Annotated in this window: 53 protein-coding genes (1 of these 53 running past the window's edge); 21 read left to right on the forward strand and 32 right to left on the reverse strand. The window is 71.4% G+C overall.

The window, feature by feature from the left end; all coding sequences use genetic code 11:
• Positions 1-430: 430 nt before the first annotated feature.
• The gene (locus EOT10_RS29685) at positions 431-1,813 is read right to left on the reverse strand and encodes a glycine--tRNA ligase (RefSeq protein ID WP_127831448.1); all 1,383 of its coding nucleotides are present in this window, start codon (positions 1,811-1,813) and stop codon (positions 431-433) included.
• Between the two features lie 199 nt (positions 1,814-2,012).
• Between EOT10_RS29685 and EOT10_RS29690 the strand changes: the two genes are divergently transcribed.
• The 4 genes from EOT10_RS29690 to EOT10_RS29705 are packed head-to-tail and all read left to right on the forward strand — an operon-like array spanning position 2,013 to position 5,152.
• Positions 2,013-2,969, forward strand: a complete 957-nt coding sequence (locus EOT10_RS29690; RefSeq protein ID WP_127831449.1) for a metal ABC transporter substrate-binding protein — start codon at positions 2,013-2,015, stop codon at positions 2,967-2,969.
• Positions 2,970-2,995: 26 nt separating this feature from the next.
• Positions 2,996-3,781 carry a metal ABC transporter ATP-binding protein gene (locus tag EOT10_RS29695; RefSeq protein WP_127831450.1) on the forward strand — a complete coding sequence of 262 codons (786 nt, stop codon included), beginning with the start codon at positions 2,996-2,998 and terminating at the stop codon, positions 3,779-3,781.
• A gap of 1 nt (position 3,782) precedes the next feature.
• Entirely contained in the window at positions 3,783-4,679 is an 897-nt protein-coding gene (locus tag EOT10_RS29700; RefSeq protein ID WP_127831451.1) for a metal ABC transporter permease, read from the forward strand.
• Between the two features lie 17 nt (positions 4,680-4,696).
• Positions 4,697-5,152: a Fur family transcriptional regulator gene (locus EOT10_RS29705; RefSeq protein ID WP_431313339.1), complete on the forward strand. Its 456-nt coding sequence runs from the start codon at positions 4,697-4,699 to the stop codon at positions 5,150-5,152.
• A 7-nt stretch (positions 5,153-5,159) separates the two neighbouring features.
• On the opposite strand, the gene EOT10_RS29710 is transcribed toward EOT10_RS29705, so the two are convergent.
• The 6 genes from EOT10_RS29710 to EOT10_RS29735 all read right to left on the reverse strand — a co-directional run bounded on the left by EOT10_RS29710 (position 5,160) and on the right by EOT10_RS29735 (position 9,361).
• Entirely contained in the window at positions 5,160-5,678 is a 519-nt protein-coding gene (locus EOT10_RS29710) for a hypothetical protein (RefSeq protein WP_127831453.1), read from the reverse strand.
• Complete coding sequence (locus tag EOT10_RS29715) at positions 5,671-6,213, reverse strand: hypothetical protein (RefSeq protein WP_127831454.1); 543 nt, start codon at positions 6,211-6,213, stop codon at positions 5,671-5,673. The genes EOT10_RS29710 and EOT10_RS29715 overlap by 8 nt, the downstream gene beginning before the upstream one ends.
• 103 nt (positions 6,214-6,316) lie before the next feature.
• Complete coding sequence (locus EOT10_RS29720) at positions 6,317-7,168, reverse strand: isoprenyl transferase (protein WP_127831455.1); 852 nt, start codon at positions 7,166-7,168, stop codon at positions 6,317-6,319.
• A 23-nt stretch (positions 7,169-7,191) separates the two neighbouring features.
• Positions 7,192-7,941 carry a DNA repair protein RecO gene (gene recO / locus EOT10_RS29725; protein WP_127831456.1) on the reverse strand — a complete coding sequence of 250 codons (750 nt, stop codon included), beginning with the start codon at positions 7,939-7,941 and terminating at the stop codon, positions 7,192-7,194.
• An 81-nt stretch (positions 7,942-8,022) separates the two neighbouring features.
• Positions 8,023-8,238: a hypothetical protein gene (locus EOT10_RS29730; protein ID WP_127831457.1), complete on the reverse strand. Its 216-nt coding sequence runs from the start codon at positions 8,236-8,238 to the stop codon at positions 8,023-8,025.
• A 379-nt stretch (positions 8,239-8,617) separates the two neighbouring features.
• Positions 8,618-9,361 (reverse strand): FadR/GntR family transcriptional regulator, encoded by a 744-nt coding sequence (locus tag EOT10_RS29735; RefSeq protein WP_127831458.1) that lies wholly within the window; start codon positions 9,359-9,361, stop codon positions 8,618-8,620.
• A gap of 161 nt (positions 9,362-9,522) precedes the next feature.
• On the opposite strand from EOT10_RS29735, the gene EOT10_RS29740 reads away from it, so the two are divergent.
• The 5 genes from EOT10_RS29740 (at position 9,523) to EOT10_RS29760 (ending at position 16,361) form a co-directional block, all read left to right on the forward strand.
• The gene (locus EOT10_RS29740; RefSeq protein ID WP_127831459.1) at positions 9,523-11,151 is read left to right on the forward strand and encodes an ABC transporter substrate-binding protein; all 1,629 of its coding nucleotides are present in this window, start codon (positions 9,523-9,525) and stop codon (positions 11,149-11,151) included.
• A 30-nt stretch (positions 11,152-11,181) separates the two neighbouring features.
• Entirely contained in the window at positions 11,182-12,141 is a 960-nt protein-coding gene (locus tag EOT10_RS29745; protein ID WP_127831460.1) for an ABC transporter permease, read from the forward strand.
• 100 nt (positions 12,142-12,241) lie between these two features.
• On the forward strand, positions 12,242-14,233 hold the full coding sequence (locus EOT10_RS29750; protein WP_127831461.1) for a dipeptide/oligopeptide/nickel ABC transporter permease/ATP-binding protein: 1,992 nt from the start codon (positions 12,242-12,244) through the stop codon (positions 14,231-14,233).
• Positions 14,234-14,487: 254 nt separating this feature from the next.
• A complete protein-coding gene (locus EOT10_RS29755) occupies positions 14,488-15,429 on the forward strand; it encodes an oligopeptide/dipeptide ABC transporter ATP-binding protein (RefSeq protein WP_127831578.1) in 942 nt (313 codons plus the stop codon).
• Entirely contained in the window at positions 15,426-16,361 is a 936-nt protein-coding gene (locus EOT10_RS29760) for a dihydrodipicolinate synthase family protein (protein WP_127831462.1), read from the forward strand. Before EOT10_RS29755 ends, EOT10_RS29760 begins: the two co-directional genes overlap by 4 nt.
• Positions 16,362-16,389: 28 nt before the next feature.
• Here the strand turns inward: EOT10_RS29760 and EOT10_RS29765 are convergent, their stop codons facing one another.
• Both EOT10_RS29765 and leuA read right to left on the reverse strand, forming a co-directional pair.
• Positions 16,390-17,049 carry a TerB family tellurite resistance protein gene (locus tag EOT10_RS29765; protein ID WP_223281298.1) on the reverse strand — a complete coding sequence of 220 codons (660 nt, stop codon included), beginning with the start codon at positions 17,047-17,049 and terminating at the stop codon, positions 16,390-16,392.
• A 252-nt stretch (positions 17,050-17,301) separates the two neighbouring features.
• Positions 17,302-19,020 carry a 2-isopropylmalate synthase gene (gene leuA, locus EOT10_RS29770; protein ID WP_127831464.1) on the reverse strand — a complete coding sequence of 573 codons (1,719 nt, stop codon included), beginning with the start codon at positions 19,018-19,020 and terminating at the stop codon, positions 17,302-17,304.
• 291 nt (positions 19,021-19,311) lie between these two features.
• On the opposite strand from leuA, the gene EOT10_RS29775 reads away from it, so the two are divergent.
• From EOT10_RS29775 to EOT10_RS29790, 4 genes are read left to right on the forward strand one after another with little or no spacing between them, the layout of a single operon-like run.
• Complete coding sequence (locus EOT10_RS29775; RefSeq protein WP_127831465.1) at positions 19,312-20,385, forward strand: M4 family metallopeptidase; 1,074 nt, start codon at positions 19,312-19,314, stop codon at positions 20,383-20,385.
• A 59-nt stretch (positions 20,386-20,444) separates the two neighbouring features.
• Positions 20,445-20,711 carry a protealysin inhibitor emfourin gene (locus EOT10_RS29780; RefSeq protein ID WP_127831466.1) on the forward strand — a complete coding sequence of 89 codons (267 nt, stop codon included), beginning with the start codon at positions 20,445-20,447 and terminating at the stop codon, positions 20,709-20,711.
• 57 nt (positions 20,712-20,768) lie between these two features.
• Positions 20,769-22,109: a GH1 family beta-glucosidase gene (locus tag EOT10_RS29785; protein WP_127831467.1), complete on the forward strand. Its 1,341-nt coding sequence runs from the start codon at positions 20,769-20,771 to the stop codon at positions 22,107-22,109.
• The gene (locus EOT10_RS29790; RefSeq protein WP_127831468.1) at positions 22,106-23,353 is read left to right on the forward strand and encodes an MFS transporter; all 1,248 of its coding nucleotides are present in this window, start codon (positions 22,106-22,108) and stop codon (positions 23,351-23,353) included. The genes EOT10_RS29785 and EOT10_RS29790 overlap by 4 nt, the downstream gene beginning before the upstream one ends.
• 33 nt (positions 23,354-23,386) lie before the next feature.
• Here EOT10_RS29790 and EOT10_RS29795 read toward each other — a convergent pair whose 3' ends face one another.
• Positions 23,387-24,238 carry an NAD-dependent epimerase/dehydratase family protein gene (locus EOT10_RS29795; protein ID WP_127831469.1) on the reverse strand — a complete coding sequence of 284 codons (852 nt, stop codon included), beginning with the start codon at positions 24,236-24,238 and terminating at the stop codon, positions 23,387-23,389.
• A 169-nt stretch (positions 24,239-24,407) separates the two neighbouring features.
• Here EOT10_RS29795 and EOT10_RS29800 point away from each other — a divergent pair, with 169 nt between their 5' ends.
• Positions 24,408-25,241 (forward strand): helix-turn-helix transcriptional regulator, encoded by an 834-nt coding sequence (locus EOT10_RS29800; protein WP_127831470.1) that lies wholly within the window; start codon positions 24,408-24,410, stop codon positions 25,239-25,241.
• Positions 25,242-25,368: 127 nt separating this feature from the next.
• On the opposite strand, the gene era is transcribed toward EOT10_RS29800, so the two are convergent.
• On the reverse strand, positions 25,369-26,331 hold the full coding sequence (gene era / locus EOT10_RS29805; protein ID WP_189492237.1) for a GTPase Era: 963 nt from the start codon (positions 26,329-26,331) through the stop codon (positions 25,369-25,371).
• Positions 26,332-26,515: 184 nt separating this feature from the next.
• On the opposite strand from era, the gene EOT10_RS29810 reads away from it, so the two are divergent.
• Together EOT10_RS29810 and EOT10_RS29815 are read left to right on the forward strand one after the other, a co-directional pair.
• Positions 26,516-27,829, forward strand: a complete 1,314-nt coding sequence (locus EOT10_RS29810; protein ID WP_127831579.1) for an ammonium transporter — start codon at positions 26,516-26,518, stop codon at positions 27,827-27,829.
• A complete protein-coding gene (locus tag EOT10_RS29815; protein ID WP_127831472.1) occupies positions 27,826-28,164 on the forward strand; it encodes a P-II family nitrogen regulator in 339 nt (112 codons plus the stop codon). Before EOT10_RS29810 ends, EOT10_RS29815 begins: the two co-directional genes overlap by 4 nt.
• Before the next feature lie 74 nt (positions 28,165-28,238).
• On the opposite strand, the gene EOT10_RS29820 is transcribed toward EOT10_RS29815, so the two are convergent.
• The 6 genes from EOT10_RS29820 to EOT10_RS29845 all read right to left on the reverse strand — a co-directional run bounded on the left by EOT10_RS29820 (position 28,239) and on the right by EOT10_RS29845 (position 33,025).
• Positions 28,239-28,589 (reverse strand): cytidine deaminase, encoded by a 351-nt coding sequence (locus EOT10_RS29820; protein ID WP_127831473.1) that lies wholly within the window; start codon positions 28,587-28,589, stop codon positions 28,239-28,241.
• Positions 28,590-28,611: 22 nt separating this feature from the next.
• Positions 28,612-28,965, reverse strand: a complete 354-nt coding sequence (locus EOT10_RS29825; protein WP_127831474.1) for an MmcQ/YjbR family DNA-binding protein — start codon at positions 28,963-28,965, stop codon at positions 28,612-28,614.
• On the reverse strand, positions 28,962-30,254 hold the full coding sequence (locus EOT10_RS29830; RefSeq protein ID WP_127831475.1) for a hemolysin family protein: 1,293 nt from the start codon (positions 30,252-30,254) through the stop codon (positions 28,962-28,964). The genes EOT10_RS29825 and EOT10_RS29830 overlap by 4 nt, the downstream gene beginning before the upstream one ends.
• Positions 30,251-30,748, reverse strand: coding sequence for an rRNA maturation RNase YbeY (gene ybeY, locus EOT10_RS29835; RefSeq protein ID WP_127831476.1), 498 nt, complete (start codon positions 30,746-30,748; stop codon positions 30,251-30,253). The genes EOT10_RS29830 and ybeY overlap by 4 nt, the downstream gene beginning before the upstream one ends.
• A gap of 10 nt (positions 30,749-30,758) precedes the next feature.
• Positions 30,759-31,793 carry a PhoH family protein gene (locus EOT10_RS29840; protein WP_127831477.1) on the reverse strand — a complete coding sequence of 345 codons (1,035 nt, stop codon included), beginning with the start codon at positions 31,791-31,793 and terminating at the stop codon, positions 30,759-30,761.
• A gap of 140 nt (positions 31,794-31,933) precedes the next feature.
• On the reverse strand, positions 31,934-33,025 hold the full coding sequence (locus EOT10_RS29845; RefSeq protein WP_223281291.1) for a carbohydrate kinase family protein: 1,092 nt from the start codon (positions 33,023-33,025) through the stop codon (positions 31,934-31,936).
• Positions 33,026-33,440: 415 nt separating this feature from the next.
• Between EOT10_RS29845 and EOT10_RS29850 the strand changes: the two genes are divergently transcribed.
• Positions 33,441-34,814, forward strand: a complete 1,374-nt coding sequence (locus EOT10_RS29850; protein ID WP_127831479.1) for an MFS transporter — start codon at positions 33,441-33,443, stop codon at positions 34,812-34,814.
• Here EOT10_RS29850 and EOT10_RS29855 read toward each other — a convergent pair.
• The 8 genes from EOT10_RS29855 to hrcA form a co-directional block, all read right to left on the reverse strand.
• Positions 34,775-35,779, reverse strand: a complete 1,005-nt coding sequence (locus EOT10_RS29855; protein ID WP_127831480.1) for an adenosine deaminase — start codon at positions 35,777-35,779, stop codon at positions 34,775-34,777. The two genes, EOT10_RS29850 and EOT10_RS29855, sit on opposite strands and share 40 nt — an antisense overlap.
• Positions 35,780-35,800: 21 nt before the next feature.
• Positions 35,801-36,709 (reverse strand): ribonuclease Z, encoded by a 909-nt coding sequence (locus EOT10_RS29860; protein WP_127831481.1) that lies wholly within the window; start codon positions 36,707-36,709, stop codon positions 35,801-35,803.
• A 20-nt stretch (positions 36,710-36,729) separates the two neighbouring features.
• The gene (locus tag EOT10_RS29865) at positions 36,730-37,083 is read right to left on the reverse strand and encodes a histidine triad nucleotide-binding protein (RefSeq protein ID WP_127831482.1); all 354 of its coding nucleotides are present in this window, start codon (positions 37,081-37,083) and stop codon (positions 36,730-36,732) included.
• 66 nt (positions 37,084-37,149) lie between these two features.
• Positions 37,150-37,542, reverse strand: coding sequence for a VOC family protein (locus EOT10_RS29870; RefSeq protein WP_127831483.1), 393 nt, complete (start codon positions 37,540-37,542; stop codon positions 37,150-37,152).
• Positions 37,543-37,562: 20 nt separating this feature from the next.
• The gene (locus EOT10_RS29875) at positions 37,563-38,306 is read right to left on the reverse strand and encodes a 16S rRNA (uracil(1498)-N(3))-methyltransferase (protein WP_127831484.1); all 744 of its coding nucleotides are present in this window, start codon (positions 38,304-38,306) and stop codon (positions 37,563-37,565) included.
• Positions 38,303-39,376 carry a nitronate monooxygenase gene (locus tag EOT10_RS29880; protein WP_127831485.1) on the reverse strand — a complete coding sequence of 358 codons (1,074 nt, stop codon included), beginning with the start codon at positions 39,374-39,376 and terminating at the stop codon, positions 38,303-38,305. The genes EOT10_RS29875 and EOT10_RS29880 overlap by 4 nt, the downstream gene beginning before the upstream one ends.
• A gap of 233 nt (positions 39,377-39,609) precedes the next feature.
• The gene (gene dnaJ / locus EOT10_RS29885; RefSeq protein ID WP_127831486.1) at positions 39,610-40,746 is read right to left on the reverse strand and encodes a molecular chaperone DnaJ; all 1,137 of its coding nucleotides are present in this window, start codon (positions 40,744-40,746) and stop codon (positions 39,610-39,612) included.
• A complete protein-coding gene (gene hrcA / locus EOT10_RS29890) occupies positions 40,747-41,763 on the reverse strand; it encodes a heat-inducible transcriptional repressor HrcA (RefSeq protein ID WP_127831487.1) in 1,017 nt (338 codons plus the stop codon).
• 122 nt (positions 41,764-41,885) lie between these two features.
• Here hrcA and EOT10_RS29895 point away from each other — a divergent pair, with 122 nt between their 5' ends.
• Positions 41,886-42,626, forward strand: coding sequence for an MBL fold metallo-hydrolase (locus EOT10_RS29895; RefSeq protein ID WP_127831488.1), 741 nt, complete (start codon positions 41,886-41,888; stop codon positions 42,624-42,626).
• Between the two features lie 35 nt (positions 42,627-42,661).
• Positions 42,662-43,477, forward strand: coding sequence for a DUF3097 domain-containing protein (locus tag EOT10_RS29900; protein ID WP_127831489.1), 816 nt, complete (start codon positions 42,662-42,664; stop codon positions 43,475-43,477).
• A 557-nt stretch (positions 43,478-44,034) separates the two neighbouring features.
• Here EOT10_RS29900 and hemW read toward each other — a convergent pair.
• The 4 genes from hemW to lepA form a co-directional block, all read right to left on the reverse strand.
• Positions 44,035-45,267: a radical SAM family heme chaperone HemW gene (gene hemW / locus EOT10_RS29905; RefSeq protein WP_127831490.1), complete on the reverse strand. Its 1,233-nt coding sequence runs from the start codon at positions 45,265-45,267 to the stop codon at positions 44,035-44,037.
• 176 nt (positions 45,268-45,443) lie between these two features.
• Positions 45,444-47,414, reverse strand: coding sequence for a SpoIIE family protein phosphatase (locus EOT10_RS29910; RefSeq protein WP_127831491.1), 1,971 nt, complete (start codon positions 47,412-47,414; stop codon positions 45,444-45,446).
• Between the two features lie 204 nt (positions 47,415-47,618).
• Entirely contained in the window at positions 47,619-49,508 is a 1,890-nt protein-coding gene (locus EOT10_RS29915) for an AMP-dependent synthetase/ligase (RefSeq protein ID WP_127831492.1), read from the reverse strand.
• Positions 49,509-49,850: 342 nt separating this feature from the next.
• On the reverse strand, positions 49,851-51,716 hold the full coding sequence (gene lepA, locus EOT10_RS29920) for a translation elongation factor 4 (protein ID WP_127831493.1): 1,866 nt from the start codon (positions 51,714-51,716) through the stop codon (positions 49,851-49,853).
• A gap of 231 nt (positions 51,717-51,947) precedes the next feature.
• Between lepA and rpsT the strand changes: the two genes are divergently transcribed.
• The gene (gene rpsT / locus EOT10_RS29930) at positions 51,948-52,214 is read left to right on the forward strand and encodes a 30S ribosomal protein S20 (protein ID WP_127831494.1); all 267 of its coding nucleotides are present in this window, start codon (positions 51,948-51,950) and stop codon (positions 52,212-52,214) included.
• Between the two features lie 411 nt (positions 52,215-52,625).
• Here rpsT and holA read toward each other — a convergent pair whose 3' ends face one another.
• Entirely contained in the window at positions 52,626-53,612 is a 987-nt protein-coding gene (gene holA, locus EOT10_RS29940; protein ID WP_127831496.1) for a DNA polymerase III subunit delta, read from the reverse strand.
• A gap of 57 nt (positions 53,613-53,669) precedes the next feature.
• Between holA and EOT10_RS29945 the strand changes: the two genes are divergently transcribed.
• Positions 53,670-53,915, forward strand: a complete 246-nt coding sequence (locus EOT10_RS29945) for a hypothetical protein (protein WP_127831497.1) — start codon at positions 53,670-53,672, stop codon at positions 53,913-53,915.
• A gap of 140 nt (positions 53,916-54,055) precedes the next feature.
• On the opposite strand, the gene EOT10_RS29950 is transcribed toward EOT10_RS29945, so the two are convergent.
• Complete coding sequence (locus tag EOT10_RS29950; RefSeq protein ID WP_127831498.1) at positions 54,056-54,937, reverse strand: YceI family protein; 882 nt, start codon at positions 54,935-54,937, stop codon at positions 54,056-54,058.
• Positions 54,938-55,181: 244 nt separating this feature from the next.
• Positions 55,182-56,288, reverse strand: partial view of a ComEC/Rec2 family competence protein gene (locus EOT10_RS29955; protein ID WP_223281292.1) — the 3' end only. Its footprint extends 1,467 nt past the window's final position; the window shows 1,107 of its 2,574 coding nt (coding positions 1,468-2,574); the start codon falls outside the window, past its right edge; the stop codon is at positions 55,182-55,184.

Genomic DNA, 56,288 nt, shown 5'->3' on the forward strand with positions numbered 1-56,288 from the left:
CTTTCGGCTTTCCGGCGGTTCCGACTCTATCAGATCCTTTCGGGCCTGATTCCCAGTCAGAGGGGGCTTGTCTTCCCGGCTGTTGGGCCGTTCCGACGTCCCAAACATTAGCGGATTTCCCCGGCGGCTCCTAATCGGGGCCACGCAGTCCACCGTGAATTGAATTCGTGCACGACGAATTCACTCCCGGTGGGAGATCGTGCTGCTTGTTTGGGTGCCGCTTCAGCGGCGGAGGTGCTGTCACTGGGCCGAACGGCCGGGTGACAACTCGGAGGACTCTAGAGACCTCCGAGGCCGATGTCAATTCCGTGCCTGCCCCGCAGACGAGAGGCGCAGATGAGAGGCGCAGACGAGAGAAGCGGCCCGGGAGCGTGGTGTGCACGCTCCCGGGCCGCTTCCACTGCTGGTGGTGCGGGTCCCCAGAGGGAGATCAGCAGCCGACGAGGCGCGCGGCCAGGTAGCCCTCGATCTGGTCGAGGGAGACGCGCTCCTGCTTCATGGTGTCGCGCTCGCGGACCGTGACGGCGTTGTCGTCGAGGGTGTCGAAGTCGACGGTGACGCAGAACGGCGTGCCGATCTCGTCCTGGCGGCGGTAGCGGCGGCCGATGGCGCCCGCGTCGTCGAAGTCGATGTTCCAGTTCTGGCGCAGCGCGGTGGCGAGTCCCTTGGCCTTCGGGGACAGCTCCGGGTTGCGGGAGAGCGGGAGGACCGCGACCTTGACCGGGGCGAGGCGGTGGTCGAAGCGCATGACCGTGCGCTTCTCCATCTTGCCCTTGGCGTTGGGGGCCTCGTCCTCGACGTACGCGTCGAGCATGAAGGCGAGCATGGAGCGGCCGACGCCGGCCGCGGGCTCGATGACGTACGGGGTGTAGCGCTCGCCGGCTTCCTGGTCGAAGTAGGAGAGGTCCTGGCCGGAGGCCTTGGCGTGCGCGGAGAGGTCGTAGTCCGTGCGGTTGGCGACGCCCTCGAGCTCGCCCCACTCGTTGCCGCCGAAGCGGAAGCGGTACTCGATGTCAGCGGTGCGCTTGGAGTAGTGGGAGAGCTTCTCCGCCGGGTGCTCGAACCAGCGCATGTTCTCCTCGCGCATGCCGAGGCCGGTGTACCAGTTCCAGCGCTGCTCCATCCAGTACTCCTGCCACTTCTCGTCCTCGCCGGGCTTGACGAAGAATTCCATCTCCATCTGCTCGAACTCGCGGGTGCGGAAGATGAAGTTGCCCGGCGTGATCTCGTTGCGGAAGCTCTTGCCCATCTGGGCGATGCCGAACGGCGGCTTGCGGCGTGAGGTCTGCTGGACGCTGGCGAAGTTGGTGAAGATGCCCTGGGCGGTCTCGGGGCGCAGGTAGGCGATGGAGCCGCTGTCCTGGGTGGGGCCGAGGTGCGTGGAGAGCAGGCCCGAGAACTGCTTGGGCTCGGTGAAGGTGCCCTTGTTGCCACAGTTGGGGCAGTTGAGGTCGGTGAGGCCGTTCTCCGGCAGCTTGCCGTGCTTGGCCTCGTACGCCTCTTCGAGGTGGTCGGCGCGGTAGCGCTTGTGGCACGAGGTGCACTCGGTCAGCGGGTCGGTGAACGTGGCGACGTGACCGGAGGCCTGCCAGACCTCGGTCGCCAGGATCACCGACGAGTCGATACCGACGACGTCCTCGCGCGAGGTGACCATGTAGCGCCACCACTGGCGCTTGAGGTTCTCCTTCAGCTCGACGCCGAGCGGCCCGTAATCCCAGGCGGCGCGCTGGCCGCCGTAGATCTCGCTGCACGGGTAGACGAAGCCACGGCGCTTGCTGAGGCTGACGATGGTGTCGATCTTGTCGGCGGCCACGGTGCTCTCTTCATTACGACGACGACGAAGCGGTTGATGCTTCAGAGCGAATGCGAATGCTTCAGGTTACCGGCGGCGTGGGGCCCCGGATCAAATCGGTTGGCGTCCGGGGTCCGGCCTGGGCAGGGATGCCCGTTTAGGTGTGATCGCCACGACAGCTTGTTGACAATCGTTTCCAGGTTTGTTGAAAATGACTGTCATGAACGTACGCCGACTCATACCCACCGCCGCCGTAGCCTCCTCCGTCGTGCTCGGCCTCACGGCCCTGACCGCCTGCTCCTCCTCCTCGGGTGGCGGCAAGAACAGCGACGGCAAGCTCGCGGTGGTCGCGTCGTTCTATCCGATGCAGTACCTCGCCGAGCAGATCGGCGGGGACCACGTCGCCGTCACCAACCTGACCAAGCCCGGCCAGGAGCCGCACGACCTGGAACTCAGCGGCATGCAGACCGCGCGGATGCAGTCCGCGGATGTCGCCCTCTACCTCAAGGGACTCCAGCCGGCCGTCGACGACGCGATCCAGCAGTCCGGGATCGGGACCAAGGTCGACGCCGCCTCGCTTACGCACCTGGAGAAGCACGGCACCGAGGTCGGCGGGCATGCGGAGGCGCACGACCACGGGCACGGCGGCGAGGGCGGCCAGGACCCGCACATCTGGCTGGACCCGGTGAAGTACGCCGAGGTCGCCGAGGGTGTGGGCAAGGCCTTCGAGAAGGCGGACCCGGATCACGCGGCCGCGTACAAGAAGAACACCGCCACGCTGGTGAAGAAGCTCGACGGGCTGAACAAGCGGTTCGAGGACGGGCTGAAGAACACCCGCTCGAAGGTGTTCATCACGACGCACGCGGCCTTCGGCTATCTCGCCGAGCGGTACGGGCTCACCGAGGAGGCCATCAGCGGCCTCGACCCGGAGAGCGAGCCCAGCTCGGCCCGGGTGAAGGACCTCCAGAACATGGCGAAGGCCGACGGTGTGACCACGGTCTTCTACGAGACCCTCGTCAGCCCCCGGACGGCGCAGACCCTCGCGGGCGACGCGGGGCTCAAGACGGCTGTGCTCGACCCGATCGAGGGCATCACCGGCACGTCCAAGGGTGACGACTACATCCAGGTCATGGACGCGAACCTGACGGCTCTTCGGACGGCGCTGGGGGCCAAGTGACGCAACGGACCAGGGAGGACAACGGCATGGACGACGCACCAGTGTCGGCGGGCGAGCCCGTCATCGCCCTGCGCGGGGTGACGGCCGAGCTCGGCTCGCGTCCCGTGCTGCGCGGCATCGACCTGACGGTGCGCCGCGGTGAGGTGGTGGCCCTGCTCGGCGCCAACGGTTCGGGCAAGTCCACGGCCATCCGCACGGTCATCGGCCAGGTGCCCGTCAGCGGCGGTGAGGTCGAGATCTTCGGTACGCCGCGGCGGCGCTTCCGGGACTGGAAGCGGGTCGGGTACGTGCCGCAGCGGACGACCGCGGCGGGCGGAGTGCCTGCCACCGTGACCGAGGTCGTCTCCTCGGGGCGGCTTTCGCGGGCCCGGTTCGGGCTGCTGCGCAAGGCGGACCGGGAGGCGGTGCGCCGGGCCCTCGAGCTCGTCGGCATGGCCGACCGGGCGAAGGACTCGGTGGACGCGCTCTCCGGCGGTCAGCACCAGCGCGTCCTGATCGCCCGCGCCCTGGCCTCCGAGCCCGAGCTGCTGATCATGGACGAGCCGATGGCGGGCGTCGACCTGGCGAGCCAGGAGATCCTCGCCGAGACGCTGCGCGCGCAGGTCGCGGCCGGCGCGTCCGTGCTGCTCGTGCTGCACGAACTCGGGCCGCTCGAGCCGCTGATCGACCGCGCGGTCGTGCTGCGTGACGGCTGCGTCCTGCACGACGGGCCGCCCCCGGAGGCGGTCGGCCAGCACGCGCTGCCGGGCCACGACCACGTACACCCGCACACCTCGGACATCACGCCCGTACGCACAGGACTGCTGAGCTGACATGGAATTCCTCGACTCCGCCTTCATGCAGCGGGCGCTGCTCGCCGCGGTCCTCGTCGGCATCACGGCCCCCGCGATCGGCATCTATCTCGTCCAGCGCCGGCAGGCCCTGATGGGCGACGGCATCGGCCATGTCGCGATGACGGGCGTCGGCCTCGGCTTCCTGCTCTCGACGTCGCCCGTGTGGATGGCGATGGCCGTCTCCGTGGTCGGCGTGGTGATCATGGAGCTGATCCGCTGGTACGGGAAGACGCGGGGCGACATCGCGCTCGCGATGCTCTTCTACGGGGGTATGGCGGGCGGCGTGATGCTGATCAACCTCGCCCCCGGCGGCTCCACGGCGAACCTGCAGAGCTATCTCTTCGGCTCGCTGTCGACGGTCTCGCAGAGCGACCTCACGGCGATCTGCGTCCTCGCCGGGTTCGTCGCCCTGGTCACGATCGGTCTGCGCCGGCAGCTGTTCGCGATCAGTCAGGACGAGGAGTTCGCCCGGGTCACGGGCCTCCCCGTGCGCGTACTGAACCTGCTGGTCGCGGTGACCGCGGCGGCCACCGTGACGGTCGCCATGCGCGTCGTGGGCCTGCTGCTCGTCTCCGCGCTGATGGTCGTCCCGGTGGCGGCGGCGCAGCAGCTCACGCGGAGTTTCGCGGCGACGTTCGCGATCGCCGTGGCCATCGGTGTCACCACGACGCTGGGCGGCACCATCACCAACTACTACGTCGAGATCCCGCCGGGCGCGACGATCGTGCTGCTCACCATCGCCGCGTTCATCGTGTTCAGCCTGATCGCGACGCCGCTGGCCAGGCGCAGGGCGCGGGCGGCGGCGAATGCGGCGGGTGATCCGGCGGCGTGCGCGATCGAGGCCCGGATCCCCGGTCAGGCCGGGGCCGAGGCCTGACCCGCGCACCGCGCGGCCTGGCACAATGGGCCGTCGGCAGTAAACGCGAGGAGGCAACAGTGGGAGCCCCGGTTCGAGGCAGGTCGACCCGCCAGCGTGCGGCAGTGGCGGCGGCGCTCGACGAGGTGGACGAGTTCCGCAGCGCCCAGGAGCTCCACGACGTCCTCAAGCACAAGGGTGACTCGGTGGGTCTCACGACCGTCTACCGCACCCTGCAGTCCCTCGCCGACGCCGGTGAGGTCGATGTCCTGCGCACGTCGGAGGGCGAGGCGGTGTACCGGCGGTGCTCGTCCGGTGAGCACCACCATCACCTGGTGTGCCGGGTGTGCGGCAAGGCCGTCGAGGTCGAGGGCCCGGCCGTGGAGAAGTGGGCCGAGGCGATCGCCGCGGAGCACGGTTACGTCAATGTGGCGCACACGGTGGAGATCTTCGGTACGTGCGCGGAGTGCGCCGCCGCCGCGGCGGAGGGCTGACGGCCCCTCATGTCCGCGTGAGGTGCGTGGCCAGGGTGTCACGCAGGCGGGTCAGGTCGTCCGGGTCTGCGGCGGCACGCTTGGGCAGGACCAGGACGCAGGGGCCAAGGGGGTCCGGGCTCAGCAGCGCGAAGCCGTTCCTGGTCTCTCGGTAGCCGCCGAAGTCCCCCCAGGGTGAATGGAATTCGCCGTCCCGCCCGGTCGTGACGGAGATGCCGCCGGCGGCGAGCAGCACTCTCACCGGCCCCTGCCGGGCGGCCTGCCGGGCCATCGGCACGGCGAGCAGTGCAGGCAGGCAGACCAGCGCGACCGGAAGCACGACCATGAGCCAGGACGAGCTGGATGAGGGGTGACCCACTCCCGCCGACTTGAGCAGTACGAGGGCCAGGGCGACGGCGGCGAACGGCAGGGCGCACCCGAGCCGGAAGCCCGTGCCCGCGCGCGTGCGGGTCATCCGGGCCCGGTTCGCCTCGTGGATCTCGGCGAACCCGGCGACGTATTCGAGAACGACGGCGCCCTCAGTCACGGCCGGGAGTAGTTTCCGTGCGCGGTGACGTGTACACCTGCGGCATGACGCGGCGGACCGCGCGGCCGCCGCTGCCGGGGGCGGGCTGCGCCGCGTTGCCCTGCCACAGCAGAACGCCGTGCTTGCGCTCCCAGCGGGCGGTGCGTTCGGCACGCAGGAGCAGGCCGATGGGGAACGTGGCGAAGATGGTGCCGACCATCGGCTGCATCAGCAGCACCATGACCACGCCCATCACGGCGATGACCGCGGCGACGGGCGCCATCCCCTTCAGGAGGGCCCGGCGCACCACGCTCGGGTCGGGCAGCACGGCCGCCGGGTCGGCGAGCGGGACGGCGCTCTCGTAGCGGCGGCGCTCGCTCTTGCGCCCCATGAGGAGGAAGACCACCAGCAGCACGACGACGGGCACGACTCCCGCCCAGCCGTCGCCGGGCAGCGCGATCCGTCCTTCGCGGGCCAGCGTGACGCCGAGGACCGGAACGACCCCGACCGCCATCGCGGCGGCCAGCGCGCGCCACATCACCACGATGCGCGTCATGGTCGGGCGGGTGCCCGGACTCCGCTCAGCACGTTCAAGGCGTTCGGTCACGGGCCCTCCCCAGGTCATTCGCCGTCGACGGCCCGTGATCGTAGTGGGTGGGTCAGACGGCCGGGGTGCCGGGTTCCGGGCGGCCCCGCATGGCCTCCAGCTCCTCGTTCGGGATGGCTCCGCCGAAGCGGCGGTCGCGCGAGGCGTACTCCAGGCAGGCGCGCCACAGGTCGCGGCGGTCGAAGTCGGGCCACAGGACGTCCTGGAAGACCATTTCGGCGTACGCGCTCTGCCACAGCAGGTAGTTGGAGGTGCGCTGCTCGCCGCTGGGGCGCAGGAACAGGTCGACGTCCGGCATGTCCGGGTAGTAGAGGTACTTCGCGAACGTCTTCTCGCTGACCTTCGACGGGTCGAGGCGGCCCGCCTTCACGTCCTCGGCGATGGCCTGCGCGGCGTCGGCGATCTCGGCGCGGCCGCCGTAGTTCATGCAGAAGTACAGGGTCAGCTTGTCGTTGTCCTTGGTCTGCTCCTGGGAGATCTCCAGCTCCTTGGCGACCGACTTCCACAGCTTGGGCATGCGGCCCACCCAGCGCACGCGGATGCCCAGTTCGTCGAGCTGGTCGCGGGTCTTGCGGATGAAGTCGCGGTTGAAGTTCATCAGGAACTTCACCTCGTCCGGGGACCGCTTCCAGTTCTCCGTGGAGAACGCGTAGAGCGAGATCGCTCCGACGCCCATCTCGATCGCGCCCTGGAGGACGTCCAGGACCCGCTCGGCGCCGACCTTGTGGCCCTCGGTGCGCGGCAGGCCGCGCTCCTTCGCCCAGCGGCCGTTGCCGTCCATGACGATGGCGACGTGCTGCGGCACCAGCTCGCCCGGGATCTTGGGCGGCCGCGCACCCGTGGGGTGCGGTTCGGGCGTCCGGTACTCACGACGGGACCGTCCGAGGATTCCGCGACGTGCCATGTGGGCTCTCCCCTAGCTCAGTTCTAGCTTTTCTCTACGTATCGCAGGGAGCGCAGTCCGCGCTCCAGGTGCCAGTGCAGGTAGGCCGACACCAGCCCGCTGCCCTCTCTGACGAAGCGTGCCTCGCACGCGTCGGCCGTCTCCCAGTCGCCGGTCAGCAGCGCGCCGAGGAGGGTGAGGGCCTGCGGTGAGGGTACGACGCTGCCCGGTACCCGGCAGTCGACGCAAACCGAGCCGCCCGCGCCGACCGAGAAGAACCGGTTGGGGCCCGGAAGTCCGCACTTCGCGCAGTCGCCGAAGCTCGGGGCGTAGCCGTTGACGGCGAGGGAGCGGAGCAGGAAGGCGTCGAGGACGAGGTGGGGTTCGTGTTCGCCGCGGGCGAGGGTGCGGAGGCCGCCCACGAGGAGCAGGTACTGCTGGACGGCCGGTTCGCCCTCGTGGTCGGTGAACCGTTCGGCGGTCTCCAGCATGGCCGTGCCGGCGGTGTAGCGGGCGTAGTCGGTGACGATGCCGCCGCCGTACGGGGCGATGGTCTCGCTCTGGGTGCACAGGGGCAGTCCGCGCCCGACGAGTTCGCTGCCGCGGGCGAAGAACTGCACGTCGACGTGGGAGAAGGGTTCGAGCCGCGCCCCGAACTTCGACTTGGTGCGGCGCACACCACGGGCCACGGCGCGCACGCGCCCGTGATTGCGGGTGAGGAGCGTGATGATGCGGTCCGCTTCACCCAGCTTCTGGGTGCGCAGCACGATGCCGTCGTCGCGGAACAAGCTCATGGACCTATTCTCGCCTACGCCGCGGGGCCCGGGTCAGGGCACCTCGTTCTCGCCTACGCGGGCGGGCCGAGGTCACCCGCGTTAAGGGACCTCTCCGCGGCTTCTCGCGTTCGCGTAGGCGGTGGCCGCGCGCAGGCGCTCGGAGGTGGTCGCCACCCGTACCGTCTCCGGGGCGCAGTCCCATTCGCGTCCGCCGCCGAAGGGCCGCAGCTGTACGTACGGACCCTCGTGCCCCATGACCCGGCCCACCTGTCCGGTGCTGAGGTCGACGGCGTAAGAACCGATTGGCGGCTTCATCGGCGTGGGCTCCTGTCCATACGTTCCGTGCGCGGGCGGCGGCGTCAACCGAAACAACGCCGCCATTCCACGAGCGGACACGGGACAGGGCGGACCATCGTCGGCGGGGCGGCCGGAGAGGCAATTCCCCAGGTCCGGGGCGGGCAATTCCCGGGGCTCTTCCCGCGCCTCCGATCGCGTGCCCGGTACGCCCTTCCTCCCACGTCAGGTGGCTCCCCGCCGCCGTCGGATTTCACGCTTCATGCCCCGGGAGCGAGGCCCGCCAATTAGAGTGGGGGGACCTTTGGGCTCCGTGCACCAAGGGCGATACCGGGGGCGAATTCGAACACCGTTATGCGAACGCCCTTATGCGCATGCCCTCAGGCGGAATTCACCGCGCTCACTCGACGCCTCTCGTCTCCTGTTCCGCGCGGGCCTCGATGCCGCGGAAGTGGTGGGCCATGGCGCGCTGCGCGCCGGGGGCGTCCTGGGCGCGCAGGGCCGTGACGATGTCCCGGTGCCGGCCGACGGTCACCTCGGGGGCGGGGTCGCTGGACCAGGAGCGCGCGCCGGCGACCCGGTCGAAGACGTGCCAGAACGCGCCGAGGAGCTGCGGGATCAGCTCGTTGCCGAGGGAACGGTAGAGCGTTTCGTGGAAGTCCCGGTCGAGGTCGGCGAAGGGTTCGTCGGCGGCGCCCGCCGTCGCCATCCGGCGCACGATGTCGTCGAGGCGGTCGAGGATCTCGGGCGGGAGCGGGGCCGCCGCGACCCGGCGGATCAGGCCTTCCTCCAGGATCTCGCGCACCTGGAGGATCTCGGCGAGGGCGTGGGCGTCGGCGGCGGGCCGCAGCAGGGTGCGGAAGGTGAGGCCGTCGGCGAGGGGGGTGAGGGAGGCCTGGCCGACGTAGGTGCCGTAGCCGTGTCTGATCTCGACGATGTCGAGTGCCTGGAGGGCCTTGAGGGCCTCGCGTACGGAGTTCCTGCTGACGCCGAGCGACTCCATGAGCTCGGCCTCGGTGGGCAGCAGTTCGCCGGGCTTCAGGCCGCTGTCCAGGATGAGCTGGGTGACCGCGCGCTGGACCTGGTGGCTGACCCGGTGGTGACGTATCGCCGGGTTCCTGGGCTCCTCAGACATGCGCCGCATCGTAGGCGCACCGGACGTCCCACGTCCCATGTCGGGACGCGACTTCTTCCGCCGCACCCCGCGCGATCTCTTGACCGGCCCCCTCGGCGCTCCTATGGTCACGTCGGCTACCAAGACGTAGGACGTTGGATCTCCCGGGCATCTTCCTCTCTGGAGGCACCATGACCGACCACGACCCGACCGGCCGCCGTTCCTTCCTCAAGTACTCCGGCGCCCTCGGCGCGGCCGCTGCCCTCTCCACCTCCTTGTCGGCCTGTTCGTCGGGGCCGAAGTCCACGAACGACACGGGCGGCGGGGGCGGCAAGGGCGGCGGCTCCTCGCTGACCGCGGTGATCGGCTACGGCAACGACGGCAGCTGGGACCCGACGCAGACCGCGTCGGCGTTCTGCATGGCCGGCAACCAGCACATCTACGAGGGCCTTCTCGACACCGACCCGATCACGCGCGAGCCCTACGCGGCGCTCGCCACGAAGATCCCGTCCGACGCCGAACTCGCCTCCACGTCCTGGAAGTTCACCCTGCGCGCGGGCGCCACGTGGCACGACGGGAAGCCCGTCACCGCGGACGACGTCGTGTTCGTCTTCGACCGGATCCTCGACCCGGGCACGCAGTCGCTCGCCAAGGGCTTCTTCGAGAGCTGGCTGAAGGAGGTAAGGAAGACGGGCGACGACTCGGTCGAGCTGATGCTGAAGTTCCCGTTCCCCGACGGGGCCGCGCGGCTGACCCTCGCCAAGATCATGCCGAAGCACGTGTTCTCGAAGCCGGGCGCGTGGGACGAGGCGACCAAGGGCAAGGCGGTGGGCTCGGGCCCGTACCGGCAGACCTCGCACCAGCCGAAGACGAACACCACCTTCGAGGCGTTCGAGGCCTACAACGGGCCGCGCAAGCCCTCGTTCAGGAAGATGAACTGGCTGACCATCGTGGACGCGGCGCCCCGCGTCGCGAAGATCTCGGGCGGCAGCGCCGACGCGCAGATCGCGGACAACATCCCGTACGCCAACATCGGGCAGCTGAAGAAGGGCGGGCTCACCGTCGAGGGCGGGGCCGGGATGAACAACCTCTTCCTGATGTTCAACACGGCGCACAAGCCGTTCGACGACGTGCGGGTGCGCCAGGCCCTGCACTACGCGATCGACAAGCAGAAGATGATCGAGGTGGCGCTCAGGGGGCACGGGAAGGCGGCCAGTTCGTTCCTGAACGAGGGCAATCCCGATCATCGGCCGGCGAAGACGGTGTACGACTACGACCCCGGGAAGGCGAAGAAGCTCCTCAAGGAGGCCGGGGTCAGCGGACTCACCGTCACCCTCACGTCCAACAACGTGTCCTGGATCGTGGACTGCCTGCCGACGATCAAGGCCTCGTGGGACGCGATCGGCGTGAAGACCACGCTCGACCCGCAGGAGACCACGGCCGTCTTCACGAAGCTGGACCAGAAGAAGGACTACCAGATCGTGGCGGCCGCCTCGAACCCCAACCAGTTCGGGCTCGACGCCGACCTGATCATGCACTACAACTACGGCCCCCAGAACGTGTGGATGGGCTACGCGCGCTGGGCGGGCAACTCCGAAGCCAAGCACCTCTTCAAGCTGATGGACCAGGCCACCCAGGAGCCGGACCCGGCGAAGAAGAAGACGATGATCCAGGAGTACATCGACATCGTCGCCGAGCAGGCCGTGCTCTACCCGGTCGTGCACAACGAGCTGATGACGGCCTGGGACCCCAAGAAGATCAGCGGCGTGCGGGCGCAGCCCTACCCCGGGATCAACGTCCTGCAGGCCAAGCCCGCGTAACGCGGCCTTCTCGCAAGGGAGTTCGCGCCCGTGGCTGTGATCGCCAGAATTCTGGCCCGCCGACTGGTCCTGCTCGTACCGCTGCTGCTCGGCATCGTCCTGTTCGTCTTCCTCGTAATGCGGTTCTCGGACAGCGACCCGGCGTCGGCGTTCTTCCAGGGCGCCAACCCGACACCGCGGCAGCTGCACGACTTCCGGGAGCGCAACGGGCTGCTCGATCCGCTGCCGGTGCGCTACTTCCACTTCGTGGGCGATCTCGTCCGGGGTGACATGGGCATCAGCGTCCTGACCCGGCAGCCGGTGGCCGACCAGGTGACCACCGCGCTGCCGCTGACGCTCCAACTGACGTTCCTGGGGCTCGCGGTCGCGGTCGTCGTGTCCCTGGTGCTCGGGGTCACGGCGGCCATCCACCGCGACCGGCTCGCCGACCAGATCATCCGCGTGGTGTCCCTGACGGGGGTCGCGGCGCCCGGGTTCTGGCTGGCGCTGCTGATGATCCAGTACCTGGCGGTCGGAGAGGGCTGGTTCCCGACGGGCGGCTACGTCAACCCGGCGGACTCCTTCACCGGCTGGCTCCGGTGCATGACGCTCCCGGCGCTCTCGCTCTCCCTGCCGGTCGCCGCGCAGCTCACCCGCATCGTGCGGACGGCGGTGGTCGAGGAGCTGGACAAGGACTACGTCCGTACGGCGATCGGCAGCGGGCTGCCGCCGGTCGTCGTGGTGGGGCGCAACGTGCTGCGCAACGCCCTGATCAATCCGCTGACCGTGCTCGGACTTCGGGTCGGCTATCTGCTGGGCGGGGCGGTCGTCGTGGAGACGATCTTCTCCCTGCCGGGGATGGGGAAGCTGATGATCGACGCGGTGAAGAACGGGGACCCGGCGGTGGTGCAGGGCGTCGTCCTGACGACGGCGGTCGGGTTCGTCGTCGTCAACCTCGCCATCGACATCCTGTACCTGATGGTCAACCCGAGGCTGAGGGGGGCGCCGTGACTGCGTCGCTGCCGGTCCAACGCCTCGGGGCTCCGCCCCGGACCCCGCTCCTCAAACTCCCCCAGACGCCGTCCGGGGGGACCCCCAAGGGGCTGAAAGAATGCTGACCCCAACCCGCAAGGCGCTCGCCGAAACGCTGTCCCGCCCCGGTATCCGGCTGCGTTCCCCGCGCCGGCTCCCCCCGCTCTCCCGGGTCGCGGTCGGCGTCGTCGGTGTCGTCGTCCTCGTGGCGCTGTTCGCGCCGCTGCTCGCGCCGCACGATCCGCTCGACCAGCAGCCGCAGACCGACGGCACCGGGCATCCGTCGGGCAGCCACTGGATGGGCCAGGACAGCCTGGGCCGCGACATCCTCAGCCGGCTGATGTACGGGGCGCGCTGGTCGCTGGCGATCGGGCTCGGCGCGACGCTGCTCGCGCTCGTGGCGGGCGCGGTGCTCGGCGCGGTCGCGGCCACGTCGCGCAAGGCGGTCGACGAGACGCTGATGCGCTGCCTCGACGTCGTGATGGCGTTCCCCGGGATCGCTCTCGCGGCGGTCCTCGTCGCCGTGTTCGGCGGCGGCATCCCGGTACTGATCTGCGCGATCGCGTTCCTGTTCACCCCGCCGATCGCCCGGGTCGTCCGGGCCAACGTGCTGGACCAGTACGGCGAGGACTACGTGACGGCCGAGCGGGTCGTCGGGGCGCGGACCCCGCACATCGTGCTCCGGCACGTGGCGATCAACTGCGCGGCGCCCGTCCTCGTCTTCTGCACGGTGCAGGTCGCGGAGGCCATCGTCTTCGAGGCGTCCCTGTCGTTCATCGGGGCGGGGGTGCGGCCGCCCGACCCGTCGTGGGGCAGCGTCATCGCGGACGGCAAGAACATGGTCCTGATCGGCGGCTGGTGGGCGACGGTCTTCCCGGGGCTGCTCATGCTGGTCACCGTGCTCGCGCTCAACATCCTCTCCGAGGGGGTCTCCGACGCGTGGGCCGCGCCCGCCGCGCGTGACGTGACCGGCGCGGAGGCGGACCGTCTCGAAGCGCCCGAGCCCGGCAGCGGCACCGTCCTCGAACTGCCCGGTCTCACGGAGGCCGCGGCCCGCCTGAGGTCCCGGGCCCGCCCCCTGCCCGAGGGCGAGCCCGTCCTCCAGGTCACCGGTCTCGCCATCGGTTTCGACGCGCGGCACGGCGGCGTGGACATCGTCGACGGCATCACGTTCGACGTGCGGCCCGGTGAAGTCCTCGGCCTGGTCGGCGAGTCGGGGTGCGGCAAGTCGCTGACCGCGCTGACGGTGATGGGGCTCGAACCCGAGGGGGCGCGGGTCCGGGGCCGGGTCACCTTCGACGGCCAGGAGCTGATCGGCCACCCGATGGGGGCGCGGCGCCGGCTCCTCGGGCACGACATGGCGATGATCTACCAGGACGCCCTGTCGTCCCTGAATCCGGCGATGACCGTGCGTTCCCAGCTCAAGCAGGTCGTACGGCGTGGTGGCCGGCGCACCCCGGCGGAGCTGCTCGACCTCGTGGGCCTCGACCCGGAGCGGACCCTGCGCAGCTATCCGCACGAGCTGTCGGGCGGCCAGCGTCAGCGCGTCCTGATCGCGATGGCCCTGTCGCGCAGCCCGAAGCTGATCGTCGCCGACGAGCCGACGACCGCGCTCGACGTGACCGTGCAGGCACAGGTCATCGAGCTGCTGCTGCGGCTCCGGGAGGAGCTGGGGTTCGCGCTGATCCTCGTCTCGCACGACCTGGCGCTCGTCGCGGACGTCACGGACCGGGTGGTCGTGATGTACGGCGGGCAGATCGTGGAGACGGGGGTGACGGCGGATCTTGTCGAGGCGCCGGCCCACCACTACACGCGGGGGCTGCTCGGTTCGGTCCTGTCGCTCGAGACGGCGGCGGAGCGGCTGACGCAGATCAGGGGCGTCGTGCCGTCGCCGGCGGACTTCCCGGCGGGCTGCCGGTTCGCGGACCGGTGCCCGATGGCGAGCGAGGTGTGCCGGACGACGGCGCCCGGTCTGCTCGGCGGCCGGCGGCACGCGTCGGCCTGTCATCATCCGGCGGTGATCCCGCCGCCGGCGGTTCCGGCGCCCCGGGGAAGCGAGGCGGTGAATTGAATCCTCTCCCACCGGAGGCAAGAGATTCCTGGCTCACGCTGCCTGCGAGCCGACGGCCCAACAGGTCTTCCACGATCAACACCAGCCGGGTTGAAACCAGCCCGGATTTGCAACACATACACGGGAGATGCCACGTGCTTGGTTCTCGCGACGCGTCATCGAAGGGCCACGCTATCAACGGACGGCACCAAGTGACCACATCCGTGGTCGAGTTGAGGGACGCGCACGTGGTGCACCGGGCGCGCTCCGGCGGCATGTTCTCCCGTGACCGGGTGTACGCGCTCACCGGCGCCGATCTGTCCGTGGCGCCCGGCGAGACGGTGGGCGTGGTGGGTGAGTCGGGGTGCGGCAAGTCGACGCTCGCCAAGGTCCTTGTGGGCGTGCAGCGGCCGACGTCGGGCACGGTCACCGTGGCCGGGCGCGACCTGTGGACCATGAAGCCGGGTGAGCGGCGCGCCACCGTCGGCGAGGGCGTCGGCATGATCTTCCAGGACCCGTCGACGGCCCTGAACCGGCGTCTCACCGTCCGCCAGATCCTGCGCGACCCTCTCGACGTCCACCGGCGCGGCACGCCGGCCGCCCGCGAGGAACGCGTACGGGAGCTGATGTCCCTGGTCGGTCTGCCGAAGGCGCTCGCGGGAGCGCTCCCCGGGCAGCTGTCGGGCGGGCAGCGCCAGCGCGTGGCCATCGCCCGCGCCCTCGCGCTCGAACCGGCCCTGGTCGTGGCGGACGAACCGACGAGCGCCCTCGACGTGTCGGTGCGGGCGCAGATCCTGAATCTGCTCCTCGATCTGAAGGAGCGCCTGGGGCTCGCCCTGGTGTTCGTCTCCCACGACATCCAGACCGTGCGGCGCATGAGCGACCGCGTGATCACGATGTATCTGGGCCGGATCGTGGAGGAGTCGCCGTCGGACGCCGTGCTCGACCGGGCCCGGCACCCGTACACGCGCGCGCTGTTCTCGGCGACGCCCGGCCTGCTCGATCCGATCGATCCGATCCCACTGACCGGTCCGGTGCCGTCGGCGACGCGCCCGCCGAGCGGCTGCCCGTTCCGTACGCGGTGCTGGAAGGCCGACACGGTGTGCGCCGAGGCCATGCCGGGCTTCGAACGGGGCGGCGAGGGGCACCGGTTCCGCTGTCACCATCCCGTGCGCGAAGGCCAGTCGACGCGCGAACTCGTCCAGGAGGTCCCGTGACCCTGCCGTCCCCGCTGTCCGGAGTCGTCCCGCCCGTCTGCACTCCCCTGACCCCGGACAACGAGGTGGATGTCGCCTCCCTCGTGCGCCTGGTCGACCACCTCGTCGCGGGTGGGGTCGACGGGCTCTTCGTGCTGGGCTCGTCGAGCGAGGCGGCGTTCCTGCCGGACCGGCACCGCGCGGTGGTCGTCGACACCGTCGTACGGCACGTGGCCGGGCAGCTGCCGGTCCTGGCGGGGGCGATCGACATGGCGACGCTGCGCGTGCTCGACCACGCCCGTGCGGCGGCCGAGGCGGGCGCGGACGGGATCGTCGTCACCGCGCCCTTCTACACGCGCACCCACCCCGCGGAGATCGCCCGCCACTACCGGCTCGTCGCCGGACGCTGCGGTTTGCCGGTCTTCGCCTACGACCTGCCGGTGTCGGTGCACTCGAAGCTGGGCGCGGACCTCGTGCTCGGCCTGGCCGCCGAGGGGACGCTCGCCGGGCTCAAGGACTCCAGCGGTGACGAGGGCGCGTTCCGTGAGGTCGTGCTCGGGGCGCGCGCCCGCGGTGACATCTCGGGGTTCAGCGTCCTGACGGGGGCCGAGCTGACCGTGGACTCGGCGCTCGCGATGGGCGCGGACGGGGTGGTGCCGGGCCTCGGGAACGTCGATCCGGCGGGGTACGCGCGGCTGTACGCGTACTGCCGCGGCGGTGACCGGGAGCGGGCGCGGGTCGAGCAGGAGCGGCTGTGCGCGCTGTTCGGGATGGTGCGGGTGGGCGATCCGGCGCGGATGGGCGGGAGTTCGTCCGCGCTGGGGGCGTTCAAGGCGGCGCTGTTCCTGCGGGGCGTGATCGACTGCCCGGTGACGGCGGATCCGCAGATCCCGCTGTCGGCGGAGGAGGTCGGGCGGGTGGGGAAGTTCCTCGCGGCGGCGGGACTGCTGTAAGGCCTGCCGTCAGGGCCAAGGCCTGCCGTCAGGAAGGGGTGCGGGCCGCTTCGAGGAGCTGGGACACCTCGTCGGTGCACATGGTCAGGGCGGCGCCCGCGGTGCTGAGGACGTCCCGCTCGGCCGGGGTGTACGGGCCGTCGGCGAGGGCGATCCTGGCGCCCTGGAGGAGGATCGACTCGCGTCCGGCGGGGGCGAGGTGCGGGGCGAGCGGGTCGAGGGCCTCGTGGAGTTCGATGGCGAGTCCGGCGCCGGGCCCGCAGTGTTCGGTGACGCGGCCCGCGTCGGTGATCAACGCCTCAACGAGTGCGGCGAGTCGGACGTCCGTACAGTCGTCGAAGCCCGCGCAGCGCAGGGTCGTGACGGCGGTCTCCAGGGCGGTGCGGGAGGAGACGCCGCCGGCGGAGAGGACCGCGAGGACGACGGTGTGGACGGCGTCGCGGAGCATCGCGGAGAAGCGGTGCGTGGTGGGGTGGTCGAGGACGTCGACGGCGAACCGGTCCTCGCAGGCCGCGCATTCGACGACGGGTCCTGTGGAGCCGCGCGGCACGAGCGGGACGCCGAGGAGCACGAAGCGGCGACGGCCGGTGCGGCGGCGGTAGTTGCGGTCGCCTCCGCAGCCGGGGCAGAAGAACTCCCCGTCGCCGACGGTGGTCCACGCGGTGCGGACGCCGGCGAGGCGCGGCAGCCGGGCTCCGGGACGTGGCGTACCGCCGGTACGGCTTTGCTGGTTCCTGGCGCCGTTACGAACGGTTCGTCCCCAATTCGGCAGCACGTCGCACACCTCCGTAACAGCCCAGCAACATCGCAGGGTTGGGCGTGATGTTAGCCACATTGTTGATGTGGCGTCAGTACCTTGCGGAGGACCGTGGCCGGTATACGACGCGGCCCCGTCCGCCACGAGGGCGGACGGGGCCGGTGAAGGTGCCGGTGACCTGGGTCAGCGGGCGGAGCGGTTGACCGCGGAGACGACGGCCTTCAGCGACGCGCGTGTCGTATTCGCGTCGATGCCGATGCCCCACAGGACCTTGTCGCCGATCGCGCACTCGATGTACGAGGCGGCCTGCGCGGAGGCGCCCTCGCTCATCGTGTGCTCCTGGTAGTCCAGCAGGCGGGCGTCGATGCCGACGGCCTGCAGGGCCTCGAAGAACGCGGAGATCGGGCCGTTGCCGGTACCGGTCAGGACGGTGGCCTCGCCGTCGACGTCGGCCGAGACGGTCAGCGTGTCCACGCCGTCCGTGTCGGTCGTGGTCTGGCCCGTCTTGACCTGGATGCGGCCCCACGGGTTCTCGGCGTTGGGCAGGTACTCGTCCTGGAAGATCGCCCAGATGTCGCCCGGCGTGACCTCGCCGCCCTCGGCGTCCGTCTTCGCCTGGATGATCTTCGAGAACTCGATCTGCATACGGCGCGGCAGGTCCAGCTTGTGGTCGTTCTTCAGGACGTACGCGATACCGCCCTTGCCGGACTGCGAGTTGACGCGGATGACGGCCTCGTAGGAGCGGCCGACGTCCTTGGGGTCGATGGGCAGGTACGGGACCGCCCACTCGATGTCGTCGACGGTCTTGCCGGCGGCCTTGGCCCGCGCGTCCATCGCTTCGAAGCCCTTCTTGATGGCGTCCTGGTGGGAGCCGGAGAAGGATGTGTAGACCAGGTCGCCCGCGTAGGGGTGGCGCGGGTGGACCTCCATCTGGTTGCAGTACTCGGCGGTGCGGCGGATCTCGTCGATGTCGGAGAAGTCGATCTGCGGGTCGACGCCCTGGGAGAACAGGTTCATGCCCAGGGTGACCAGGTCGACGTTGCCGGTGCGCTCGCCCTGGCCGAACAGGCAGCCCTCGATGCGGTCGGCGCCGGCCATCAGGGCCAGCTCGGCGGCGGCGACGGCCGTGCCGCGGTCGTTGTGCGGGTGCACGGACAGGCAGACGTACTCGCGGTTCGACAGGTTGCGGTGCATCCACTCGAAGCGGTCCGCGTGCGTGGACGGCGTCGAACGCTCCACCGTGGCAGGCAGGTTGAGGATGATCTCGCGCCCAGGGCCCGGCTTGTAGACCTCCATGACCGCCTCGCAGACCTCCAGCGCGAAGTCCAGCTCGGTGTCGGTGAAGATCTCGGGGCTGTACTGGTAGCCGAAGGTCGTCTCGGGGCCGAGGATCTTCTCGGCGTAGTCCATGACGTGCTGCGTGCCGTCGATGGCGATCTGCTTGATCTGTTCCTTGGTGCCGCGGAACACGATCTCGCGGAAGGTCGGCGCCGTCGCGTTGTACAGGTGCACCGTCGCGCGCTTGGCGCCCTTCAGGGACTGGACCGTGCGCTCGATCAGCTCTTCGCGGGCCTGCGTCAGCACGGAGATCGTCACATCGTCCGGGATCGCGCCCTCTTCGATGATCGACCGTACGAACGCGAAGTCCGTCTCGCCGGAGGCGGGGAAGCCGACCTCGATCTCCTTGTATCCCATGCGGACCAGCAGGTCGAACATCTCGCGCTTGCGCGCCGGGGACATCGGGTCGATCAGCGCCTGGTTGCCGTCACGCAGGTCGGTGGACAGCCAGCGGGGGGCGGTGGTGATGCGCTGGTTCGGCCACGTGCGGTCGGCGATGTCGACCTGCTCGTACTGTCCGTACTTGTGGACCGGCATGGAAGTGGGGCGCTGGAAGTTCGGCATGTGCGGGGCTCCTCGGGTGTGTCCGGAAGGACGGCCGACGGTCTAAGCGCAACACCGAACTCCGCGGGGAGGGGGTCGGCCTCGACTACAGGCCCTCGCCGCGGCAGCTAAGGAGAAGCAGCCCGAAACGCATGATGCGTCGCAGCCTAGCCCAGCTGAGCGAGGGGCGAGAGGCCGTATCAGTATGCGGGACAGGCGCTAGGTAACGGGCAAGAGGTGACGAACACCTCTATTTCGTTAATCTTGGTCGCTGCTGGTGACAAGGGGGTGACACAGTGCCACGGTTTCCTGATGACCGCGAACCCCACGGGCCACGAGCCCGTCTTCTGCACCATCGTTCCGCCCCACCTCCTCGACAAGGCCGCGCAGTCGGGCGACCCGGCGCTCGCCGGACCGGCCCGCCGCACCCTGGAGCGCGACGCCCTGGAGCGCACCCGCCGCCGCCTGACCACGGTGATCGGCGCCCCGGCGATGCTCCCGCCCCCGGAGGCCTCCCCGGGCAAGCCGCACCGCACGATCTACGACGCCGGCCACCTGACCGACCTGCCCGGCACGAAGGTGCGCGGCGAGAGCGACAAGCCGGTCACGGACGCGACCGTCAACCGCGCGTACGCGGGCCTCGGCGCGACCTTCGAGCTGTACCTGAAGGCGTACGGCCGCAACTCCATCGACGGCAGCGGGCTTCCCCTGAACGCGTCCGTGCACTTCGACCGCGACTACAACAACGCGTTCTGGAACGGCGAGCAGATGGTGTTCGGCGACGGGGACGGGCAGCTCTTCCTCGACTTCACCAACGCGGTCGACGTCATCGGCCACGAGCTGACGCACGGCGTCACGCAGCACACCGCGAACCTCACCTACTTCGGCCAGCCCGGCGCCCTGAACGAGTCGGTCTCGGACGTCTTCGGCTCTCTCATCAAGCAGTACGCCCTCGGGCAGAGCGCCGCCGACGCCGACTGGCTGATCGGCGCGGGCCTCCTCGGGCCGCGCGTCACCGGCCAGGCGCTGCGCTCCATGAAGGCGCCCGGCACTGCGTACGACGACGACGAGCTCGGCAAGGACCCGCAGCCCGCCACCATGGCCGACTACGTGCAGACGAGCAGCGACAACGGCGGCGTGCACATCAACTCCGGCATCCCCAACCACGCCTTCTACCTGCTGGCCACGGCGCTCGGCGGCAACGCGTGGGAGCGGGCGGGGCAGATCTGGTACGACGCCCTGACCGGCGGGGAGCTGGCGGCGGACGCCGACTTCGCGGCCTTCGCGCAGCTCACGGTGAAGGTGGCGCGCGACCGTTACCAGGACGGCGCGGAGCTGGAGAACGTCCTGAAGGCCTGGCAGCAGGTCGGCGTTCCGACGCAGTAGGTACTCCCGGGGTGGCCGTCCGCCTGCGCGGCGGGCGGCCGCTGGAGTAGACAGGTGCCATGCGTATTCAGGTCACCCGCACCGGAGGGTTCGCCGGGATCGAGCGGCGTGCCGAGGTCGACACCTCGGGCCGCGCCGACGCCCATGAGTGGCACGCGCTGGCGGAGCGGGTGCTGGCCGGGGGCCACGAGGCGCCGCCGGCCGGGGTGCCGGACGGGTTCAGCTACGCGATCACGGTGGACGGGACGACCGTGTACTGCGCGGATCCGCGGCTCACGGAGGAGCAGCGCGGGCTGATCTCGCGGGTGCTGAAGGAAGGGGCGTAACGGCCTTTCCCCGTACGGGTGTTGCACGGGCGTTGACTTCTGTTACCGGCGGTACGGATGATCGCGCGCATGGCAGCGAGCGAACCGATACCCCCGTTCCCGCGGGACTTCCTGTGGGGCGTCTCCACCTCGGCCCACCAGATCGAGGGCGCCGTCGACGAGCGCGTCCCCTCGGTGTGGGACGCGTTCACGGCCGAGCCGGGCCGGGTGAAGGACGGCTCGACCGCCGACGTCGCCTGCGACCACGTCCACCGCTACCGCGAGGACGTGGCGCTCATCGACGGCCTCGGCGTCGGTGCGTACCGCTTCTCGATCTCCTGGCCGCGGGTCCTCTCCCCCGGCGGCCTCGACTTCTACGACCGGCTCGTCGACGCGCTGTGCGCGGCGGGCGTGCGGCCCGTGCCGACGCTGTTCCACTGGGACCTGCCGCTGTCCGTGGAGGCCGCGGGCGGCTGGCTCAAGCGGGACACGGCGTCGCTCTTCGCGGAGTACGCGGCCCAGGTCGCGGACCGGATCGGTGACCGCGTCGACCGGTGGATCACCCTCAACGAGCCCGCCGAGCACACCCTCCTCGGCCACGCGCTCGGCCAGCACGCGCCCGGCAGGCAGCTCCTGTTCGACGCGCTGCCCGTCGCCCACCACCAGCTCCTCGCCCACGGCCTCGCCGTACGGGCGCTGCGGGCGGCCGGCGCCACGGACATCGGGATCGCGAACTCGCACGGCCCGACCTGGCCCGCCTCCGACGAACCCGCCGACCGCGAGGCCGCCGACTTCTACGACGTGCTCCTCAACCGGCTCTTCGCCGACCCGCTGCTCCTGGGCCGCTACCCGGAGGGCATCGGCGAGCTGATGCCGGGCGAGGTGGACGCCGACCTGAAGGTGATCTCCGAGCCCGTCGACTGGTACGGGATCAACTTCTACCAGCCGACGAAGGTGGGCGCGCCCCTCGACTCCGGGGCGGCCACGGAGTTCTCCGGCCTCACCCTGCCGCCCGAACTCCCCTTCTCGCCAAGGGAGATCGAGGGCTACCCGGTCACGGACTTCGGCTGGCCGGTCGTCCCCGAGGCACTGACCGAACTCCTCCTGTCCTTCCGCGACCGCTACGGCGACCGGCTGCCGCCCCTGGTCATCACCGAGAACGGCTGCTCCTACGAGGGAATCGACGACCAGGAGCGCATCACCTACCTGGACGGGCATCTGCGGGCGCTGCACCGGGCCATGGAGGCCGGTGTCGACGTGCGCGGCTACTTCGTGTGGTCGCTGATGGACAACTTCGAGTGGGCGGAGGGGTACGCGCGCCGCTTCGGACTCGTCCACGTCGACCACGCCACGCAGGAACGCACCCCGAAAGCGTCGTACCACTGGCTGCGCGACGTGCTCCGGGCGCAGCGCGCATGACGGCCACCGTCACGGCGCTCGACGAGCCCGTCGAGCGGGTCGGACGCGGCTGGACGGCCGCCCTGTCGCTGGCCAACGGGGCGATCTGGGTGGGCTGGTACGGGCCCCTGCAGATCCTGCTCGCGCTCCAGGCGGCGGACTTCGCGCCCGGCACCGGTATGTCGAAGGAGAGCCTGCTGGCCTGGGTGACCGGGGCCGGCGCGGTGGTGTCGCTCGCCGCGAACCCGTTCTTCGGCGCGCTCTCCGACCGTACGGTGTCGCGGTTCGGGCGGCGCACTCCGTGGATCGTGGCCGGGACGGGCGGGGGCGCGTGCGCGCTGCTCCTGCTCGCGGGGGCCGGATCGGTGTGGACGATGGCGGCCGGCTGGTGCCTCGTGCAGCTGACGCTGAACGCGGCGTTCGCGGCGGTGACGGCGGCCGTGCCCGACCGGGTGCCGCGGCTCCAGCGGGGCGCGGTGGGCGGCTGGCTGGGGGCGGCGCAGATCCTGGGCGTGGTCGTGGGCACGGGGCTCGCGACGGTCGTGGGCGGGGTCGCCGCCGGGTACGCGGCGTGCGCCGTGTTCACGCTGGCGGGCGTCCTGCCGTACGTGCTGTGCCACCAGGATCTGCGGCTCGCCGTGGCCGACCGGCCGCCGTGGGACGGGCGGGCGTTCCTGGCCGGTTTCTGGCTGAGCCCCCGCCGCCACCCCGACCTCGCGTGGGCCTGGCTGACCCGATTCCTGATCAACCTCGGCAACGCCCTCGTGCTCCTGTACCTCCTGTACTACCTGCGCGACCGGCTGCACTACGCCGACCCGGACCAGGGCGTCCTGATCCTGACGGCCGTGAACGGGGTGACGCTGCTCGCCACCGTCGTCGTCTCCGGGATCGCCTCGGACCGGGTGGGGCGCCGCAAGCCCTTCGTGATCTGGTCGGGCGTCCTGATGGCGGTGGCGACGGCGGCGCTCTCCGGGTGGCAGACGTGGCCCGGCGCGATCGTCGCGGCGGCGCTTCTCGGCGTCGGCTTCGGCGTCTTCACCTCGGTCGACTTCGCGCTGATGACGGACGTCCTGCCCCGCGCCCTCGACCGGGGCAAGGACCTGGGCGTCATCAACGTCGCCAACTCCCTGCCCCAGGTGGCCGCGCCCGTACTCGCCGCCCCGGTCGTGACCTACCTCGGCGGCTACCGCGCCCTGTACCTGCTGGCGGCGGGGGTGGGCCTGGTCGGGGCGCTGCTCGTCCGCCGGATCAAGTCGGTGGACTGACCCGGCCAGCCCCGGCCTGCCCCCCCCCCGGTCTTACAGGGCGCCCGCGTCCAGGGCCGTCCACACGGACGGGAACAGCGGCCGGAAACCGAGCTCGCGGCGGATCCGGGCGGTGGACGTGATGCCGAACCACGGGTCCGGGTCCGTCTTGCCGTACGCCTCGTCGGGGACCGGCACCCGGTTGAGGCGGTGCAGGTCGACGGTCGTGACGGGCGCGTCGTCGGCGATGTTGTAGACGCCGGCGGCCCCGGGCGCGTACAGGAGCCGCAGCAGGCCCTGGGCGACGTCCGCGTGGTGCACCATCTGCAGCCGCTGCATCGCCGGCCACTCGCCGGCCCACATCATGGCCTGCGCGAGGTGCGCGTCGCCCTCGCCGTAGACGAAGGCGAGCCGCCCGATCCGTACGTCGAGCCCGTCGAGGGCGAGCAGCCCGCGCTCCGCCTCGCCCTTCGACTCGCTGTACGCGCCCCACATCGGGCCGCCGGGCACGACCGGGTCGTCCTCCGTGAGGGGGCGACCGCGCCCGGTCCCGTACACCAGGTTCGTGCTGACCTGCACGAACCTGCGGACGCCCGCCGTGACCGCGGCCCGGCCGAGCTCCAGGGCCGCGTCCGCGTTGACCGCGCGCGCCTCCTCGTCGGGGACCCCCCGGAAGGCGGCCGCGACGTTCACCACGGCGTCCGCGCCGGCGACCGCCTTGCCGAGGGCCTCCGCGTCCCGCAGATCCCCGATCACGACCTGCGCGCCGAGCTCCGCGAACCGCTCGCCCCTGGCCGCGTCCCGCACCAGGACCCGCACCTCGTCCTCCGGGCCGGCCTGCTGGAGCAGCCGCGGCACGAACCGCCGCCCGACCTCACCCGTCGTCCCCGTCACCAGTGTCAGCATGATCCGCTCCTCGTCCCCGGGTCCCCGTCTCCGAGTCCCCGTCTTCGTGTCCCCGTCTTCGTGTTCCTGGGACGAGCCTGGCCGCGGCGGGCGCAGGGCGGGAGAGACCTCTTGATCCAGGGACCGGCGATCCCTGGCTGCGCGCCACCCGGCCGGGCATCCTGATGAGGTGAACCGAGCCGAACTAGCCGACTTCCTGCGCCGGGGCCGCGCCCGCCTCGACCCCTCCGACGTGGGTCTCTCCGCCGGGGCGAGGCGCCGTACCCCCGGTCTGCGCCGCGAGGAGGTCGCGCAGCTCGCCGGGATGTCGGTGGACTACTACACGCGCCTCGAACAGCGCCGGGGCCCGCACCCGTCCCGGCAGATGCTCACCGCGCTCGCCCGCGCGCTGCGCCTCACCGACGCCGAGCGCGACCACCTGTTCCATCTGGCGGGCCAGGAGCCGCCCCGGCGCGGCGCGTCCTCCGGCCATGTCCGGCCGGGGCTGCTGATGATCCTGGACCGGCTGCACGACCTGCCGGCGTCGGTGCTGAGCGACTGGGGTGAGGTGCTCGCGCAGAACACGATGGGGGTGGCCCTGACCGGCGAACACGTGGGGACGAACCTCATCCGGCGCTGGTTCACGGACCCGGCCGCCCGGGCCCTGTTCCCGGCCGACAACCACGAGGCGCACGGCCGCGCCCACGTGGCGGGCCTGCGGGCGGTCGCGGCGGCCCGCCCCGACGACCCGGGCCCGGCGGCGCTGGTGACCGAACTCCGAGCCGCGTCAGGGGAGTTCGAGGCGATGTGGCAGTCGCACGACGTGGTGGTGCGCCGCCCGTCACCGAAGCGCTTCATGCACCCGGTGGTCGGCGTCCTCGACCTGGACTGCGAGGTACTGGTCGGCGACGGCCACGACCAGCTGCTCATCGTCCACTCGGCCCGCCCGGGCACGGAGACGTACGAGCGCCTGGAACTGCTGAGGGTGATCGGCGTGCAGGACCTTTCACCAAGCAGGCCGTGAGTGCATGCTCAGCCCCGGCATATTCAGCCCCGGCTCGCGCATATTCAGCCCCTCCGGCGCTTGAGGAGCGGGGTCCGGGGCGGAGCCCCGAGACGGCAAGCACACCGACCCGCACAAATAGGCCCGCCTAGAACCCCAGCTTGCGCAACTGCCGAGGATCCCGCTGCCAGTCCTTCGCGACCTTCACATGCAGGTCGAGGAAGACGGGCGTACCGAGCAGCGCCTCGATCTGCTTGCGGGACTTGATGCCGACGTCCTTGAGCCGCTTGCCCTTCGGGCCGATGATGATGCCCTTCTGGCTGGGCCGCTCGATGTAGACGAACGCGTGGATGTCGAGGAGCGGCTTGTCCGCCGGCCGGTCCTCGCGAGGAAGCATCTCCTCGACCACGACGGCGATGGAGTGCGGCAGCTCGTCCCGCACGCCTTCGAGCGCGGCCTCGCGGATCAGCTCGGCCACCATGACCTGCTCGGGCTCGTCCGTGAGGTCGCCCTCGGGGTAGAGCGCCGGGCCCTCGGGCAGCAGCGGGACGAGGAGGTCGGCGAGGAGGTCGACCTGCTTGTCGGCGACGGCCGAGACCGGCACGATCTGCGCCCACTCGAAGCCGAGCTCCTTGCCGAGCTGGTCGATGGCGATGAGCTGCTCGGCGAGCTGCTTGCTGTCGACCAGGTCGGTCTTGGTGACGATCGCGACCTTCGGCGTCTTCTTGATGGAGGCGAGCTCCTTGGCGATGAAGCGGTCGCCGGGGCCGAGCTTCTCGTTCGCGGGCAGGCAGAAGCCGATGACGTCGACCTCGGCCCACGTGGTGCGCACCACGTCGTTGAGCCGCTGGCCGAGCAGCGTGCGCGGCTTGTGGAGCCCGGGGGTGTCGACCAGGATCAGCTGGGCGTCGGGCCGGTGCACGATGCCGCGCACCGTGTGCCGCGTGGTCTGCGGCTGGTCCGCGGTGATCGCCACCTTCTTGCCGACCAGAGCATTCGTGAGGGTGGACTTGCCCGCGTTGGGGCGGCCGACGAAGCAGGCGAAGCCGGCCCGGTGGATCTCTTCCCCGGACGGCTCGGATGACTGGGTACGAACGCTCATGGCGCCCATTGTCCCTGATCCACCGGGCCCCGCCGCACCGGTGTGCGCGAACCCGGGCCCGCGGTGAGGTGCGGGAAACCCCCACGCAACACGAAACACCACGGAAACGCACGGGTCAGCGAACGGAAACGCGCGGCGGTGACGCTCGTCGTACGCCCCCACGCCGAGGAGACCGCCCGTGCAGACCGAGACCGTGCCACTGGCCGCCGCCGGCGGCCTCGACACCGGTGACACCGCGTGGCTGCTCGCCGCGACCGCGCTCGTCCTCCTGATGACGCCGGGCCTCGCCCTCTTCTACGGCGGCATGGTCCGCACGAAGAGCGTCCTCAACATGCTGCTGATGTCGTTCGTGTCGATCGCCCTGGTCACCGTCGTGTGGCTGGTCGCCGGCTACTCGCTCGCGTTCGGCGACGACGTGTTCGCGGGCCTCATCGGCGGCCTTGAGCACGCCGGGATGGCGGGCATCGGCCCGGACAGCCTCACCGGCACGGTGCCCACGTTCCTGTTCTCCACGTTCCAGCTCACCTTCGCGTTCCTGACGGCCGCGCTGATCAGCGGCGCGGTCGCGGACCGCACGAAGTTCGCGGCCTGGCTCGTCTTCGTACCGGTGTGGACGCTGCTCGTATACGTTCCGGTCGCGCACTGGGTGTGGGGGCCCGGCGGGTGGATCTCGCACTCGCTCGGCGGGCTCGACTTCGCGGGCGGCCTGGTCGTGGAGATCGCCTCGGGTGCGTCCGGGCTCGCATTGTGCCTGGTCCTCGGCCCGCGCCTCGGCTTCAAGAAGGACGCGATGCGCCCGCACAACCTGCCGATGGTGATGATGGGCGCCGGTCTGCTCTGGTTCGGCTGGCTCGGGTTCAACGGCGGCTCGGCGCTCGCCGCGAACGGGATCGCGGCCGCCTCCGTCCTCAACACGCTCGTCGCGGGCTGCACCGGCCTGCTCGGCTGGCTCTTCGTGGAGCAGAAGCGCGACGGTCACCCCACGACGTTCGGTGCCGCGTCCGGCGCGGTCGCGGGACTGGTCGCGATCACCCCGGCGTGCGGTGTGGTCGGCGTGCTCGGGGCCTGCGTGGTGGGTCTCGTGGCGGGCGTCGTCTGCTCGTACGCCGTCGCCTGGAAGTTCCGCTTCGACTACGACGACTCGCTGGACGTCGTCGGTGTGCACTTCGCCGGCGGCGTCGTCGGCACCCTGCTGATCGGCCTGTTCGCGACGGCCACGATGACCGGTAGCAAGGAGGGCCTGTTCTACGGGGGCGGGTTCGGGCAGCTCGGCCGGCAGGCGGTCGCCGTGGTGACGGTCGCCGCGTACACGTTCCTGGTCACGTACGGGATCGGAAAGGCGATCGACCGGATGATGGGCTTCCGGGCCTCCGCCGACGAGGAGCTGGCGGGCCTGGACCAGACGGTGCACGCGGAGACCGCCTACGATCACGGCGTCCTGGTCGGCCACGCCGCGCCGCACACCGCGCACTCCGTCCTGTCGAAGTCGAAGGAGCACTCCGGATGAAGCTCGTCACCGCGATCGTCAAGCCGTTCCGCCTGGACGAGGTGAAGACCGCGCTCCAGGAACTCGGCGTGCAGGGGCTGACCGTCACGGAGGCCAGTGGGTACGGGCGCCAGCGGGGGCACACCGAGGTGTACCGGGGGGCCGAGTACCGGATCGATCTCGTCCCCAAGATCCGGATCGAGGTCGTCGTCGATGACGCGGATCTTGAGGCGGTCATCGAGGCGATTGTGCGGGCTGCGCAGACCGGGAAGATTGGTGACGGGAAGGTTTGGGCTGTGCCGGTGGAGACGGTTGTTCGTGTGCGGACCGGGGAGCGGGGGCCGGACGCTGTGTAGCCCGCACCTGGGGGGCAAGCCCCCAGCCCCCCGATCGCCCTGCGGGCTCGTCCTCAAACGCCGGACGGGCTGAATTACGCGCCCGCAGTCACCCGTACCGACCCGTCCGGGCCCGCCAGCAGTACCGGGGTTCCGGCGCCGCCGAGGTCGCGTACGGCTGCCAGGTCCTCCGGGAGCAGCTCCGCCTCGGCCGAGACGACCGCCGCGGCCTCCAGGGACTCGGCTCCGGACGCCACCGCCATGGCCACGGCCGTCCGCAGGGCGGAGAGCTTCAGGGAGTCCAGGGCGACCGTTCCGGCCACGTACGTGCGCCCCGTCTCGTCGCGCACGGCGGCGCCCTCGGGCACTCCGTTGCGGGCCCGCGCGCTGCGCGCCAGGGTGACGATCTTGCGGTCCTCGGGGGTGAGGTCGGTGCTCTCAGTCATGGGGTGAGCATAAGGAACGGCTCTACGGGCGGTCGAGCTTGAGCCGTTCGGCCCGGGGGAGGCCGGCGACCACGAGGTCGTAGGAGTCCTCGACCAGCTCCCGGACCAGGCGGTCCGGGAGGTCGCCGACCGTCACCGTGTTCCAGTGCCGCTTGTTCATGTGCCAGCCGGGCACGATCGCCTCGTACTCGGCGCGCAGGCGCACCGCGTCCTCGGGGTCGCACTTGAGGTTGACGGTGAGGGGCCGCGCGTCCAGGCCGGACAAGGCGAACATCTTCCCGAGCACCTTGAAGACGGACGTCTCCGGGTTGAAGGGGAACTCCTCGACCGCCGCGTTGAACGACAGGCACAGGGCACGCAGCTGCTGCGGCGTCACGACGTCGCGTCCTCCTCCGCGGTCAATGGCTCGACGAGCACGGTCACGATCTTGTTGCGCCGGCCGGCGGCGGCCTCCGCGGTGAGCCGCAGCTCGCGCTCGTCGGGAAGTTCGACGACGGACGACGCGCCCGCGATGGGCACCCGCCCGAGCGCCTTGGCGAGGAGCCCGCCGACGGTCTCGACGTCCTCGTCGTCGAACTCCTCGATGCCGTACAGCTCGCCGAGGTCCCCGATGTCGAGGCGGGCCGTCACCCGGTAGCGGTCGTCGCCGAGTTCCTGCACGGGCGGGATCTCCTGGTCGTACTCGTCGGTGATCTCGCCGACGATCTCTTCCAGGATGTCCTCGATGGTGACGATGCCGGCGGTGCCGCCGTACTCGTCGATCACGACGGCCACGTGGTTGCGCAGCTGCTGCATCTCGCGCAGCAGGTCGCCCGCGTTCTTCGTGTCGGGCACGAAGGCGGCGGGGCGCATCGCGGTCGAGACGAGCTCGCTCTCGGCGTCGCGGCTGATGTGCGTCTTGCGGGCGAGGTCCTTGAGGTACACGATCCCGACGACGTCGTCCTCGCTCTCCCCGGTGACCGGGATGCGCGAGAAGCCGGACCGCAGGGCGAGCGTCAGCGCCTGCCGGATCGTCTTGTACCGCTCGATGGCGACCAGGTCGGTCCGGGGGACCATGACCTCACGGACCAGGGTGTCGCCCAGCTCGAAGACGGAGTGCACCATGCGGCGCTCCTCGTCCTCGATGAGGGACTCCTTCTCTGCGAGGTCGACCATCGCGCGCAGTTCGGCCTCGGAGGCGAAGGGCCCGCGCCGGAAGCCCTTTCCGGGGGTGAGGGCGTTGCCGATGAGGATGAGCAGCGGCGGGATGGGGCCCATGATGCGGGCCAGCGGCAGCAGCACGTAGGCGGCGGCCGTGGCCGTGTTCAGGGGGTGCTGGCGTCCGATGGTGCGCGGCGAGACGCCGACGGCGACGTACGAGACGAGGACCATCACGCCGATGGCGACGGCGAGTGCCTCCCAGGTCTTGTCGAACTCCTGGAGGCAGGCGTAGGTGACGAGGGCGGCGGCGGCCATCTCGCAGGCGACCCTGACCAGCAGGGCGACGTTCAGATAGCGCGTGGGGTCGGCGGCGACCTGGGCGAGCTTCTCGCTGCCGCGCCGCCCGGACCGTACGGCCTCCTCGGCGCGGAAGCTGGAGATGCGGGCGACGCCGGCCTCGGCGCAGGCCGCCAGCCAGGCGACCACGACGAGGGCGACGGCGCCCGCGACAAGGGAAAAGCTCATGACACGGTGGGCGCCGGGGACGGGCCGGTCAGGCCCTTGTCACCGCGCCACCCGTCCACGATGGCCGCCTGGAGGCCGAACATCTCGGCCTTCTCGTCGGGCTCCTCGTGGTCGTAACCGAGCAGGTGCAGCACCCCGTGGACGGTGAGCAGCTGGAGCTCCTCGTCCATGGAGTGCTGCGTGGGCGCGTCCTCGCCCTGCTTCTTCGCGACCTCCGGGCAGAGCACGATGTCGCCGAGGAGGCCCTGCGGGGGCTCCTCGTCGTCCTTCGACGGCGGCCGCAGCTCGTCCATCGGGAAGGACATGACATCCGTCGGGCCCGGCAGGTCCATCCACTGGATGTGCAGCTGCTCCATGGCGGCCTCGTCCACGACGATCACCGAGAGTTCGGAGAGCGGGTGGATGCGCATCCGCGCGAGCGCGTAGCGGGCGATGTCGAGGATCGCCTGCTCGTCGACCTCGGTTCCGGACTCGTTGTTGACGTCGATCGACATGCGGTGCTTGCTACTTCCCTCTGCCGCGGCCCTTGTGCGAGCCGTTCTCGGTGCCGTGCTGGCTGTCGTACTTCTCGTACGCGTCGACGATACGGCCGACGAGCTTGTGCCGGACGACATCCTGGGACGTGAGCCGCGAGAAGTGGACGTCGTCGAGGCCCTCCAGGATCTCCTGGACCTGGCGCAGGCCGCTCTTCGTGCCGGTGGGCAGGTCGACCTGCGTCACGTCACCGGTGACGACGATCTTCGAGTCGAAGCCGAGGCGGGTGAGGAACATCTTCATCTGCTCGGCGCTCGTGTTCTGCGCCTCGTCGAGGATGATGAACGCGTCGTTCAGGGTGCGCCCGCGCATGTACGCGAGTGGTGCCACCTCGATCGTGCCCGCGGCCATCAGGCGCGGGATGGAGTCGGGGTCGAGCATGTCGTGCAGGGCGTCGTACAGGGGGCGCAGGTACGGGTCGATCTTCTCGTAGAGCGTGCCCGGGAGGAATCCGAGCCGCTCGCCGGCCTCGACGGCGGGCCGGGTCAGGATGATGCGGTTGACCTGCTTGGACTGGAGGGCCTGCACGGCCTTCGCCATGGCGAGGTAGGTCTTGCCGGTGCCCGCGGGGCCGATGCCGAAGACGACGGTGTGCTTGTCGATGGCGTCGACGTACCGCTTCTGGTTCAGGGTCTTGGGGCGGATCGTGCGGCCCCGCGAGGACAGGATGTTCTGTGTGAGAACCTCGGCCGGAGTCTCCTCCGCGCCCTCCCCGTTCTCGCTCGCCCTGAGCATGGCGATCGAGCGTTCCACTGCGTCCTCCGTCATCGGCTGACCGGTGCGGAGCACCAGCATCATCTCGTCGAACACGCGCTGGATGAGGGCGACTTCCCCTGCGTCGCCCACGGCGCTGATCTCATTGCCCCGGACATGGATGTCGGCCGCCGGGAAGGCCTTCTCGATCACGCGAAGAAGCGCGTCGCCGGATCCGAGGACGGTCACCATCGGATGGTTCGCCGGGACCGTGAAATGCGCTCGCGCCTGAGCGGTGGGTGTCTGAGTCATGGGCCGGCACTGAAGGCCTGCTCATCCTCCTTGTGCGGGGGCTCGCGCCCGCGTCGACGGCCTTGCACTGCCAAGGGTACGACGGTGCACCGACAACCCCGTAGGCCTTTTCCGCGGGCCCACGGCGGACGAGTACGGATCTATACGGACCGCCCGAAACCGATCGTCGGGACCGCCCGGCGCAGCGGCCAGGGACGGCTCAGCTCGGGCAGCAGCGCCTCCAGGAACGCGTACCGGCGCAGTGCCGCGGGCTCCTGGTCGTCGTAGGCCTGCACGTGCCGCCACCAGGCCGCTATTTCCGACCAGCCGGGCGCGGACAGGGAGCCGCCGAATTCCTGGACGGACAGGGCGGCGGTCAGGCCGGCGAAGGCGAGCCGGTCGGCCAGCGGCCAGCCCGCGAGCGTCCCGGTCACGAACCCGGCGACGAAGACGTCACCGGCCCCGGTGGGGTCGAGGGCGGCGACCTCGATGGCGGGCACGGAGGCGGTCTCGCCACTGCGGGCGTCCACGGCGTACGCGCCCTCGGCGCCGAGGGTGACGACCGCCAGCGGCACGTGCTCGGCGAGGGCGTGCGCGGCGGCCCGGGGACACTCCGTGCGGGTGTAGCGCATGGCCTCCTCGGCGTTGGGCAGGAAGGCCTCGCAGCGGGTCAGGTCGTCGAGGGCGGCCAGGTCCCAGCGCCCGGTGTCGTCCCATCCGACGTCGCCGAAGATCCGCGTCCCACGGTCGGCTGCGGTGGCGATCCAGGGCTCGTTCACTCCGGGGGCGAGGGAGGCGACGGCGGCCCGTGCGCGGGGAGGGCAGACCGGGGCGGGCTCCTCGGGCGGCGGCTCGTGGCCGTGACTGACCATGGTCCGCTCCCCCTCGTACGCCATGGAGACGGTGACGGGCGAGTGCCAGCCGGCCACGGTCCGCGACGACGTGAGGTCGATGCCCTCGCCCTGTTCGAGGGTGTCCCAGCAGTATTCGCCGTAGTGGTCGTCCCCGAACGCGGCCGCCAGCGACGTCCGCAGCCCGAGCCGCGCGAGGGCGGTGGCCATGTTGGCGACCCCGCCGGGACTCGACCCCATGCCGCGCGCCCAGGACTCGGTCCCCCGCACGGGCGCGCTGTCGAGCCCCGTGAAGATGATGTCCAGGAAGACGGTCCCCGTCAGATAGACGTCGCAGAGCGGATCGTCGGGGGTGCGCAGCGCTGCGAGCGGGTCCACGTGCGCGGGGTCGATGGAGTTCACGGTGGGCTCCCCGAGGTGGTGAGGGTCCGCACAGTGTGCCTGATGCCCCCCGGCCAACACGCGTGGCGCGGGCGGCCGGTCACGTGCGGAACCGGGGGGCGCGGGCGTCGGGCCGGGACGTGCCGACGCCGCGCCGGGGCGGGCGGATGTCGCGCCGGAGCGGGCGGACGAAGCCGCTCACCTCCCTCTTTCCCCTCAGGGAAAACGCCCACGCCTACCCGGGCTCCTCCCCTCCAAACGGAACGTGGCCCAGATCACAGCTTCCCGGCTGTTTTCACCCTCCCCGCACTTGATACAAATTGGCCGCGGCCCCTCGTGTCACGAGCCCGGCGCACCCCAACTCTCCTGCCTCTCCAGGCATCCCCGCACTTCCGCATGCCCTGATCCCCGTACGCCCGCTCGCCCTGGAACGCCCGTGTCCCGCCGCACTCCCCGGCCCCTCGTCGCCCTCTTCACGGCCGGCTATCTCGCCCCGTACCTGCTGCCCACCGTCGTGGGCCGGCTCGGCGACAGTCTTCGTCTTCCCCCGGCCCAGGCGGGCCTCATCGGCAGTGCGCTGCTGATGAGTTCGGCCGCGGCGGGCTTCACCTTCGCCGGCCGGGTCGACCGCCTCGGCCCCCGCACCCTCGCCCGCTCCGGCCTGCTCCTCGCGGCGCTCGGCTACGGTGCGGCGGCGGCCACCTCCTGGATGCCGCTGGTGGTCGTCGGCGCGATGGCCGGCGGCTTCGGCTCGGGGACGGCGACCACGGTCGCCGCGACGGGCATCGCCGCGCAGCGCGACCCGCACCGGGCGTCGACGCTGGGCCTGCTCAGCGTCTCGGCGCTGGCCGGCGCGCTGTATCTGACGCTGCCGCAGCTGGGCCCGGGCCACGCGCTGCCGTTCGCGGCGATCGCGCTCACGGCGCTGGCGACCTGGCCCGCCACGGCCGGGCTCGGCAAGGGCGCGGAGCCGGACGCCGCCGCCCTGTCGGGGCAGTCCGCGCCCGCGACGTCGCTCCCGTACCGCCGCTCGGGTCTCGTCCTCGCCGGGGCGATGCTCTGCTGGTCGATGGCGCAGAACTCGCTGTGGGGGGTCAGCAGCCGCATCGGGACGGACCAGGCGGGCCTGACGGAGATCACCGTCGGCGCGGTCTTCGCGGTGGCGCTCGGCACGGCCCTCGTGGGGGTGCTCGGCGCGGGGGCGCTCGGCTCCCGGCTCGGCCGCGCCGTGCCGATCGGCGCGGGTACGGCCCTCATCGCGGGCTGCATCGTGCTGAGCGCCCGCGCGGACGACCTCACCTCGTTCGCGACGGGCGAGATCGCGTGGAACACGGTGTACCCGGTGGTCCTGTCGTATCTGATCGGGCTCGCCGCGTCCCTGGACCCGCGCGGCCGCTGGGCGGTGTTCGTCGGCTCGGCGTCGTCGCTCGGCACGGCCTGCGGCCCGCTCACCGGCAGCCTGCTGTCACAGGCGGCGGGCTACCCGGCGATGGGCGCGACGCTCGCCGCACTGCTGCTCGTCCTGGCGCTGCCGCTCACCGCGGTGGCCCTGCACACGAGCGGCCGCCCGCTGCTGCCCGGCACGGTCCGCCGCAGGGGTGGCGCGCCCGCCGCTCTGGTGGCCGGTGTGACGGGCGCCCCGGCGGGCGCGGTCCCGCAGCTGGGCGCGGCGGAGCAGCCGGTCGTGGAGATCACGGTGAGCACGCCCCAACCGGTCCCGACGCAGGAGGAGTTCTCCACGGCGGGACCGCGGGGCGGCCCGGCCGCGGGTCAGTCGTCGAACGCGAACGCGTCGACCTCGGCGAGGTAGCGGGAGCGCAGTTCCTCGTCGTCGTCGAGGAACGAGGCGAGGAACGAGTTCCGGGCGAGCTGCCGCAGCCGCTCGGGCTCGATGGCGAGCGCCTCGCGGACAGCATGGAAGTTGTCGCCGGCGTAGCCGCCGAAGTAGGCCGGGTCGTCGGAGTTGACCGTGCACAGCAGTCCGGCGTCCATCATCCGCGGCAGCGGGTGCTCCTCCAGGACGTCGACGGCGCGCAGCCGCACGTTCGACAGGGGGCACAGCGTCAGGGGCACCCGGTCCCGTACGAGGCGCTCCACGAGCGCCGGGTCCTCCATGCAGCGGAGCCCGTGGTCGACGCGCTCGACGCCGAGCAGGTCGAGCGCCTCCCAGATGTACGAGGGGTCGCCCTCCTCGCCCGCGTGGGCGACCTTGCGCAGCCCGAGCGCGCCCGCGGCCTCGTACACCTCGCGGAACTTGGAGGCGGGGTTGCCGACCTCGGCGGAGTCGAGGCCGACGCCCACGATCCGGTCGAGGTACGGCTTCGCGGACTCCAGGGTCTGCATCGCGGACTCGGCGGACTGGTCGCGCAGGAAGCACATGATGAGCCGGGTGGAGACGCCGTGCCGCTCCACGCTCTTCGACAGGGCGGCGTCCAGGCCCTGGACGACGGTCCCGATCGGCACGCCCCGCGCGGTGTGGGCCTGCGGGTCGAAGAAGATCTCGGCGTGCCGTACGCCCTGCGCGGCGGCCCGGGCGAGATAGGCGTCGGCCAGTTGCTCGAAGTCGTCCTCGGTGCGCAGGACGGCCATCAGGCCGTAGTACAGGTCGAGGAAGGACTGCAGATCCTCGAAGAGGTAGGCCTTGCGGAGCTCTTCGGTGTCGGCGTACGGGAGGTCGACGCCGTTGCGGGCCGCGAGTTCGAAGGCCAGCTCGGGTTCGAGGGTGCCTTCGATGTGCAGGTGGAGTTCGGCCTTGGGGAGGGAAGCGAGGGGCATCAGAGCATGGTACGCCCGGGGTTATCCCCGTTTGGGCACCTGTACCCGGTCCAGGTCACGCGCCACCGTCAGCTCTCCGGTGAACCCGGCGGCGCGGGCCTGCCGCTCGAACTCCTCCGGGTCGGAGTAGCGCTGGCTGAAGTGGGTGAGCACAAGGTGCCGCACCCCGCCATCGGCGGCGACGCGCGCGGCCTGACCGGCGGTCAGGTGGCCGTGGTCCGACGCGAGTTGGTGGTCCTCGTCCAGGAACGTCGACTCGATGACGAGCAGGTCGCACCCCTCGGCGAGCTCCCGCACGCCGTCGCAGAGCCGGGTGTCCATGACGAACGCGAACCGCTGCCCGCGCCGCACCTCGCTCACGTCGTCGAGGGTGACACCGCGCAGGCTGCCCTCGCGCTGGAGGGTCCCCACGTCGGGCCCGGAGACGCCGTGCTCGGCGAGCAGCGCGGGCAGCATGCGCCGCCCGTCGGGCTCGACGAGGCGGTAGCCGTAGGACTCGACGGGGTGGGAGAGACGGCGCGCGTCCAGCGTGTACGAGGGCGTACGGGCGAGGACGCCGCCGTCGCCGCGCACCGGTTCCTCGGCGAGCTGGACGGTCTCGCGGTACGCGGTGGCGTACCGCAGCCGGTCGAAGAAGCGCTGGCCCGAGCGCGGGTAGTGCGCGGTGACGGGGTGCGGGACCCGGTCCAGGTTGATGCGCTGGATGACCCCGGCGAGGCCGAGGGAGTGGTCGCCGTGGAAGTGCGTGACGCACAGCCGGTGGAGGTCGTGCGCGGCGACGCCGGCCCGGAGCATCTGGCGCTGCGTGCCCTCGCCGGGATCGAAGAGGATGCCCTCCCCGTCCCAGCGCAGCAGGTAGCCGTTGTGGTTGCGGTGCCTGGTCGGCACCTGGCTCGCGGTGCCGAGCACCACCAATTCCCGTACGGACACGGCGCGTTGCCCGGTCCCCGCTAGCCGGGGGGCCACTGGAGGCCGCGGCCTCCGAGGACATGGGCGTGGGCGTGGAAGACGGTCTGGCCCGCGCCGCTGCCGGTGTTGAACACGATGCGGTAGCTGTCGAGCTTCTCGGCGGCCGCGACCTCGCCGGCCTCGCGCAGCACATCGGCGGCGATCTTCGGATCGGCGGCGGCGAGGGCCGCGGCGTCGTGGTGGTGGACGCGCGGGATGACGAGGACGTGCGTCGGCGCCTGCGGGTTGATGTCCCTGAAGGCGACGGTGGTCTCGGTCTCCCGTACCAGGGTGGCCGGCACCTCCCCAGCGATGATCTTGCAGAACAGGCAGTCGGCCTGCGGCTCTCCGGCCACGATCACGTCTCCTCACACCGTCCGGTCCCTACGCCGGGCATGCTATCCGGCCCGGGACCTGGCGTGTCACCCGCGTAGCAGCAGCCACTCCTGGAGCTCCACGATGTTGCCCTCGGGGTCCTTGAGGTGCGCGACCCGCATCCGGTCGGTCATCGGCGCGGGCCCCTGCACGATCTCGGCGCCGCGCTCGACGATCTCCGCGCAGTAGCGGTCCAGGTCGTCGACCCGCAGCACGACGAGGGACCGGTGGCCGTTGACCGCGTCCCCCAGCTCCCCGATGACCTGGGCCATCATCGCCCGGTCCTCGATGGCGATGCCCGCGGACCCCGTCGCGGGGCTGAACTTCTCGTACGGCCCGTCCTGCGCGCCCGACTGCGGCTTGAGGCCGAGCACGTCGGCGTAGAAGCGGTAGCAGGCACGGAAGTCCGTGACGAGGAGCCTGACCTGGGCGAGTTCCACGCGTCCCCCTCGGGGTCTGTTCAGGACCAGCGGCCGGTGCGGCCGAGGAGCAGCGCCGTCGCGGCGGTCCCCGCGGTCGACGTACGCAGCACGCTACGCCCGAGCCGGTACGGATGCGCGCCCGCCTCGGCGAACACGGCGAGCTCGTCGGGCGAGACGCCGCCTTCCGGCCCCACGACGAGGACGATGTCACCGGCCGTGGGCAGCGGGGCGGTGGCGAGGGCGCCGCTGGCGCAGTCGCGGTCCTCGTGCAGGACGGCCGCGAAGTCGGCGTCGGCGAGCAGCGCCGCGACCTGCTTGGTCGTCGCCGCGTCGGCGACGTCCGGGAAGCGGACCCGGCGGGACTGCTTCCCGGCCTCGCGCGCCGTGGCCCGCCACTTGCCGAGGGCCTTGGCGCCCCGGTCGCCCTTCCACTGCGTGATGCAGCGGGCGGCCTGCCAGGGCACGATCGCGTCGACGCCCGTCTCCGTCATGGTCTCCACGGCGAGCTCGCCCCGGTCGCCCTTGGGCAGGGCCTGTACGACGGTGATCCGGGGGGCCTGCAGCGGCTCCTCCTGGAGCGGACCCGCCGTCACGACGAGCCGGTCCTTGCCCTCGGCGGCCTCCACGACCGCCTCCGTCCAGCGCCCGAGCCCGTCGGTCAGGACGACGTCCTCACCGGCCCGCAGCCGCTTCACGGAGACCGCGTGCCGCCCCTCGGGCCCGTCGAGCACGAACGCCCCCGGACCCGGCACCTCTTCCACGACGAACACCGGCGCGGTCATGCGGCACCCTCCGAACCCAGCACGTCCTTCGCCTCCGCGAGTTCCGCCGCCAGCACCTCGACGAGCTGCCCGGCCGGCAGCTCCCGGGCGAGCCGGTGCCCCTGCCCGGCCCACAGCGCCATCCCCTGCGCGTCCCCCGCCTTGGCGGCGGCCTTGCGCAGCGTCGACGTCATGTGGTGGACCTGCGGGTAGGCGGCGGGCGCGTACGGGCCGTGCTCGCGCAGGAACCGGTTGACGAGGCCGCGCGCGGGGCGCCCGGAGAAGGCCCGGGTCAGCTCGGTCCGCACGAACAGCGGGTTGGTCATGGCCTGCTTGTGCACGGCGTTGGCGCCGGACTCGGGGCAGACCAGGAAGGCCGTGCCGAACTGTCCGGCGTCCGCGCCCGCGGCGAGCACGGCGGCGAGCTGCGCGCCGCGCATCAGGCCGCCGGCGGCGACGATCGGGATCTGTACGGCCTCGCGGACCAGGGCGATCAGCGCGACGAGTCCGAGTCCGGACCCGTCGGTCTCCGGGTTGTCCCGGTGGGTGCCCTGGTGGCCGCCCGCCTCGACGCCCTGCACGCACACCGCGTCGGCACCGGCCCGCTGGGCGGCCTGCGCCTCCTCGGGGGTGGTCACGGTGACGGCGGTGAGGGTGCCGGCGCGGGCGAGGGAGTCGAGGACGTCGCGGCTCGGGCAGCCGAACGTGAAGGTGACGACCGGTACCGGGTCGTCGAGCAGGATCGCGAGCTTGGCGTCGAAGCCGTCGTCGCGTCCGCTGTCCGGGTCGCCGAGCTGCGTCCCGTACCAGGCGGCCTCGCCGGCGAGCTGGCTGGCGTAGACGGCGACGGCCGCGGGGTCCGCGTACTCGGGCTGCGGCATGAAGAGGTTCACGCCGAACGGCTGGTTCGTCAGCCCCCGTACCTGCTTGATCTCCTGGTACATCCCGTCGGCGGTCTTGTACCCGGCGGCGAGGAACCCGAGCCCGCCGGCCTCCGAGACGGCGGCGGCGAGCTGCGGACAGGAGGCGCCGCCCGCCATGGGTGCCTGCACGATCGGATAGTGAGAGAGATCGGTGAGCGTGGGGGCCATGACGGCATCGTGCCACGTCCTCCGGACTGCACCGAATCCCCGACCCGCACCTGCTGCGGGCAGGCGTTCCGCAGGACGGAATCCCCACCCCACCCCCGCTGTGGGCAGGCGTCCCGCAGGACGGAATCCCCCACCCACCCGCCGCCGCTGTGGGCAGGCCTTCCGCTGGGCGGAACGGGTGGGCACAGCCCCCGTGCCGGGTCACGGCATTCAGAGGCGGTGCCCACTAAGGCCTAACGGCCGTTGAACGCATCCTTGAGCCGCGAGAACAACCCCTGCTGCCCCGGCTGGAACTGCCCGGTGGGCCGCTCCTCACCCCGCAGCTTCGACAGCTCCCGCAGCACCCGCTCCTGCTCGGCGTCCAGCTTCGTCGGCGTAAGCACCTCGACGTGCACGATGAGATCCCCGCGCCCGCCGCCGCGCAGATGCGTGATGCCACGCCCGTGCAGCGGGACCGACTGACCGGACTGCGTGCCCGGCCGGATGTCGATCTCCTCGAGCCCGTCGAGCGTCTCCAGCGGCACCTTCGTGCCGAGCGCCGCCGCCGTCATCGGAATGGTGACGGTGCAGTGCAGATCGTCGCCGCGCCGCTGGAAGACGGGGTGCGGCAGCTCGTGGATCTCGACGTACAGGTCACCGGCGGGACCGCCGCCGGGGCCGACCTCGCCCTCGCCCGCGAGCTGGATCCGCGTGCCGTTGTCGACACCGGCCGGGATCTTCACGGTCAGGGTCCGGCGGGACCTGATCCGGCCGTCACCCGCGCACTCCGGGCAAGGCGTCGGCACAACCGTGCCGAACCCCTGGCACTGCGGGCACGGCCGCGAGGTCATGACCTGGCCGAGGAAGGACCGCGTGACCTGGGACACCTCGCCGCGGCCGCGGCACATGTCACAGGTCTGCGCGGACGTGCCGGGGGCGGCGCCCTCGCCACTGCAGGTCGTACACACGATGGCCGTGTCGACCTGGATGTCCTTGGTGGTCCCGAACGCGGCCTCGTCCAGCTCGATCTCGAGCCGGATCATGGCGTCCTGGCCGCGGCGCGTGCGCGACCGGGGACCACGCTGGGACGCCGTCCCGAAGAACGCGTCCATGATGTCGGAGAAGTTCCCGAAGCCACCGGCGCCGAAGCCGCCGGCCCCGCCTCCGCCCGACTGCGAGAGGGGGTCGCCCCCGAGGTCGTAGACCTGCTTCTTCTGCGGGTCCGACAACACCTCGTAGGCGGCGTTGATCTCCTTGAACCGCTCCTGAGTCTTCGGGTCCGGATTCACGTCCGGGTGAAGCTCACGGGCCAGCCTTCGGAAGGCCTTCTTGATCTCGTCCTGGGAGGCGTCGCGGCGCACGCCGAGTACGGCGTAGTAGTCCGTGGCCACTTACGACTCCGCCAGGATCTGTCCGACGTAACGTGCCACTGCGCGTACTGCTCCCATCGTTCCCGGGTAATCCATGCGTGTCGGTCCGACGACGCCGAGCTTGGCTACTGCCTCGCCGCCCGAACCGTAGCCGACCGACACCACGGACGTGGAGTTGAGTCCCTCATGGGCGTTCTCATGACCGATCCGTACGGCCATGCCCGAATCATTGACCTCACCAAGGAGCTTGAGGAGCACGACCTGCTCCTCGAGCGCTTCGAGGACGGGCCGGATGGTGAGGGGAAAGTCATGTCCGAAGCGGGTGAGATTGGCGGTGCCGCCGATCATCAGCCGTTCCTCGGTCTCCTCGACGAGCGTCTCCAGGAGGGTGGAGAGCACCGTCGAGACCGTGCCGCGGTCCTCCGCGTCGAAGGACTCCGGCAGATCCTGCACGAGCTGCGGCACATCCGCGAAACGGCGTCCCGCGACCCTGCTGTTGAGCCGCGCCCGCAGATCGGCGAGCGAGGTCTCCCCGAACGGCGCCGGGCAGTCGATCATCCGCTGCTCGACCCGCCCCGTGTCCGTGATCAGTACGAGCATCAGGCGGGCGGCGGCGAGCGAGAGCAGTTCCACATGGCGCACGGTGGAGCGCGTCAGGGAGGGGTACTGCACCACGGCGACCTGCCGGGTCAGCTGCGCGAGCAGCCGCACGGTCCGGCCGACGACGTCGTCGAGGTCGACGGCACCGTCGAGGAAGTTGTGGATGGCGCGGCGCTCGGGCCCCGACATCGGCTTGACCGCCGTGAGCTTGTCCACGAAGAGGCGGTAGCCCTTGTCGGTCGGGATGCGCCCGGCGCTGGTGTGGGGCTGGGCGATGAAGCCCTCCTCCTCCAGCGCCGCCATGTCGTTGCGCACCGTCGCCGGTGAGACGCCGAGGCTGTGCCGCTCCGTGAGCGCCTTGGAGCCGACCGGCTCCTCGGTCCCCACGTAGTCCTGGACGATGGCGCGCAGCACTTCGAGCCTGCGTTCACTGAGCATGTCGCGCGCACCTCCAGATGTGTCGTCCGCGGCTGGCACTCGGTGCGGTGGAGTGCCAATGGTCTCCGGGTCAGTGTACGGCCGGTGGGTACTGGCCCGGCAAGGGCGCTAGCGTCGGACCCATGGACGACCTGGACTGGAATGCGGTGGGGTGGGAGGAGCTGTCCGCTCGGGTGGGACGGGTCCGGCTGCCCGGCTGGGACTGCACGACGGGCCTCGTGGTGGGCGAGGGCGCGGCGCTGCTCGTCGACACGGGTTCATCACTTCGTGAGGGTGCGGCGCTGCGGGCGGCCACCCGGCACCTGCTGACTCCACTGGATCCGCACACGCGCGTGACGCATATCGCGCTGACACACCCCCATTTCGACCATGTGCTGGGCACGGCGGCGTTCGCGGGGGTCGAGGTGTACGGCGCGGCGGGGATCGACACGGTGTTCAGGCGGGGCCGGGACGGGCTGCGCGCCGACGCGGTCGCGCACGGGGTGCCGCCCGGTGAGGCGGCGGAGGCGGCGGACATCCTGGTCGTGCCGCACCACCGCGTGTCCGGGGAGTGGACGCTCGACCTGGGCGGCGGCGTTCAGGTGCTGCTGGCGAACGTGGGCCCGGGGCACACCGGGCACGACCTGGCGGTCCTCGTGCCGGGTGCGCCCGAGATCGTGTTCTGCGGTGATCTGGTGGAGGAGTCGGGTGAGCCGCAGGCGGGGAGCGACGCGGTGCCGGGCCGCTGGCCGGCCGCCCTCGACCGGCTCCTCGAACTCGGCGGTGACGACGCCGTGTACGTGCCCGGGCACGGAGCCGTGGTGAATGCGGAGTTTGTCCGGGCCCAGCGCGCCACACTGGCCGCCCGCTTCGGCGTGTCGTAACCGCACGGCCGTTCGGCCTTCCTATCGTCTGCCAGATGCGCCAGTACTCCCCCGACTTCACGCCCCCCTGGAAGAAGCAGCAGGCCGCCCCCGAGGTGGCCGCGGACGTGGACCTCGTGGTCGAGGAGGTCACGACCGGTTTCTGCGGGGCGGTCGTCCGCTGCGAGAAGACGGCCCAGGGCCCGACGGTGACCCTGGAGGACCGCTTCGGCAAGCACCGGGTGTTCCCGATGGGCCCGCGCGGTTTCCTGATCGACGGCCGGGCCGTCACCCTCGTACGCCCGGCGGCCGCCGGTCCCGGACGTCCCACGCGGACCGCCTCCGGGTCCGTCGCGGTGCCGGGGGCGAGGGCGCGGGTCGCGCGGGCCGGCCGGATCTATGTGGAGGGCCGGCACGACGCGGAGCTGGTGGAACGGGTCTGGGGGGACGACCTGCGCATCGAGGGCGTCGTCGTGGAGTACCTGGAGGGCATCGACGATCTCCCCGCGATCGTCGCCGAGTTCGCCCCGGGGCCGGACGCGCGCCTCGGGGTCCTCGTCGACCACCTGGTCCCCGGCTCGAAGGAATCCCGCATCGCGGCCCAGGTCACCGGCGACCACGCGCTGGTCGTCGGCCACCCGTACATCGACGTGTGGGAGGCCGTGAAGCCGTCCTCCGTGGGCATCCAGTCCTGGCCGTCGGTCCCGCGCGGCCAGGACTGGAAGACGGGCGTGTGCCGGGCCCTCGGCTGGCCGGAGAACACCGGCGCCGCCTGGCAGCACATCCTGTCCCGCGTCCACAGCTACCGCGACCTGGAACCCGAGCTCCTGGGCAGGGTCGAGGAGTTGATCGACTTCGTGACACTGCCGTAGACCCTGCCGGGCGGGCGGCGACACGAGGCCGCTCGGTCGACCAGGTCGACGCTGCGGCAGGGGCCCGTCCGGCCGAGGACGGCGTGCGGCTCGGCCGACGAGGCCGGCACCGCCGGAGGCCCCCCGCTCCACCGACGACACCCGGCCCGGGTCGACCAGGCCGACGCTCCGGCAGAGGCCCGGCCGACCAGGCCGACGCTCCGGCAGGAGCCCGTCGACCCGAGGACGGCCTGCGGCCCGGTAGACGAGGCCGACACCACCGCAGGCCCCCCGTCCGGCCGCGACACGACGCCCGGTCGACCACGTCGACGCTCCGGCAGGAGCCCATCCGGCCGAAGACGGCGTGCGTGCCCGGCCGACGAGACCCACACCACCGCAGGCCCCCGGCCCGGCAGCGACACGAGGCCCGGGTCGACCAGGCCGACGCTCCGGTACGGGCCCATCGGGCCGAGGACGGCGTGCGGCTCGGCCGACGAGGCCGGCACCGCCGGAGACCTCTCGGGACGGCGAGGTCGACGTCGCCGTAGGCCTCTCGGGCCCGCGGCGGTGTGGTGGGGTCAGTCGACGAGGTTGCGGACGACCGCGTCGGCGAGGAGGCGGCCTCGCAGGGTGAGGACGGCGCGCCCGTCCGCGTACGGGCCGCTCTCCAGGAGTCCGTCGGTGAGGGCCCGGTCGGCGGCGGCGCGGCCCGCCGGCTTCAGGAGCGACAGCGGGCAGCCCTCCAGGAGCCGCAGTTCGAGCAGGATCCGCTCGACCCGCCGGTCCTCGTCCGAGAGGAGCTCGCGGCCCGCCCCCGGCGACTTCCCGCCGGCCAGCGCGGCCGCGTAGGCGCCCGGGTGCTTCACGTTCCACCAGCGGACACCGCCGACGTGACTGTGGGCGCCGGGGCCCGCGCCCCACCAGTCGGCGCCGCGCCAGTACAGCTCGTTGTGCAGGCAGCGCCCGGCCTCGGTGGTGGCCCAGTTCGACACCTCGTACCAGTCGAACCCGGCCCCGCCGAGGGTCTCGTCCGCGATCAGGTACCGGTCCGCGTGGACGTCGTCGTCCGTCATCGGGACCTCGCCGCGGCGGATACGGCGCGCGAGCTGCGTGCCCTCCTCGACGATCAGCGCGTACGCGGACACATGGTCGGGCCCGGCGCCGATGGCGGCGTCGAGCGAGGCGCGCCAGTCGTCGTCGCTCTCGCCGGGGGTGCCGTAGATCAGGTCGAGGTTGACGTGCTCGAAGCCGGCCGCGCGCGCCTCGGCGACACAGGCCTCGGGCCGGCCGGGGGTGTGGGTGCGGTCGAGGATCTTCAGGACGTGCTGCTTGGCGCTCTGCATGCCGAAGGAGATGCGGTTGAAGCCGCCTTCGCGCAGGGTCTCCAGGTAGGCGGGGTCGACGGACTCCGGGTTGGCCTCCGTCGTCACCTCGGCGTCGGGCGCGAGCCCGAACTCGTCACGGATCGCGGCCAGCATCCGTACGAGGTCACCGGCGGGGAGCAGGGTCGGCGTACCGCCGCCGACGAACACGGTCCGCACCGGGCGCGGATCGTCCCCGAGGACCTTCCGCGCGAGGCGCACCTCCTCGACCAGCGTCCCGGCGTAGTTGTCCCGGGAGGCGAGCACACCGCCGGTTCCGCGCAGCTCGGTCGCCGTGTACGTGTTGAAGTCGCAGTAGCCGCAGCGCGTGGCGCAGTACGGGACGTGCAGATAGAACCCGAGGGGCCGCTCGGCCGCCCCGGCCAGGGCATGGGCGGGCAGAGCACCGTCGTCGGGGACGGGCTCACCGTCGGGAAGTGCGGAAGGCATGGACCCATTGTCCCGCAGTCGGGAAGCCGCCCTGCCGGGCGCGGCTCACCCGGGCCCGGAGCACGCCCCACCCGGGCCCGGAGCACGCCCCACCGAGCCCGGAGCACGCCCCACCCGGGCCTGGAGCACGCCCCACCCGGGCCTGGAGCACGCCCCACCCGGGCCTGGAGCGTGGCTCACCGGGCCTGGAGGACGAGGAGCGCGAGGTCGTCGTCGGGCGGGCTCTCGGAGAACCCGTGGACGAGGCGCCTGATCCGCTCGGCCAGGAGAGGCGCTGTCAGGCCGTCGCAGCCGCTCAGGGCCTGGGCGAGGCCCTCGCCGTCGTCGAACTGGCGAGGTCCGTCCCGGCGTTCGGTCACGCCGTCGGTGACACACAGCAGGGTGTCGCCGGGCGCCATCTCGAACGTCTCGCTCGTGTAGTCCGGGTCCTCGACGACGCCGAGCAGCATCTGCGGCGCGGCCGCCACCACCACCTCGCCGCCGGGCCGGAGGAGCAGGGGCAGGGGGTGGCCGGCGGAGGCCAGGGTGCAGCGGGTTCCGTCGCCGGTGGGGACCAGTTCCCCGTACAGGAGGGAGAGGAAGCGGGGGGCGCCCTCGGGTGCGGCGCCCGGGCCGCCCGCCGCGGCGAGCGCGCGGGCCGCCGCGTCGGCGGCCTCCGTGGCGTCGTCGAGGAGGAGCCGGTTGAGCCGGTCGAGGACCTCGGCGACCTGGTAGCCCTCGCGGGCGAGGAGCCGAAGCCAGGGCCGGGCGAGGCCGATGACGACGGCCGCCTCCGGGCCCTTTCCCTGGACGTCGCCGAGCGCGAAGCACCAGCGGCCCTCGCCCGCGGGGAACACGTCGTAGAAGTCGCCGCCGGGGCCGCCCGCGTCCCGCGGCTCGTAGACGAGCTCGGACTCGATGCCGGGGATCTGCGCGACGGCGGACGGCAGCAGGCCGCGCTGGAGGATGCGGCTGATGGTGGCCTGGCGGGCGTAGCGGCGGGCGGCACTGACCGCGAGGGCCACGCGGCGGGCGAAGTCCTCCACGAGCCCGGTGACCTCGTCAGGGAAGCGGCCGAGGCCCGCCCGTCCGATGAGAAGGGTGCCGACGGCGCGGCCGCCCGTGGTGAGGCGGTACGCGAGCGCGGCGCCCGCCCGGTCGTCGCCGCCGAGGTCCTCGAAGGGCCACGCCACGGGGACGGCCGCGCTGCGCGCCGCCTCGGGCGGCTGCGGCGGGTCCTTCTCGAGGATCTGGCGCAGCTCCTCCGCGCGGTTCTCGCTGGTGTGCCAGACGCGGGCGAGGCGGGACGTGGCGAGGGCGCCGGTACCGCGGCCCGCGCGGTCCGCGTCGCCCCTGTCGGGCCTGCCGTCCTCGTCGTCGAGCCAGACGGCGCACCAGTCTGCGAGGCGCGGCACCAGCATCTGTCCGGCGAGTGAGGCGACCTGGTCCTCGTCGAGCTGCCCGGCGAGGAGATCGGAGGCCTCGGCGAGGAAGGCGAGGGCGCCCCGGTTCACCCAGTCCTCGTCGGGCGGGAGGGGGCGCGGCGTGGGCGCCGGTACCCCGGCGGCGCGCAGCCCGCGCCGCCGGCCACGCGCGGCCGGGTACGTGTCGGGGTCGTCGCCGCGCGGCTCGGTCCCGTCGACGGGGAGACGGGCCCAGACGGTCTTGGTGCCGCGCTGGTACGTGATGCCCCAGGCGTCGGAGAGGGAGGCGACGAGGCGGAGTCCGCGCCCGCACTCGGGGATGTCGGGGCCGCTCTCCGTACGGTCGCTGCGGACGGCGCGGGCGGGGTGGTGGTCGGAGACCTCGATGACCACGGCGGCGGGTGCCGTGGGTGCACGCGTGTCGTCCGGGTCTTCGGGGGCGCCGCCCTCCAGGCGGCACAGAAGTTCGACGTTGGTGCCCGCGTGGACGACGGCGTTGGTGACGAGTTCGCTGAGGACGACCACGGCGTCGTCGGTGAGCCGGTCGCCGGCGCCGCCCGCCCCGGGCAGGCCGAACTCCGCCCAGCCGGCCAGCGCGGACCGCACGAAACGGCGGGCGGCGGCGGGGGCCAGCGGGTTTCCGGGCAGCGAGGTGCGCGCGACGGCCGGTGTTCCCGCGGGGCGGGGCGGCTCGTCGGTGGCGTGGAAGGTGGTGGTCTCCCGTTGCAGCGGAATGGGCCCCACGGTGCGGCTCCTGAGCAGTTCGGGCGAAGACGCCTCAGGTGACACGCCCAGCGTGACAGACCGGTCCCACTCATCAGCACGGAGTTACCGAAGTGGGCCACGAGAGGCCCGGGCAGTGCTAAGGCCACAAGAGCCCGGGCAGTGACAGGGGGTGCCCCTGGCACTGCCTGGGGCACCCCCTAAACGCGCTCCTCGCTCCTCAGGTCACGCCTCGCGCGTGCCCGCGTACATCTCGTCGATCAGGTGTCCGTACTCGCGCTCGACGACCGGGCGCTTCAGCTTCAGGCTCGGGGTCAGTTCGCCGTGCTCGATGTCGAGGTCGCGCGGCAGGAGCTTGAACTTCTTGATGGTCTGCCACTTCTGGAGGCCCTGGTTGAGCTCCTTGACGTAGCCGTCGACGAGTTCGACCGTGGCGGGCGCGGCGACCACTTCCGCGTACGACTTGCCCCCCAGGCCGTTCTCCTTGGCCCAGTCCAGGATGGACGGCTCGTCGAGGGCGATGAGCGCGGTGCAGAAGTTCCGGTCCGCGCCGTGCACCAGGATGTTCGAGACGTACGGGCACACGGCCTTGAACTGGCCCTCGACCTCGGCGGGCGCGATGTACTTGCCGCCCGAGGTCTTGATCAGGTCCTTCTTGCGGTCGGTGATCTTGAGGTAGCCGTCGGGCGACAGCTCGCCGATGTCACCGGTGTGGAACCAGCCGTCGGACTCCAGGACCTCGGCGGTCTTCTCGGCGAGCCCGTGGTAGCCCTGCATGATGCCGGGGCCGCGCAGCAGGATCTCGCCGTCGTCCGCGATCCGCACCTCCGTGCCGGGCAGCGGCTTGCCGACCGTGCCGGTGCGGTACGCCTCGCCCGGGTTGACGAAGGACGCGGCGGAGGACTCCGTGAGGCCGTAGCCCTCGAGAATGTGCACGCCCGCGCCGGCGAAGAAGTAGCCGATCTCGGGGGCGAGCGCCGCCGAGCCGGAGACACAGGCGCGCAGCCGGCCGCCGAACGCGTCCCGCAGCTTGGAGTAGACGAGCGCGTCGGCGACCTTGTGCTTGGCGCCGAGCGAGAACGGCACGCTGGCCGTCCCGGTCCTGCGGAAGTTGTCCTGGCTGGCCTTCGCGTACTCGCGCGCGACCTCGGCCGCCCACTGGAAGATCTTGTACTTGGCGGGGCCACCGGCGCGCGCCTTGGCCGCGACGCCGTTGTAGACCTTCTCGAAGATGCGCGGGACGGCGGCCATGTACGTCGGCTGCACGACCGGCAGGTTCTCGATGATCTTGTCCACGCGGCCGTCCACGGCGGTAACGTGTCCGACCTCGATCTGGCCGGAGGTCAGGACCTTGCCGAAGACGTGCGCGAGGGGCAGCCACAGGTACTGCACGTCGTCCGCGCCGACCAGGCCGGTCGCGGCGATGGCCTTCGCCATGTACGACCAGTTGTCCTGCGGGAGGCGCACGCCCTTGGGGCGGCCGGTGGTGCCGGAGGTGTAGATCAGCGTCGCGAGCTGGTCGGACGTGATCCCGCCGACCTTCTCCTTGATCAGGTCCGGGTGCTTCTCCAGGTACGCGGCGCCCCGCTTCTCCAGGTCGGCGAGCGTGAGCAGCCAGCCCTCCGGGTCCGCGGCGTCCGGCTCGACCCCGGTCTCGTCGATGACGACGACATGGGCGAGGTCGGGCAGGTCGGTCCGGCGCTCACGGGCCTTGGCCAGCTGCGCCGCGTCCTCGGCGATCAGGACCTTGCTGTCCGAGTCCGACAGGATGAACGCCGACTCCTCGGCGTTGGTCTGCGGGTACACGGTGGTCGTGGCCGCGCCGGCGCACAGGATGCCGAGGTCGGCGAGGATCCACTCGACCCGCGTGGAGGAGGCGAGCGCGACCCGCTCCTCCGCCTTGACGCCGAGCTCGATGAGGCCGGCCGCGATGGCGTAGACGCGGGTCGAGGCCTGCGCCCAGCTCAGCGACTTCCATTCGTCGGGGCCCTCGCCGGAAACCGCCGGCACCGGGTAGCGGTAGGCCTCGGTGTCGGGCGTGGCCGCCACGCGCTCGAGGAAGAGGGCCGCCACGGACGGCGGACGGTTCTCGATCAGGGTCTGTGTGTCGCTCACGACGTCCTCCGGGGGCCCGCGACAGTGCGGCGAGACTTGGCGCGGCTGGCTGTTGGCGGCTGTTGTTTAACTGGCGAGTAACTACCGAGCAGTGATCAGAGTAGAGCGCAGTCGCCCGGTACGTAAGGGGAGGCCGCCTGTCACTTCTTCCCGACAGCCCCTGTACACACGGCCCCCACAAAAGGCCCGCACAACCATGCCGGGAAAACAGGAGGTCCGCCGCGCTGACGCGCGACGGACCCCGGACCGCTGTCCCAGCCGGCCTACTGCGTATCCACTGCCCACCTACGGGCCGATACCTCTGCCACTACTTCTGTTACTTCTTCTTGCCGGCGACTTCCGCTACTTCTTCTTGGTAGCGCTGTCGTCGCTGGAGAGCACCGCGATGAAGGCTTCCTGCGGCACCTCGACGGAGCCGACCATCTTCATGCGCTTCTTGCCCTCCTTCTGCTTCTCGAGCAGCTTGCGCTTACGGGAGATGTCACCGCCGTAGCACTTCGCGAGGACGTCCTTGCGGATGGCGCGGATCGTCTCGCGGGCGATGACCCGGGAGCCGATCGCGGCCTGGATCGGCACCTCGAAGGCCTGCCGCGGGATGAGCTCGCGCAGCTTCGCCACGAGCCGCACGCCGTACGCGTACGCCGCGTCCTTGTGGGTGACGGCGGAGAAGGCGTCGACCTTGTCGCCGTGCAGCAGGATGTCGACCTTGACCAGGGAGGAGGACTGCTCGCCGGTGGGCTCGTAGTCGAGGGAGGCGTAACCCCTGGTCTTGGACTTCAGCTGGTCGAAGAAGTCGAAGACGATCTCCGCGAGGGGCAGCGTGTAGCGGATCTCCACGCGGTCCTCGGAGAGGTAGTCCATGCCGAGGAGCGTGCCGCGGCGGGTCTGGCAGAGCTCCATGATCGCGCCGATGAACTCGCTGGGGGCGAGGATCGTGGCGCGGACCACCGGCTCGTACACGTCCGAGATCTTGCCCTCGGGGAACTCGCTCGGGTTGGTGACCGTGTGCTCGCTGCCGTCCTCCATGACTACGCGGTAGACCACGTTGGGCGCGGTGGCGATCAGGTCGAGGCCGAACTCGCGCTCCAGGCGTTCGCGGATCACGTCCAGGTGGAGCAGGCCGAGGAAGCCGACACGGAAGCCGAAGCCGAGGGCGGCGGAGGTCTCCGGCTCGTAGACCAGCGCCGCGTCGTTGAGCTGGAGCTTGTCGAGGGCCTCGCGGAGGTCCGGGTACTCCGATCCGTCCAGCGGATAGAGGCCCGAGAACACCATCGGCTTGGGGTCCTTGTAGCCGCCGAGGGCCACGGTGGCGCCGTTGTGCAGGGAGGTGATCGTGTCACCGACCTTGGACTGACGGACGTCCTTCACGCCGGTGATGATGTAGCCCACCTCGCCGACGCCGATGCCGTCGGCCGGGGTCATCTCCGGCGAGGAGACACCGATCTCGAGCAGCTCGTGGGTGGCGCCCGTGGACATCATCTTGATGCGCTCGCGCTTGTTGAGCTGCCCGTCGACGACACGGACGTAGGTGACGACACCCCGGTACGAGTCGTAGACCGAGTCGAAGATCATCGCGCGGGCGGGGGCGTCCGCCACACCGACCGGGGCCGGGACGTCCTTGACGACCCGGTCGAGGAGCGCGTCCACGCCGACACCGGTCTTCGCGGAGACCTTGAGAACGTCCTCCGGCTGGCAGCCGATGAGGTTCGCCAGCTCCTCGGAGAACTTCTCCGGCTGGGCGGCGGGCAGGTCGATCTTGTTGAGCACCGGGACGATGGTGAGGTCGTTCTCCATCGCCAGGTAGAGGTTGGCAAGGGTCTGCGCCTCGATGCCCTGGGCCGCGTCGACGAGCAGGACCGTACCCTCACAGGCCGCGAGGGACCGCGAGACCTCGTACGTGAAGTCCACGTGTCCCGGGGTGTCGATCATGTTGAGGATGTGGGTACTGCCCTGGCCGGGCCCCTCGGTCGGGGCCCAGGGCAGTCGCACCGCCTGGGACTTGATCGTGATGCCGCGCTCGCGCTCGATGTCCATCCGGTCGAGGTACTGAGCACGCATCTGCCGCTGCTCGACCACACCGGTCAGCTGGAGCATCCGGTCGGCGAGCGTGGACTTGCCGTGGTCGATGTGCGCGATGATGCAGAAATTGCGGATCAGCGCCGGGTCGGTACGGCTCGGCTCGGGCACATTGTTAGGGGTCGCGGGCACGCAGGGTCCTGTCTCTTGAGGCGCCTTATGCCTCAGGTCGGCCTCGGTTGGGATCGATACGTAGGTTCCATGGTCCCACGGACGCGGGACTGCGCCCGGTTTGGGCCGCTCGGAGCGCGGCTGGTACCGTGGACAGCTGTGTCTCATACCCTCTCAGCACGAGGCACTTCAAGAGAAATCATCGGCGCGTGGGCGTGAGCTCGCGTGCCTGAACCTGAAAAGGCTCATTTCGTGGCGAACATCAAGTCCCAGATCAAGCGGATCAAGACCAACGAGAAGGCTCGTCAGCGCAACAAGGCTGTCAAGTCCTCCCTCAAGACCGCGATCCGCCGTGCCCGCGAGGCCGTCGCCGCGGGTGACGTCGAGAAGGCCACCGCGCTGACCCGTGAGGCCACGCGCAAGCTCGACAAGGCCGTCTCGAAGGGCGTCATCCACAAGAACCAGGCCGCCAACAAGAAGTCGGCGCTTGCTTCGAAGGTCTCGACCCTCAAGGGCTGAACCTCCTTTTGATGTGATCGCCGGAAGGACCCAGAGCGGGCCCTCTCTCATCCGCTCCCGACCGGCCCCCGAGCCCACGCGCGACCTGCGTTCGCCACGCGGGCGTGGGCTCACAAATTGAGCTTGAACCGAGTGCCCCCGCTTCCGACAGGAAGCGGGGGCACTCGGCGTTGGTTCTTTTCTTTTAAGCCTGTCCCGTCTTTTAAGCCTGTCCGGTCTTTAAGCCTGTCCGGCGATTGAGGACGAGGCCGAGGCCGACAGCGGGGGTCTGGGGGCGCAGCCCCCAGGGACGGGACGGGAAGGGGCGGCGGGGGCGACTCCCCCGGGCGCACGCCACGACGCACCCGCACCCGCACCCGCACCGACGCGCCCCGCACCAAGCCCCCGAGACCGCCCCCGCCCCCCGAAGGGCTAGCGTCCCCGAGACCGCGCAGCCCGCGCGATCACCACAACGGCCTTCTCCAACGCATACTCCGGATCATCCCCGCCCCCCTTGACCCCGGCGTCCGCCTCCGCGACAGCCCTCAGCGCAACGGCCACGCCGTCCGGCGTCCAGCCCCGCATCTGCTGCCGCACTCGGTCGATCTTCCACGGAGGCATCCCCAGCTCACGGGCGAGATCCGCGGGCCGGCCACCGCGCGCGGACGACAGCTTGCCGATGGCCCGGACCCCCTGCGCGAGCGCGCTCGTGATCAGTACGGGTGCGACCCCCGTCGACAACGACCACCGCAGCGCCTCCAGCGCCTCCGCCGCCCGGCCCTCGACGGCCCTGTCGGCGACGGTGAAGCTGGATGCCTCCGCCCGGCCCGTGTAGTACCGGGCGACGACCGCCTCGTCGATCGTGCCCTCGACGTCCGCGCCGAGCTGTGTCACGGCCGACGCCAGCTCCCGCAGGTCGCTGCCGATCGAGTCGACCAGGGCCTGGCACGCCTCTGGGGTCGCCGAGCGGCCGATCGCCCGGAACTCGCTCCGCACGAACGCCAGCCGGTCCGCCGGCTTCGTCATCTTGGGGCAGGCGACCTCCCGGGCCCCCACCTTGCGCGCCGCGTCGAGCAGGCCCTTGCCCTTGGCTCCGCCGGCGTGCAGCAGCACCAGGGTGATCTCCTCGGCGGGCGCCGCGAGATAGCTCTTCACGTCCTTGACCGTGTCGGCCGACAGGTCCTGCGCATTGCGCACGACGACGACCTTGCGCTCGGCGAAGAGCGACGGGCTGGTCAGCTCGGCGAGCGTGCCGGGCTGGAGCTGGTCGGGCGTGAGGTCGCGCACGTCCGTGTCCGCGTCGGCGGCGCGGGCGGCCGCCACCACCTGCTGCACGGCGCGGTCGAGCAGCAGGTCCTCCTGCCCCACGGCGAGGGTGAGGGGAGCGAGCGGATCGTCGTGAGCTGTCTTCCTGGCCATCGCGGTCAAGCATCCCACGCGGCACTGACAACGCCCGCCGTGCCGGAGAATGGCCGGGTGACCGACGCACGACATGTACTGGTGCTGCCCGACCGCGATGCCGCGGAGGAGGTGGCCGAGGAGCTCCCCGACCGGTTCGCCCTCACCGAGGAGCCCCAGCTCGTACGCGACGCCCTGGCCGGCGAGGACGACGCCGAGGACGCCCAGTGGCTCGTGGTGATCGAGGACCCCACGGGCCGCCTCGACCCCACGTCACTCGACGAACTCGCGGCCGAACACGAGGGCTGGCTCGAAGCGCCGTAACGCGAGGGCCCCACGAACGACAGGGCCCCACGCGGCGCGGTGCAGGTGCGGGTGCGAGGCGATGCGAGGCCCGCCCCGGAACGCCGCATCGTGACACCCGCCCCGGAGCGCCGCGTCCGGAGGACGTCCGTGGAGGCGCGTCAGGTCTTGGGGACGATCTGGATGTCGAGCTCGATCTTCACGCTGGAGCCGACCGCCGCGATCCCGCGGGCCAGCATCGTCTGCCAGTTGACCGTGAAGTCGTCGCGGTGCAGCTCCGTCGTGGCGCGGCAGGCGGCGCGGGTCTCGCCCTCCATGCCGTTGCCCGTGCCCAGGTACTCCGTGTCGAGCGTGATCGTGCGGGTCACGCCGTGCAGCGACAGCGCGCCGGTGATCGCCCAGCGGCTGCCTCCCTTGTGCACGAAACGGTCGCTGTAGAACTCGAGCGTCGGAAACTGGTCCACGTCGAGGAAGTCGGCCGACCGGAGATGGTCGTCGCGCATCTTCACGGCCGTGTCGATGGACGACGCGTCGATGACCACGTGCATCGCGGAGCGCTCGAACTGGTCGGCGATGCGCAGCGCGCCCGCGAACGTGTTGAACCGGCCGTGGATCCGGGCGAGCCCGATGTGCCGTGCCGTGAACCCGACCGACGAGTGCATCGGCTCGATCTCCCAGTCCCCGGACGCGGGCAGGGCGGGCGGCTGGGCGACCTGGAGCATGATGTCGCCGAGCGAGGAGTGCACGCTCTCCCCGACCGAGGCGTTCCCCCGGTACGGGGTGTACCCCTCCGCCGTGACCGCGAGCCGGTACTCGCCGGCGGGCACGGTCGCGACGAAAGACCCGAACGGGTCGGCTCCGCCACTCACGATCGTGCGCCCCATGGCATCACTGACCGCGAACTCGGCGCCCCGCACCGGCTCGTTGACAGGGTCGAGCGCCCGGCAGCTGAGGACACCCGCACCGTACGGCACGCTCACCCCGGCCAGGGGATTTGCTCGTTGAGCCCGGTTCGTACGGTTTCCCATCCAGCGGCCGAACATGTGCGAGACACCCCGTGAGACTTGACACCACCATCAACGAAGATGCATTCGACCATCGTTGTGGCATTCGAGGCAACACGAGCCCACATCGCGGGAATGCCAGAGACTGTTACCCCCTGTATAGAGATGCCTGAATTTGGTATTCCACTTACTTTTTCAGCAGCGCAGCGGCATTTCTACCAGCGAGTAATGTCACACCGCCCACGCCGGCCGTCACGCTGCCGTCACCCGTCACCCTCACCCGTCACCCACCGCCGGCCACCACCCCCAGCCCCGGCCCGCCTCCGCCCGGCCCGGACCCCGTCACCGCCAACGCCCCGTCCCGGTCCGTCCGGAGGACCGCCGCTCCCCCGGCCCGCAGCGCCGCGACCGTACGGGCCGACGGATGTCCGTACGGGTTGCCCTCGCCCGTCGAGATCAGGGCCAGCCGGGGCGCGGCGCGGCGCAGGAGCTCCGGGTCCTGGTAGGCCGAGCCGTGATGGGCGACCTTGAGCACGTCCACGGGCGGCAGCCCCGCCCCGGCCGGTGATCTCAACAGGGCACGCTGTGCGGGTGGTTCGAGGTCGCCCAGGAGCAGGAAGGTGAGTCCCGCGATACGGACGAGCAGCGTGACGCTCGCGTCGTTCGGACCGTCCGGGTCGGGTGCCGGGCGCGGCGGGGGCCACAGCACCTGCCAGTCGAGGCGGCCCGCCCTCCGCCGCTCCCCCGCGACCGCCCGCGTCAGCGCGATGTGCCGGGCAGCCGCCAACCCCCTCACGAATCGCACCTGTTCAGGCGGCTCGTCGAAGCCCGTCGTCTCGATCGCCCCCACCTCGCGCCCCCGCAGCACCCCGGCCAGGCCCGCGACGTGATCCGCGTGGAAATGGGTCAGCAGGACGAGCGGGACACGAGTGATCCCTAGCGAACGAAGGCAACGATCCACGAGCACCGGGTCCGGCCCCGCGTCGACCACCACGCCCTCGCCCGGCCCCGCCGCGAGCACCAGCGCGTCCCCCTGCCCCACGTCACACATCACCATCCGCCACCCCGGCGGCGGCCAGCCCGTGATGACCCGGGTGAGGGGCCGCGGCTGCGTGACCACGAGGAGCAGGAGCAGCACGCATGCTCCCGTGAGCCATGGGGATCTGAGCACGCGGCGGCCCACCAGGACCACGCCCAGGGTGACTACGGCGAGCAGGAGTCCGCCGAGCGGGCCGCCGGGCCAGTCCACTCCACCGCCCGGCAGCCCCGCACCCGCCCGCGCGATGTCCGCGATCCACCCGGCGGGCCAACTCGCGCACCAGGCAAAGACCTTCGCGACCGGCATCGCCAACGGCGCGGTGGCCAGGGCCGCGAACCCCAGCACCGTGGC

Source organism: Streptomyces antnestii, from assembly GCF_004005495.1.
Classification (GTDB): Bacteria; Actinomycetota; Actinomycetes; order Streptomycetales; family Streptomycetaceae; genus Streptomyces; species Streptomyces antnestii.

What these genes read in the sequence shown, in the direction of transcription:
- EOT10_RS29690 (WP_127831449.1), top strand. Translation starts at nt 2,013, where the DNA reads ATGAACGTACGCCGACTCATACCCACCGCCGCCGTAGCCTCCTCCGTC.
- EOT10_RS29695 (WP_127831450.1), top strand. Translation starts at nt 2,996, where the DNA reads ATGGACGACGCACCAGTGTCGGCGGGCGAGCCCGTCATCGCCCTGCGC.
- EOT10_RS29700 (WP_127831451.1), top strand. Translation starts at nt 3,783, where the DNA reads ATGGAATTCCTCGACTCCGCCTTCATGCAGCGGGCGCTGCTCGCCGCG.
- EOT10_RS29715 (WP_127831454.1), bottom strand. Translation starts at nt 6,213, where the DNA reads ATGACGCGCATCGTGGTGATGTGGCGCGCGCTGGCCGCCGCGATGGCG.
- EOT10_RS29720 (WP_127831455.1), bottom strand. Translation starts at nt 7,168, where the DNA reads ATGGCACGTCGCGGAATCCTCGGACGGTCCCGTCGTGAGTACCGGACG.
- recO (WP_127831456.1), bottom strand. Translation starts at nt 7,941, where the DNA reads ATGAGCTTGTTCCGCGACGACGGCATCGTGCTGCGCACCCAGAAGCTG.
- EOT10_RS29730 (WP_127831457.1), bottom strand. Translation starts at nt 8,238, where the DNA reads ATGAAGCCGCCAATCGGTTCTTACGCCGTCGACCTCAGCACCGGACAG.
- EOT10_RS29735 (WP_127831458.1), bottom strand. Translation starts at nt 9,361, where the DNA reads ATGCGGCGCATGTCTGAGGAGCCCAGGAACCCGGCGATACGTCACCAC.
- EOT10_RS29740 (WP_127831459.1), top strand. Translation starts at nt 9,523, where the DNA reads ATGACCGACCACGACCCGACCGGCCGCCGTTCCTTCCTCAAGTACTCC.
- EOT10_RS29750 (WP_127831461.1), top strand. Translation starts at nt 12,242, where the DNA reads ATGCTGACCCCAACCCGCAAGGCGCTCGCCGAAACGCTGTCCCGCCCC.
- EOT10_RS29755 (WP_127831578.1), top strand. Translation starts at nt 14,488, where the DNA reads ATGTTCTCCCGTGACCGGGTGTACGCGCTCACCGGCGCCGATCTGTCC.
- leuA (WP_127831464.1), bottom strand. Translation starts at nt 19,020, where the DNA reads ATGCCGAACTTCCAGCGCCCCACTTCCATGCCGGTCCACAAGTACGGA.
- EOT10_RS29775 (WP_127831465.1), top strand. Translation starts at nt 19,312, where the DNA reads ATGACCGCGAACCCCACGGGCCACGAGCCCGTCTTCTGCACCATCGTT.
- EOT10_RS29780 (WP_127831466.1), top strand. Translation starts at nt 20,445, where the DNA reads ATGCGTATTCAGGTCACCCGCACCGGAGGGTTCGCCGGGATCGAGCGG.
- EOT10_RS29785 (WP_127831467.1), top strand. Translation starts at nt 20,769, where the DNA reads ATGATCGCGCGCATGGCAGCGAGCGAACCGATACCCCCGTTCCCGCGG.
- EOT10_RS29790 (WP_127831468.1), top strand. Translation starts at nt 22,106, where the DNA reads ATGACGGCCACCGTCACGGCGCTCGACGAGCCCGTCGAGCGGGTCGGA.
- EOT10_RS29795 (WP_127831469.1), bottom strand. Translation starts at nt 24,238, where the DNA reads ATGCTGACACTGGTGACGGGGACGACGGGTGAGGTCGGGCGGCGGTTC.
- era (WP_189492237.1), bottom strand. Translation starts at nt 26,331, where the DNA reads ATGGGCGCCATGAGCGTTCGTACCCAGTCATCCGAGCCGTCCGGGGAA.
- EOT10_RS29815 (WP_127831472.1), top strand. Translation starts at nt 27,826, where the DNA reads ATGAAGCTCGTCACCGCGATCGTCAAGCCGTTCCGCCTGGACGAGGTG.
- EOT10_RS29820 (WP_127831473.1), bottom strand. Translation starts at nt 28,589, where the DNA reads ATGACTGAGAGCACCGACCTCACCCCCGAGGACCGCAAGATCGTCACC.
- EOT10_RS29830 (WP_127831475.1), bottom strand. Translation starts at nt 30,254, where the DNA reads ATGAGCTTTTCCCTTGTCGCGGGCGCCGTCGCCCTCGTCGTGGTCGCC.
- ybeY (WP_127831476.1), bottom strand. Translation starts at nt 30,748, where the DNA reads ATGTCGATCGACGTCAACAACGAGTCCGGAACCGAGGTCGACGAGCAG.
- EOT10_RS29840 (WP_127831477.1), bottom strand. Translation starts at nt 31,793, where the DNA reads ATGACTCAGACACCCACCGCTCAGGCGCGAGCGCATTTCACGGTCCCG.
- EOT10_RS29855 (WP_127831480.1), bottom strand. Translation starts at nt 35,779, where the DNA reads ATGCCCCTCGCTTCCCTCCCCAAGGCCGAACTCCACCTGCACATCGAA.
- EOT10_RS29875 (WP_127831484.1), bottom strand. Translation starts at nt 38,306, where the DNA reads ATGACCGCGCCGGTGTTCGTCGTGGAAGAGGTGCCGGGTCCGGGGGCG.
- EOT10_RS29880 (WP_127831485.1), bottom strand. Translation starts at nt 39,376, where the DNA reads ATGGCCCCCACGCTCACCGATCTCTCTCACTATCCGATCGTGCAGGCA.
- hrcA (WP_127831487.1), bottom strand. Translation starts at nt 41,763, where the DNA reads ATGCTCAGTGAACGCAGGCTCGAAGTGCTGCGCGCCATCGTCCAGGAC.
- EOT10_RS29895 (WP_127831488.1), top strand. Translation starts at nt 41,886, where the DNA reads ATGGACGACCTGGACTGGAATGCGGTGGGGTGGGAGGAGCTGTCCGCT.
- EOT10_RS29900 (WP_127831489.1), top strand. Translation starts at nt 42,662, where the DNA reads ATGCGCCAGTACTCCCCCGACTTCACGCCCCCCTGGAAGAAGCAGCAG.
- hemW (WP_127831490.1), bottom strand. Translation starts at nt 45,267, where the DNA reads ATGCCTTCCGCACTTCCCGACGGTGAGCCCGTCCCCGACGACGGTGCT.
- holA (WP_127831496.1), bottom strand. Translation starts at nt 53,612, where the DNA reads ATGGCCAGGAAGACAGCTCACGACGATCCGCTCGCTCCCCTCACCCTC.
- EOT10_RS29950 (WP_127831498.1), bottom strand. Translation starts at nt 54,937, where the DNA reads ATGTTCGGCCGCTGGATGGGAAACCGTACGAACCGGGCTCAACGAGCA.